Origin of the sequence: Rhodococcus sp. IEGM 1381 (assembly GCF_030056795.1) — a bacterium.
Taxonomy (GTDB): Bacteria; Actinomycetota; Actinomycetes; order Mycobacteriales; family Mycobacteriaceae; genus Rhodococcoides.
Window position 1 is genome coordinate 57,672 of record NZ_JASHKQ010000005.1, and the last position, 57,671, is coordinate 115,342.

The following is a 57,671-nucleotide window of genomic DNA, read 5'->3' on the forward strand; positions in this document are numbered from 1 at the left end:
GGGCTCGACGGGCTGCGATTCGCAATCGACAGCGTGTATTTCCACCGCTTCCACCCCGGCACGATCGTGTCGTACGGGGATCACCCGGAGCAACGCGCCGAACTGCGCGTGCCAGGCGGTGATGGGCCCTTCCCCGTTGCCGTGCTCGTTCATGGTGGGTACTGGCGTTCACGGTGGGAGTTCGATCTGATGGACGCGATGGCCGTCGATCTGACGGAGCGTGGCTTCGCGACCTGGAACATCGAATACCGTCGCCCCGACGAACACGGATGGGATGCGACGACCGGCGACGTCGCGTCCGCCCTCGCTGCCTTGGAGACCGCACCTGGTGATCTGGATCTGTCTCGAGTAGTTCTGTTCGGCCATTCAGCGGGCGGTCAGCTCGCACTGCGAGTCGCGGCAGATTTCGTCGGGAAGCCGGTGACACCTGCCCTTGCGGTGAGCCTGGCCGGCGTACTCGATCTGCGGGTCGGTGATGAGCGCTGGCTGGGCGAGGGTGCGGTGTCGAATGCGATCGGCGCGCGATTTGCCGGTGCGCAGGAGACGTACGAGGCATCGTCTCCGATCTCGCGGCTTCCGCTCGGTGTCCCTCATCTGGTGGTGAGTGCGGTGTCGGACGACCCCAACCTGCTCGAGATCAGTCGGGCGTACTACGCCGCCGCTTCAGCTGGCCCGGATTCGGTCGACTACGTCGAGGGACCGGGTGGTCACTTCGCGGTCATCGATCCCGCGTCGGACATCTATCGGGACACCGTTCGCGAGGTCGACGCCCGAATCCGAGGTACCCGCGACCACGCGTCCGAGTAAGTCCGTATCGTGCATGGTGTGACGCGCAGCACAACGACGTGTATGCCGAGACTTCAGGAGCGAGATCGATGAAGAGCACCATGCAGGACACCCCACTGTCCATCGGCCAGCTGGTTCGATTCGGGACGTCCATTCACTCCTCGGCCGAGATCACCACCTGGACAGACAGCGGCCCCACTACGGTGACGTTCGGGGAATTGGGCAGGCGGGCAGCGCAACTGGCGCACGGTCTACGGTCGATCGGCATCGACGACGATCAGCGTGTCGCGACGTTCATGTGGAACAACGCCCCGCACATGGAGGCCTACATGGCGATTCCTGCGATGGGCGCGGTGCTGCACACGCTGAACATTCGACTCTTTCCCGAGCAGCTCACGTACATCGTCAATCATGCCGAGGATCAGGTGATCATCGCCGACGCGAGTCTGCTCCCTCTGCTGACGCCCCTGTTGCCGACGTTCGAGACCGTGCGCCATCTCATCGTCGTCGGGGTCGACCCGGCGCAGGTCACTGCGCCCGACGGTATCGAAGTACTGGGCTACGAGGACCTGCTGGCTGGTCAGCCGGAGGAGTTCGACTGGCCCGAGCTCGACGAACGGTCAGCTGCCGCAATGTGTTACACCTCGGGCACCACCGGCGACCCCAAGGGGGTCGTGTACTCGCATCGCTCGATTTATCTGCACTCGATGCAGGGATGCATGACCGACGCCATGGCAGTCGCGCAGTCCGACAAGGTGTTGGCCATCGTGCCGATGTTCCACGCGATGTCGTGGGGACTTCCCTATTCGGCGCTGATGGTCGGTGCGTCCCTGATCATGCCCGACAGATTTCTGCAGCCGGCTCCGTTGGCCGAGATGATGTCGACGCTGCGGCCGACGGCCGCTGCGGCGGTTCCGACGATCTGGCAGGCCCTGCTCGTGCATTTGGAGGATCACCCGGCGGATCTGTCGAGTCTGCGCGACGTGGTGGTTGGCGGCAGCGCGTGCCCGCCGAGTCTGATGCGAGCATTCCACGACAAGTACGGCGTGCACATCTCCCAGGCGTGGGGCATGACCGAGACCTCACCACTGGGCACCTCCGGCAAGCCCGACGCGGGCCTGTCTCCGGAGGACGAGTTCGACTTACGTTGCACGCAAGGCAGATTCGTCGCCGGAGTGCGAGCACGACTCGTCGGCGATGCCGGTGAGGTCTTGCCGTGGGACGGCAAGACCGTCGGCGAACTCGAGGTGCGTGGCCCGTGGATCACCGGCAGCTACTACCGCGCCGACGCAGACGCAGACGACAAGTTCGACGACGGCTGGCTGCGCACCGGTGACGTGGGGACCATCTCCGAGGGCGGCTACCTCCGGCTGACCGACCGCTCCAAGGACATCATCAAGTCCGGCGGCGAGTGGATCTCGTCGGTGGAACTCGAGAACCAGGTGATGGGGCATCCCGCCGTCCGTGAGGCCGCGGTCATCGGTGTGCCGGACGCCAAGTGGGACGAACGGCCGCTGGTGGCCGTCGTCGTCCGTGAGGGTGCGTCGGTGACGGCCGAGGAACTGAAGGAGTTCCTCGACAGTCGCGTCGCGCATTGGCAGTTGCCCGAACGTTGGACCTTCATCGACGAGGTCCCGAAAACCAGTGTCGGCAAATACGACAAGAAGAGGCTGCGTAGCTCACACGCCGACGGGGCGTTGGAGGTCATCGAGTTGGTGTAGGAGAACACTTCTCCGCACGTCGAAGTTCGCTGCGTCTCAGCGCGACACCCTCAAACCGCACACCGATGCGAAATCCGCGACCAACGCTTCGATTCGAGGCTTGGTTCGTCGAACTTCACGAAACGCAAACCACCCCCACGCTACGTAAGCCACCGCGGCTACGCAGACCAGGCCGGCTGAGAGGACCGATGTAAGTAACGACCGAGGAGCTATCAGTGCCATGCCGACACCCAGGAGAACGGCCAACCCTCCGGCGAAGGCTGCTACGAACTCGGCCGGATTGGACTGCCGATAGCTCCATTGCATACCGACCCGATAGAACGCAAAAAGTCCGTCGTAACGAGACCTGGCTGCCTCGTTGGGCAAACCCATCGCTTCCAGGTTCTCTGCGAAGACGAATTGCCGTTCCTTCCGCTCGTAAGCCCGCGCGAGCGTCCTCGCGCGGCTGCTGAGATTCTCATCCCGCATTCGCCAGAGAGTGGTCGCGATGAGCGGCACGCATACTGCCACCAGCGCCGATACTTCAGACGGAGTCACCATTTTGTCCCCCTACACATTCGGCCGATTAATTGGTGACGAGCGTAGACACCTCCAGTGACAGCTTGGTCGTCTGAGACCTATGAGACGGCGAATGCCAGCGGTACGGCCCACCGCGTGGACAGCGCTTATAAGTGAGGAGGGTCAGCTAGCTGTCGACCTCGACGCCGTATCTGACGGCGAGTTCAGCCAATCCGTCGTCGTAGCCCTGCCCGATGGGCCGAAAGCGCCAACCAGCCCCTCGGCGATAGATCTCTGCCAACAGCATCGACTGTTCGGTCGTGGCTGCGTCGAGCACGGCCGTGGCGACCGTCGAATCGACTCCATCGAGCGACACCGATACCGCGCCTAGGTCGCCGAACGTCTGGTCACCGTCGATGGCTGCGGCGACGACGATGCGAACGCACTCCTCGGGAACGAGTGCCAGATCGATGCGCACGCCCTGCTCACTGTCCCCGTCGATCGACATCGACACGGCACCGTCAGACGTGGCGGGAGCGTTGTAGAACACGAAATCCTCGTCACTGGAAACTAATTCGTCGTCGTTGACCAGGAATGCGACGACGTCGACGCCGACCCGCCCGGACTCGTCGGCCCGCCACGAACTGTTCAACGTCAGCATGGTGACGCTCGGATCCAGATCGACGACACCACCACGCGGCACCAGCGGGGCGATTCGGGACCGCCGCGCCGGAAGCGGAGCAGGTACCTCGATCTTCAGCTCACGGTCGATCGCTGCGGGTGTCAGCACTGTGAGATCCCGCTCTCTCACCTTTGGCATCCGGGGATCTCCGTCGCCGCCGTCCAGGATCAGAATGTCGGTGACGCCTGCGCTGAGATTCACAGCCGGTGTGGCTCCGAGTTGGATCAGGCGAGACCGCATCAGCACCGACTCAGCATGCGAACCACCCATGACCAAGACCCTCTTTGTCTGCCAGGGCTTGGCGACTGGATCGAGCTGGTGCACGGATGGCTTCGGCTGGGTCTGCGGCCGAGTACCTTTCGGCGCTCCTGCTTGCACATCCCGGAGTAAGTCGCGCAGTTCCGACTCCGAGACGATCCGAAGGCCATGGGCGCGAGCCCTTTCGACCTTTCGGCTTTCCGTTGTGGGATCCGAACACACCACCACACTTGTGAACCGGCTTACGGAGTTCATCACGTCCAAGCCCGCTTCGGTGAGCTGAGCGGCCAAACGCAATCGCGGAATGCGCGTCTCGCCGCTGATCACGACTCGCATGCCCTGAATCAGACCGCCGTCCTCAGCAAGAGGACCGGGGTTCTCCCACGTGCAATGTGTGCGAGGAACGGTATCCGGATACAGAGTCAGGCGCTCGGTACACGTGACGACGGGAAGGGGAAGTTCGAGCGACCTGGCCAGTCGAGCGCTGTGAGTGAACACCTGCGCAAGCACTCGGGCATCGTCGTAGGCGTCGTGTGCATTGGACTGCAACACTTTCCAGTGCGCGGCGAGGGTGGATAGCTTGTGGTTGGGAGTGTCGAGTTGTAGTCGCCTCGACAATGCCACGGTGCACAACCGCTGCTTCGTCGGCATGTCGATGCCCGCACGCATCGATTCGAGCTTCAAGAAGCCGTGGTCGAAACTCGCGTTGTGCGCGACCATGGTTCGACCGTCCAGCAGATCCATGAGTTGCGGGGCGATCATGTCGAACGTCGGCGCACCGGCAAGTCGTTCGGGCGTCAGTTTGTGGATGTGCACCGGGCCGGGATCGCAGCCCGGGTTGACCAGAGTCGACAGTTCGCGTCCGACCCGTCCGTCCTCGTCGACCGTCAGAGCGGCCACGCTGAGTACCCGATCTCGGGACGCCTTCAGACCAGAAGTCTCGACATCGACGACGACCCACTTGTCGCTGCCGCTTCTGAGCGCGTTCCTCACAGAGCTTCCACCTTCGACCGCGTCGGACAGTGGTGGTCACTATGCCGTACGGGCGATCCTCAATACGGAAAATGCCGATCGCGGGTCGCTCTATTCACACTGCGGACCGGTGATGTAGCCCTGCTCGCAGCCATACTGCGTTTGTATGTCTCCGCTGGTCGGCTCCTCTCCACACAGAACTCCGCACCGCTCATACCCATTCACAACGCCATCACCGTTTCGATCTTCGGACTCGTTGTACGGGTACCCGGACTCGGGCGACGGCGCGGTCGCAGCGCACCTAGGGTCGTTCACCGCGTACGAGCCATCGGTGAAGACCGCAGTGCCGCCGTAATCGCAATATCTCAATTCAGGAGCCGCAGGCGCGACGTACGTGTCGCATTCGGCTTCGTACCCTGTCGTTCCGTCTGAGTACAGGGCAGTGCCGGATTGATACAGGTCCAAGTTTCCGCACTCGTAGGTGACTGGTTGGGGCGGAGGAACGGGCGGCGGCTCAGGTGCAGCCGGAGCGACCACGGTGGAGCTAGGCAATGCCGACACAGTAGCGCTCGAGCTGCTCGTTGCAGAAACAGCTCCGCTCGGTGTCTCGTTGGGGTTGCTGGAGCAGCCCACGCAAGCGAGAGCTATTGCGGTGATTGCAATGAACGTTCTCGTGGACATGGCAACTCCGAACCGGTCGAGAATGCTTGGACCCGCCCCCGGCACAGGCCATGTCGGCTCAGTATCGCAGGGAACTCCGCGCGAAAACGCATGATTCGACGTTCGGATCGAGCGCTACGCCCTAGTACGCAGGCGTAAGCGTGTTCCACACGACAATTTCCGCGGGTAATCTCCTCTATGCATGTAGATGCAAGCACAAGGAGCAAATGTGGCCACCCCGCGACGACGAACCCGACTGCATTCGAGTGAGCTGGCTGAATCCTTCGTCGCTCGTCGGCATCAATTGCGCCTCACTCAAGCAGAACTGGCGTTGCTTGCAGGAGTTGGTCGATCGACAGTCCAAGCTCTCGAAGGCGGTAAGGACTCGGTCCAACTCGATGGTGCTATCGCAATTGCGGATGCGCTGGGCTGCAGGATCACTCTGAACAATCGATCTGGCATTCCTGTGCCGCCGCTCGATCCGCGTTGACAACAGGCTGCACGCCCCTTGGCAATCTGGTCGACTGACACGGATTGCATTCACAGTTTGCAGACGCCCAGGAGGAACCGTGACCGATCCCGCTCGCACCGATGAGTACTTCCTCGGACTCGCAATCGAGCAAGCACAGATCGGCTGGGAAGAAGGCGGCGTTCCGATCGGCGCGGCACTCGTTCACGACGGCGAAGTTCTTGCTGTGGGGCGGAACCGCCGCGTCCAGATGGACAGCGCAATCCGTCACGGAGAAACCGACTGCATCGAGCGAGCGGGGCGACTGCCGGCTTCGGTCTATCGCAACTCTGTCCTCTACACCACGTTGTCCCCGTGCTTCATGTGCGCGGGAACCGCTCTGCTGTACGAAATTCCTCGGATCGTCATCGGTGAGAACCGCTCGTTCGAGACATCGGAAAGCTTGCTACGCGACCATGGGGTTCAGGTCGACGTCATCGACGACCCCGACTGTGTGCGACTGATGGAACGCTTGTTGGCAGAGCGACCAGGCCTGTGGCTCGAAGACATCGGCGAAGAGGCATGAGCAGCGCAGCCGAACACGAACCCACCGCTTAGGGTTGTGGACGCGACTGTTGACCCCGTGTGCCGCGAACACTCCGAAGCCAGTGTCGATCGAAAGAGGTAGCCGAAGCCGATGATCATCACCGGGTTGTTCTTCGCCGAGTACGCGCGAGCCTCCAACGACATGCTCGACATTCTCGGCGGTGTCTGGGATACCTGCACAGTCCCGCGCGACACCCGCATGCTCGAATGCCGGCTGATCGCGCTCTTACAGACCGGGCCCGACGACATCGGCAAGGACTTCCCCACGACTCTCGAAGTTCTCGACGCGAACGGCGAACACATCGTCAATCAGCGTGGCCTTCAAATCCCCGGAGCCGGCTTCACCGGCGAGAATCGGTTCTGGTTCCTGCCGATGCAGATGGTCTTCCGAGACGAAGGACGGCATAACTTCATTCTCAGCGCCGGTGGGGCCACAGCGAGCGTCGGGCTTCGCATCGCGTTCGGTTGACGGAGAGCGCGATACTAGCCGTGTTGCGAAGTAGTTCGGCCGTGCCTCAATGAAAGTACACAGCACGTGACCTACCGGTGGCATGTCCCCGCGCCACCCTCTCAGCGGTAAAACGCCTGCAAGGGTGCCTCTCCGGCTCAATCCCCGCCTCGAACTGCAAACCCAACCGGCCGTAGCTCAGCCATGAACGCCGAATAGGTTCTCCGGAAAAAGGGTCAGATCATCCCGTACGCAAAGATTTTGGGTCCCGCGTACCGGAACCCTGTATGTAGTCGATAGTCCGGTCATGCGCGCTATTCACCGACGCTCGTCAACCTCTTTGCGGCTGCGGCGGTTCCAAGTTCGATTCGGGCCTCCGGGTTGTCGATGTAGAAGCGAATCCACTGTTCCAGCGCCTCCGGGTGGATGTCGAAGCGCCTGCAGTCGAGTTCGATGTACTTGCCTTTCGGCATAACTTCGATTCTCCAGAGAAAGGTTGTGAAGCGCCGGTTCATCTTCGCCAACTCGTCGACCCTCACCAGAACCAACGGGGTCGACTCCATGACCACAGCAGTGTCTCGGATGTCCACCCACGGGACCTGGATGTCGAATGCCCAGCCGCGGTGGCGAATACCGTCGTCCGAGAGGCCTAGGTAGCCGTTGCGGATTTTGCGCAACAGGATTGGAATCAAGAATGAGGCCATGGACAATCCCATTGCCGCAAAGACCCATCCCACCCCACCCGAGGTGAAACCCATCGCGATCATGCAGGTCGACAAAGAGACGACTACCACGACGAGCAACCTCAAGCCCACCGGGTTGTAGCGCACAGTCGATCCCCGCACCCATCGGCGGACGTCAGAGCCTGTCTTGACCGACGGGACGTTGGTCCACGCGAAAGCTACTGTGCTGATGCAAAACACAGCGAATCCGAAAGCCGACAACGCAGAGGCGACCATTCCCTCCACGACACTCACCACGCACAAGTACAGAGCAATCAACGCCGCAACCCCGAAGATCGCGCTTCGAGCGATCATCGACCCCGGCGACGCCACCCAGCGCCGCAGTCCACTGGGCCGCACGTCAGAAAATCGCATCCCACGCCCTCGTCGCCAACTCCCCGATTGCCGACCCCGTGTCGGCAACTGCCGCAGCGCCATCACCGATCGCATCGCCGACGCTACCCAAACCTTCTGTGTACAGGGTGTCGACAGCGCCGGAAATGAAGATGCCGACGATCGCACCGCCGGCCGCACCAACCAGGGTCCCGACTCCCGGCACTGGAATCGCGGTGCCGATCAGAGCACCCGCGGCGACTGCCGCGCCGAATCCGAGACCGCCCGACACGATGGCCTGATCGACTGGTTTGCCCTCGTAGATGTCGTAGGCGATTCCGCCGACGGCCAATGCACCGCCGAGTCCTGCAAAGAATCGGCCCGCTCTGGTCTCGATTTTATCCGCAACGTCTCTGAACTTCTCGCTCCTACGCAGGGCTGCCCTGGACTCGTCGACATCGCGGTAGATCTGAGCAGCAGGAGTTCCGGGCGGGGCCGACTGGGCCAGCCTTAGATACTTGGCCGCTTCCTCGGCGAGAACGTCCGCGCGCTTCGTCAGCAGGGAAACATGCTTCGAGGCCAGGCTTTCGGCCGCTCCTCCGAGTAGGTCAGAAGCGATAAGGAACCATCTCTCGGTGACCTCCAGCCATACGTTCTTCAGTGTTTCGCCGGCCAGGGTCTCGATCTGTCGCGCCGCATCGGCACCGTGTGACGCCGCTTCGTACGCAAGGCGATGCGCTTCGGAATCCGAACCGGGGTCGAGGATGACGTCACCGCTCAGTGTCAGCCCCGCCGCGGCCGCATCGGTCCGAACATCTGCCATCCGATCGTGCGCGTTCTGAAGTTCGGAGGCAAAGGCATCGATCGCGGAGGCATAGCTGCGGGCCGCTGCCGCCATCTCGGCAGTTCGCTGAGCGCCGTGAGTCATTTTCTCGCAGGCGAGTCGAGATGCCGGCCCGTCCCAGGCCGAATCCAAGGTGTTCCGAATGGAATACATCTTTTCGCCGGTGACGTCGATGTTCGACGCGAATTGGTCGCGGAGCCAACCGGCTGCCACGCGGACCGAGCCGGGATTGCCGCTCACGTGGGTATCGACGGTCATCGCTGCTCCTCCCACAGTGCAGCGTTGACCTGGTCGGCCGCGGCCAGGTCTTGTTCCGAATAGCGATCGGCACTCTCCGAGACAGCGTCGCCGAAACCTGCGAGTGCCACACTCAATTCGCCCGCAGACTCGACGAAAATCGACATGATGCCGAGAATTGCTGCAGTTCCTACTCCTCCATCGACGTTGCCGGGGATCGACGGTGCCAGTGCGTCCACGTAAGCCGACGTCTCCGACAACCGTGCGGCTTCGGACCGCAAGGCGTCGTGGTCCACGAACAACGTCATGCGAGTGATGTCCACTCACTCTGCGGGACGATGACGTCGAGCAATACGAGATCGAAAGGCGCGCCTTCGCGAACCGTTGCGAGCCGCTCTGTCGGCATCACCAGCCATGCTTCATCCGGACCTACGCAGGTGTGCAGCCGGTCCAGTGCCGAGCAGACGAGTAACGCGGATCGCCCATCGCGCGTGGTCCGCAGTCTGACAGTCGCTTCGTCCGGAGTGGCCACCGATTCGACGCACGGCACGTAGACCACTGGTGGGAAATCAGTTGGAACTGCCATTTCTGCCCCTCCCCGACGCGGCCCGATCGCCGCCCCACAGGATCAGACGCAGTAGGGGTTGCGCCGGTTCCACTGACAGGCCGGCCCTATCGGAGGCCTGGTGGGCGTCTTCAGCGAGACAGCGCCTGCCAGGTCGCCTCGCCCGCGCGATATCCCGCCTCGAACAACCATGGCCACTCGGAGAAATCTTCGGGGTCGACCACCACCGTCTCCACGCCGCCGTTCCCACGCCGCTTTGGCATGTCCTCAGGATGCGACGGGAACCGATCTTTCAAATAAGCCGGCTCGAGGCTCTGCCGAAAGATCAGCCACGTCTGCGGTGTGAAGCCCACTGCTTCAGCACGTTTCGCCAGGTCGATCCAGACTTCACTGTTCGCGTATCCACCCTCGAGTACCAGCCTTCGGGTCTCGAGCATCGGAAATACTCCGAACCATATCGGCGGATAGCTCAGCAGCGTCTGGCACCAAGCACGACGGCGCTCCGGCGGAATGGGTTCCCACTTCGCCTGTGCTGCTTCGAGTTCGTCACTACCGGACATCGTTCACCTCGCCCCGGAGGTGCAACCCTCCATCGACTTGCGCGCCTGCGGTTGCGGGACGCGCCGGTTCTTCCCCTGGGGCACCCTGTCGATGGAGACGGGGTTGCCGGACAGCCGGCCAGGTACCGACAGCTGCCACTCATGAACCTCCTCCGACCATAGCCGAGCGGTACGACACGCACCATCGGCGTGTGATAGACATATTTTATTAGATGCACTATGCAATTAGATTAGGGAGGGATCGTGCGTCGTTTGTTTCGTACTGCACTCGCCACGGCCGCTGCACCGCTACTTCTCGCCGGATGCGCAGGTTCGGACAGCACCGATCCGGCCGCTATGACCGACGGAGACACTACGACCGCTGCGTCCAGTGCCGCCTCAGCCGCAGAACAAGCGGGAGCTCAACAAGCCACCGAGTTCCAGTACGAGGGCGAGTTCGGTCCCGCAACCTGGTCGAGCCTCAGCCCTCAATGGGGCGCATGCGCCGACACGTCGGCCCAATCCCCGATAGACCTGCACGACGCAATTCCTGCCGACCTACCAGCACTCGAATTCGATTACAGGCCAGGTGATATCGCGCTGAAGAACACCACTCACACGGTGCAGGCCGACGAGACACCCGGATCGGAAGTGGTCGTCGACGGTAAGCACTCTCCGTTGACCCAGTTCCATCTTCACGAACCGGCCGAGCACGAACTCGACGGCGTTCGCCACGATGCCGAATTGCATCTGGTGCACACTGCGAATGATGGAAGCATCACCGTTGTCGGGGTGCTCATCGACAAGGGCGCACCCAACGCGGCACTGGGGAACTACTTCGACGAGTTGCCTGCCGTCGACGAGACCGCGGAACTCGATGACTTCGATCCTTCGCAACTGCTGCCCAATGACCGGACGAACGTGCGCTACACCGGATCCCTCACCACTCCCCCGTGCACCGAGAGCGTGCAGTGGATTGTCATGACCACTCCGGTACAGGCCTCGGAACAGCAGCTCGACGAATTCAGATCTGTGATCGAACAGAACGCGCGGCCGCTGCAGGATCAAGGCAGTCGCAGCGTTCTACTCGACAGCGAAGGACACTGACACGGGCACCGTGCCGGATGGAATGGGTAGATTTACCTCGAGGCGAGTCCTGACCGAGAGGGGTAACAGATGATCATCACCGGGTTGTTCTTCACCGAGTACGCGCGGGTCAGCGAAGACATGCTCGACATTCTCGGCGGCGTCTGGGATACATGCACGGTCCCTCGCGACACCCGAATGCTCGAATGCCGGTTGGTCGCTCTGCTACAGACGGGACCCGACGACATCGGTAAGGACTTTCCCGCGACTCTCGAAGTGCTCGACGCGAACGGCGAACACATCGTCAATCAGCGGGGCCTGCAGATTCCCGGGGCCGGCTTCACCGGCGAGAATCGGTTCTGGTTCCTGCCGATGCAGATGGTGTTCCGCGACGAAGGACGGCACAACTTCATCCTCAGCGCCGGTGGGGCCACAGCGAGCGTCGGGCTTCGCATCGCCTTCGGCTGAGCCCGAGCGACCAGGAAGGGGACTCGGTGGCACAGCGCTTCGTTCTCACTCGAAACAAGTTCGTTTTAACTACACTTAGGATAGTAAAAGTACATTAAGATCGTAGTTGCCGAATCTTTGCGAGGGAGGCGTTGATATGCCGTGGCCGCCACACACCCGTACAACCAAGGAATGGCAGCCTCGACATCGTCAAGGATCGAAGGCCGACCGCACACTCGATCGAATCGAGGTGTCGATCCCTCCCGCGATCAAAGACCTGGTCTTTTCACCGTCCAACGAGGCCGGTCAGGCGCAGGAAGCTGCGATCATTGCGGTAGCTCGTCTCGAAGCAGGATTCGGCGAACACCTCGCGCCGCTCGCAGATTTCTTGCTCCGAAGCGAATCCGTGGCGTCATCCAAAATCGAGAGTGTCGACGCCGGTTGGCATGCGTTCGGTCGTGCATTGGCCGGGGGCAAGGCGAGCGCCGATGCCAAGTCTCAACTCGCTGCAGTACACGCACTTATCGCGATGGTCGACGCTGCGGGCCGCGGACCGATGTCGCTCGACACCTTCCTCGACGCACACCGGCTTCTCATGGCTCCCGATTTCTACACTGCGAAAGACAGTGGCGCACTACGCGATGTGCAGAACTGGATCGGTGGCAGCGACTACACACCCATCAATGCGCTGTACGTTCCCCCGCCGCCGGAACTCGTCCCCGAACTGATGGACGACTTGCTCGTGTTCGCGAACCGCACGGACATGCCGATCATCGCTCAGGCCGCCATCGCTCACGCACAGTTCGAATCCATCCACCCGTTCACCGACGGAAACGGCCGAATCGGACGCGCATTGGTCAGCGCAATATTGCGCCGACGCGGCCTGACTCGTCAGATCACCGTTCCGCTGGCCTCGGCGATGCTCGCAGACACGACACGGTACTTCTCGTTCTTGACGGGATACCGCAGTGGACAAGCGGACGAGTTCGTCCAATATCTGGCGTCGGCTGCTGTGCACGCGAGCGAAGCAGCAGCGGAGTCGGCGCATGCTCTGTCAGAGCTGCCGGGTGCGTGGAAGCGCGTAGCGAAACCTCGCGCCAATTCCGCTGACGAAGCCCTGCTGGCCCGACTACTCGAGGTGCCGATCCTCAACGCAGACATGGCGACAGAGATCACCGGGACAACAGATGTCAGCGCGTATCGCGCACTTGGTCGACTGACCGAAGCCGGCATCTTGGAGTTGATCTCCACCAGCAAGCGTAACCAGATATGGGCGGCAACCGACGTTCTGGCCGAGCTCGACGCACTGAGCGCCGCGATCGGAAAACGGACACTCAGCTCTTGAGCTCGAGCGCTGGCGGACGTCATCTAGTATCCGTGACAGTATCCGACGCCACGGTTCCCTATTCTCCGGCATTCACTCGAATTCAGGCCGAGCACCGACCTAAAATTCATTCCAGGAAGCATCCCCCACAAGCGATATGAATCCAATCCCGCCTGTACGGCCCTCTTTCACTCCCAGACTGTGAGCCCGCCGCCGGCAACACTGACTGCCTTGAAACCTTCGGGTGCCGCAACGGTCCAGGCTTCGAAATCGGGGTCGAAAGGAACTACAAGGCTTGTGTGGTCGGCAAACTCGATCCGCAGGTCGCCGTCATTGGAAGCGTGCGCACGTATGACCCGTCTGCCCTCGAGACGCCAGACAGCGGTGTTGTCGGAGAGCGTTGCGTCCGGTACACCTCGGAACCCGTCGGACCCAGGCTCATCGAGCCGAAAAGTCGATTCGATACGCAGTTCGTAGTCATGATTCGTACGCAGCGCGAGAGAGAATCCGAACTCCAGAGACGCGATCACTTGACCTACCAGAGGAATGTCCACGTGCTACCACCCTCTCGGGACTGAAAATGAGCCGTCCGACTCGATGGGAATATGGGTCTCCGAGCCATCAATACCTCCCCCGTCGAACGTCCAGCATCTGTTGACCTATTGAGCAGCTGCCCGTTAGACGCAGCAGCGCCGTGCGCGGTTCCACTCGGATGGCAGTCGAGAGTCTGCAGCGAGTGACACTGCACCCGGCCGTCGCCGATCTCTCCTACTCCCCTCGCGCTCGTCTGCGATCTTCCGGGGTGAAAGCCGATACCGAACACGCATTGACACCCGCCGATCGCTTCCGGTGCTGGTAGTCCGCCACCGAATCGAAGGCAGCCGTCACGCCGACCGACGTCGAGACGTACGTCATCGACTTGTCCCGCTGGAAGCCCAGATCGGCACCCACCTCGACGGCATCGATGTTCGATCCCAGGAACACGAAGTCCCAGCTGTACTCGGCTTCTTGCCGCTGAATCAGCTCCCTCACAGCAGAATTCGTCCATTCCCGGCTCGCATTCTCGTGACCGTCGGTCATCACAAGTACCGTCACCGAGCTGGGACGCTCGCCCTCCAGCATCGTGGCCAGCCCGGTGCCCACCTCGCTGACTAGCCGGCCGATCGCGTCGTACAACGCGGTGCTCCCACGCGGTTCGAGCACGAGCGGAGCAACATCGTCGATGGGTGTGTTGTCGTAGACCAGCTCGTACCGGTCGTCGAACTGCGCGAGCGTGACCACGGTCCGACCGTCGGCCTGACGCTCCTTGGCGATGAAAGAGTCGAATCCGCCGCGGGTGTCGTCGGCGATGGAGTGCATCGAGCCGGACCGGTCGAGCAATGCGGCAACGAGAGAGAGCTTCGGGTTGGTCATGTTTTCCTTCCGTAGGACGCAGCCTGAGCTGCGTCGGATGAATTAGATTGAGAGAGAACGGAAGAGCGATCGGTGACGGCTACCGCAGCGCAACCGTCGTACCGCCTGAGAACGCCGAATCGTGCAGCTCGATCTCGGCAGGCACGGTCCCGACAGGGACGTCGAACACCACGGTTGTATCCAGCGCGTTGCCTGGATTGATTTGCTCGTAGCCGATGCCCTCGTCGAGGTAGGCAGTCGCGAGGCTGTCGACCGAGTACTGCTTTCCGTCCGCATCGAGCAACTTCTGCGAGGACGCGTCCAAGCTCTGTGCTCGGTCGCCGATGTTGCGCACGGTCATCGTCACCTGGACGTACTCGCCCTGCGCGGTCTGCGTCAGGTACTCCGAGCCGACCGTCGCGACGGGTGGCGCGACGGCGGTGACGACGAACTCGAACTTTCCGTCGCGTACCGGAACGCCGATTCCTGGACTACTCGGCTCGACCGGTGCTGCAGGAGCCGCTTCCTCCGACGCCGAGGACCCGGCCGGCGCGGGAGCCGTCGGGCTCTCCGACGAACCACCACCGATCAGCCGAATGAGGACGCCCAGCACGACGATCGCCAATATGACGGTCAGGATCTTGTGTCGGGCAAACCAACTCTTCGTCTGCTCGGGAGCGGGTGGGGCGTACTGCTGCTGGGGGTTCGGGTTGTGGTTGGTCATGTCGAAATTCCTCTCGTTCGGCGATGTATCAACCACACCGCAGTCGACCCTGTCCGCGCCTCGGCTGACCGGTCGGTGTGCCTCGTCCTTTCGGTCGCATCCGATCGGCCATGTGGGCCGATCGGACGATTCGCAGTGTCGGTGCTCGGCCGTACGCTTCTCCTCGTGAGCACCCATCGGACAGGCACCCTGCGCCGCAAAGCCTGGACGACGGCGGCGGTGGCCTTCAGCCTGTTCTGCTCGCTAATGACCGCCGGGCTGGCGGGCTCGTCAGGGACACCGGGGTGGAATCTGGGTATCGGCGTCGCGCTCAACCTGATCGCGGGCGTCGCCTTGATCTGGCGACACGAGCGGCCGTGGGTGGTTCTGGGTCTGGCGTTGGCCGGGCCGCTGTTTTTCGCCACCGATGCGACGGCGGCGTTGATTGCCCTGTTTGCTGTCGGTGCGTTCGCGCGCACCAAGCCTCTGGTGATGGCCGCCGTCGCGGTCTTCATGGCGTGCGGGGTGTCGTTGACGTACGACGCGCATCGGAGTCGGTACTACTCCGTCCTGACCATCGGTTCGACTAAGGCCGAGGACGGGTCCATGCCGGTGGAATGGGACGTCCCGGCGTGGATTCCGTGGGTCGTCGCGGCAGTGCTCGTCGGGTTGGTCGTGGGTGGAGCAATACTGCGCCGCACCAGATCCGATCTGACGGAGGCTGTGGTCACGCGAGACAAGGTGACGGTGGAGTCCAACGCGCTTCGTGAGGAGATGCTGCTGACCGCGGAACGTGCCCGCATCGCCCGCGACATGCACGACACCCTCGCTGCCAGCCTCAGTCGCATCTCGCTGTTCGCAGGCGGAATGCAGGTCAACAGTGCCGATGGACCCGAGAAGGTAGCCCAAACCGCGTCGTTGATTCGGCAGACCGCTCACGATGCGCTCGACGAGCTCAAGCGCATCATCGGCGTGCTGCGCGGATCGGCCGATTCCTCGAGCGGTGGTCGGCAAAGCGTCGAGGGCATCTCTGATCTGGTGCACTCGGCGCGGGACGCAGGCTTACATACGACGATGATCCTCGACGTGACGCCCGGTGAAATCGGCGCTGCGAGCAGTCATGTGGCGTATCGGGTGGTGCAGGAATCGCTCACCAATGCGCAGAAGCACGCCGGCGGTTCGACTATTCGGGTAGCGGTGCAGGGGTCCGATCAGGTGGGCCTTCGCGTGGACGTGCGCAATCAGCTGATGGGGCAACCGGCTTTTGCGCATGGGTCGGGTGCGGGGTTGACCGGACTGGCCGAACAAGTCCGCGGGGTGGGCGGCACGTTTGCTGCCGGCGCGCAGCCGGGCGAGTTCGTGGTGTCGTGCTGGTTGCCGTGGTACTCCTGACGGACAGTGTCGGAGTCGCGTTCTAAGCTCAGCGCACCATGACAGCGCCAGCCGTGATCACCGTTCTGATCGTCGACGACGACCCTTTCGTTCGACGTGGAGTAACGGACATCTTCGCGAAGACCTCGGACATTTCGGTGGTGGCCGACGTGGAGGACGGCGATCTGGTACCTGCGGCGGTTGCGGCGTTCCGGCCACACGTGGTGCTGATGGATCTTCAGATGCGCCGGATCGGCGGGCTGGCCTCCACTCGCGAGTTGATGACGCTCGCCCATCCACCCAAGGTCATTGCGATGACGGCGATGGATGTGGACGATCTGGTGGTACAGGCCATCGAGGCGGGGGCGCACAGCTTTCTGAGCAAAAGCGAGGCACCCGAGACGTTCCATCAGTCGGTTCGGGCGGTGGCATCGGGCAACACGTTGTTCAGTGAGGATTCGCTCCGGAAAATTGTGGCGTCGTCGATGTTGCCGACGGCTCCTGTATCGGTGTCGATGGACGTGCTGAGCCCTCGGGAGCGAGATGTGTTGCGCATCTTGGCTACTGGTTCGACCAATGCGGATATCTCCTCCGAGCTGTACCTCAGCGAGACGACGGTGAAGACCCATATCTCCGGGATTTTCGTGAAACTCGGCGTGCGCAATCGAGTCGAGGCGGCATTGGCTGCCTTCCGGGCGGGAATGGTCACGTGAGCGGACCGAGCCTGAAACGGTGATCACCAATTGAATTCAGTGTCCACGTATCTCGCTTCCTTATTGGTACCTTCACTCTGCCCGTATCAATCTGCACGAGGAGCCACGTGACCACACCGGTTGCCGACCAGACCACAACGAGCAGGCTGTGCGGACATGTGTTCGTGGTTCGCGGTCTTCTTGAGTCCATTGCATGCGACGCGGTCATCGCCACCAGCTCAAGTTTTCGCCTGCGCTACAAGTGGTTCTTCGTTCTCGGTGTCGAGGACGGTGGGGCTCATGTCGTACAGCAACGTGTCGCCGTCTCACCCGGTGTTTCCCACCGACGCTGGTCGGCTTGAACACCAGACGGGGCCGGCGTTCCTCAATAGAGGGCAACCGGTAGCGATCCGAACACACTCGATAGATTTGCGTCGAAGCTGGTCGAAGAATTAGGAAGGCAAATAGTGGGAATGTCCGCTGAAGTCGTATTTCGCTCACTCGGGAACGCCGAATTCGAATGCGAGGTTCGCAGCCCAGAAGGGTTGACGATGCGCTGCAACGGCGCACTCAACGATCTGGAGCCTCGCGTCCTGGGTGACGATGCATTGGGAACCAACTCCGCCTTGGTCCACAACGCGTGGGCCTTCGCCAAGCACGATCACCTGTACCGCACCCTTACCGACGGCGCTGAGCGGGAAAGCCATCACACGCAGGCAATGGCACATCGTAAGACTGCGGCTGGCATCGCAGAACTGGTCGACAAACTAGGAACAGCGTCGAAGAATTCGTGGTGTTCAGCATGCTTCACCCGAAGCGACCATCGGCGCTTGACACAAGGATTCGGGACGATCCCCGCGTACCTATGCGAATCGTGCGGTTCGCCGACACTGGGATGCGCAGGTCCAGGGTGCGCCAACATGGCCACGCGAGGTTTCGCAGCGGTACTGGTGCCGCGGTACTGCGCCGAGCACAAGCACGAGATCCCCGGGTTCGAAAAGGCGTCCTTGAACTTTGGGGCGCTGGAGGACTACCACGAATTCCTCAATTTCGAGCGTCGTAACCTCGCACTAGGGTCACGTATCGCAGCGATCTCTGTTCTTTCCGCGGGTGCACTCGCGACCGGTGCTTTTCTTGCTGCCCCGGCGATCGGCGGGGCAATCGGCAGTCTGAGTATCGCGGGGGGTGGCTACGCGGGAGCCGCGGCCAGCAGTTACGGGTTGGCTCTGCTTGGTGGTGGCTCGATCGCTGCGGGTGGGCTGGGGATGGTTGGCGGGACAGCAGTCGTCGCAGCCGTTGGCGGAGCCCTTGGCGGTGCACTGGGCAGTTCGGTGACAACTGCTTACATCGGTGCTGACAAGTCATTCAACATCGAACTGATCAAGCCAGGGTCCGGGATAGCCGTGATCGTTGCGAATGGACTGTTCAGCGAGGGGAAGGACACACGCCCGGACTGGAAGAAGCTTGTGGCACGACGCTACCCGGATTCACCGATCTATCGAGTTCACTGGGGGAGCAATGATCTCGGAGACTTAGCAGCAATGGCCAAGGCAATGGGTGGACAACCGGCAGCAGCACTCGGAATCAAGGGGCTGGCTGCAAAGGCGACAAAAGCAGGCGCGAAGAAGTTGGGGCCGTTGGCACCCGCGCTGGCAGCAGCAGCCATTGCCAAAAACCCCTGGCATACTGCAAGAGTCAAGGCAGACCGCACGGGTGTGGCTCTCGCAGGACTGTTGGCGAGAACCAACGCCAAAAGCTACGTGCTTGTCGGACACAGCCTCGGAGCCCGCGTTGCAGCCACGGCGGCCGAAACCCTTGCGAGGTCGAAGAGCATGCCGAAGATTGACACGGTCCACCTGCTGGGTGCCGCAATCGGGTCGAAGGGTGACTGGCGACTTCTCAGCAATGCAGTCACCGACGCCGTGCACAACTACCACTCGTCGAACGACGATGTCCTCAAGTACGGCTACAAGACCGCTCAAGGTGGACAAACGGCGGTCGGATACGCAGGCTTCCGCACCGAGTTCGCCCGCATCCACGACCACGATGTCTCCGCTATCGTCGATGGGCATTCAGAGTATCTGCAAAGCGTGCAGCTCAGCTGATAAGGCATCAATGCCGAGTACTGCTCTCTCGCTTAGGATTTCGGCCTAAATCAGGCGGATGGCGTGGGCGTGCATAGTCGCGGAAAGCACAGTTACCGCACCGTCAGGATGGGACTCCCAAGTTCAGTTGACTCGTGGGTTTGTGGTGCGTCCCCGGTTCACCGAGGACGCACCACAGGCATCTTCGACACACCTGTCGGCGCCCTCGTGTACACATGAAGTTGCAGGCAGTCCGGTAGTCCGGACTCCGCTCTCGCCGACTTTCTCGGCAACCCTTTCGCGCAACTGACGAGGAGAACTATGGAACAAACACGCCTCGGGCCCAACGACATACCCGCTGGAGATCCCGGATTCATGATTGCAATAGAGGTCGACCATCCGTTATCGGACCTCACGCCCCAATGGCGTACCGACCTGCTTCGCAGCGTCGACGTTCAGTCCGCGCTAGTGGAGGAGTCTGCGTTCGGGAATGCCCGGGTTGTCTTCCACACCGCCCACTGTGGATGGTGGGACGCCGGACGTCTCGCCCTCCGAACAGAAGAAGCTATCCGCCGACTAAGGCCGACCGTCGGGATCGAAATCTGCCGCGCGGACGTATGGGCAGACGAACCGTTCTTCGATCACGAACCCCACGGTCTCGGCGAGCTACCCGACTGGTGCCAGCGAAGCGATCCACGACGCCATTCGACAGTGATCGTCGAGGTCGAACCCGAAAGCAAAACACCTCCCCGCCTCCGAGACTCAGACCTGGTGAGCGTTATGTATTCGCCGCGGGATGCACGAACGAGTCGTTCCTCCACCGGCCGACCACAGATGATCGTCGAGCAGCACTTCCATCCCGCCAGCGCCGCGATGTCGACGGCTAAGCCCGCGTATGCGATCGGCAAGAATCGATCGATCACTCGGATAAGATCCGTGCGATCCGACGTTTATCGCGCCGAGGTTTCGCATCGCGCAACGACCGGAGTTCTCGCGACCACGCCTCAGATCCCGGAGTGGCATTACAACATCGACGACGAGGGCTACCGATCGGTCGTGGTGACCGACCTTCGAGTCCGGCTGGCGGGCTGGAGTGTCGAAAGTGTGGATGCCGATGAGACCGTTACGCGAAGTGACTTCACCTTCGGTGCCATCTGGGCCGATCAAAGTGGACGCGCGAACGGCACCGACGACGGCTGGGCGAAGGATGCATGGGAAGCGCCGGTCGAACCCGGTTCACTCGTTCGGGCGTTCATCGTCGATGGCCGACGGTTGGAGGTCGATCAATGGGACTCGTTGGCCGCGTGGATGATCGAATCACTGTACGACAAGCCGGTCGCATTCATCGTCGAGGTGGGCCCCAGCGACTATGTTGCCGACTCCACCGATGACGCCCCGGTAGTGTGCTCACAGGTGGTCGTCCTGAGCGAGGGCGTGGTGATGCTCAGACGCTCCCGGACCGAACTCAGCCACCTACTTCTTGCGGACTATTCGTCCTCAGGCCTGCCTCTCGACGAGTGGCAGAACGACGGCCACTTCGAGGACTGCACCGACGGATATCTGTTCACCAAGGACATTCGCCTGGTCGCCCGGTCGTGCATCGCCTGGATCCGAGTGAATGCCGGCGTGAACACAACAGGCAACATCGGTTGTTCCTACCGATTCGCCGACGAGCTCCCTCGATCCTCGTGACGCACCATCGAGCAGCTACTTTCACCCCCTACCGACAGGAGACAAAAGTATGAAGAATCTTGGATACATCTACCGCGCAACCAAGCTGAAGGACATGGACTCGGCCGCCTTGGTGTTCGCCATCCTGCACGAGATTGATACCGACCGTGTCGACCGAACGCAGCTTGGCAATGCCATGGAGTTGGCGACAGCCGCTCATCTGTCCCAAAAGCGGATCGGGCGTGCCGCATACCCTGTCGACGCGTACATCGTGCATCCCCTCAGGAACGTCTTGCGCCTGATCAGGCTCGGTTGCACCGACACCGATGTTCTCGCCGCGACCGCTCTGCACGACACAGTCGAGGATCAACCGCGGGAGATCGTGTCGATTCTGGACCGGTCACGGCTGTCGGACGAATCGAATCAACAGGCGGCACTGGACCTCATCACCGAGCACTTCAACACAGAGACATCCAGACTGGTTGCTGCAGTGACTAATCCACTAAGCGATGCCGTGCGACCCAAGACCGAGAAGAACGCCGCCTACGCCGAGCACGTCGCTGACGTCATCAAGGACCCCAAGGTCTTCCTGGTCAAGTTCGCCGACTTCGTCGACAATGCCGGCAGCGTGCAGTACCTCGACGACGAGGCCAAGCGAGCGAAGCTTGCAGCCAAGTACGCACCTATGGTCGAGGTCTTCATCGCGGCATTGAATGCCAACCGAAGCCTGCTCGGTCTGGATCAAAGCGGACTGGACGACATCGACGCCCGATTGAAGGCATTGTCGACATCAATGATGATACTCGGGCACTGAATTCGGGTGCTTCCCTTCGCTCATTCAGCCAACGAGCTACTTTTCTTAACTAAGGAGAATGCAAGGCAATGGACGAGAACCGTCGTGAACCGATGTGATGAATTGGGCATCGACCCGTTAATTGCAGAACAATTCGTCAAAAAGCAGCGCGCGGCGGCGGAAGTGCAACAACGCGCGCTATCACAAACCGAATTAGCCGCCGCTGGCGAGCAAGCGGCTTCAGTAGCGCTCGGATCGCTCGACGCCATTGCACTCGACGCGCATGCTCAGATTCGCAACAGTACAGCGGATCAGGTCGACCTCCGAGTCAGCTTGCACCAACTGGTCGAGAATCTCCGCTCGAATATCGAGACCGGTACGCGCCCCGTGGGTGGATGAACAACGCTACCGGGGCCCGACGTCGGGCTGATCCACCTTGCGTTCGACTTGCCCTCACCTAAAAATGCTGAGGTTGCACATTCAGGAACGCATCATTGGTTGATATCTGCGGCCGCTGTGCGTCGATAGCCCGGCTCCGTCCGTATTTCGCTGCCAGGCTCAGCCCGCGACGGAGCGTAGTTGTACCGATAGCGCATCGGTTTCGTCAGCCACCCGCGAACAAACTCCTCGTCTAATGGCCCAACTGGAAAGGTCGACACAATCTGGGCTCGATCACCCGTCACCACTCCGTAGACCACGGCAGTCGCATGCGTCTTCGGGTTAGACACGTACACCGTGCGCATCCGACTCCGGTGGTCGATCACTTCGTCCACAGTGAAGACCGTTCGGCTTCCACAGGGGTTCGTCAGAATCGGCATCGCCTTGGACGCAACACGTTCCATCAGCGGCACGGTCGAATAGGTGGGATGAAAGAAGTGCGGGTCAAGCTCGAACGCCTCCGCCAAGTCGGTGGTGAGCCATCGCTGACTCTTCAGCCCGTAAGGAGTGACGACGGTAGACAGCAAGTAGCCGTAGGTATGCATCAGACCGGCGTGCCCGACCGGAAAGTCGTACGACCCGGGTGCACCTTCATGAAGCCACGAGAACACCTCAGGGCCGAAGACTGCACCCTGCACGTTGTCATCGATCACGGTCGACGAGGTCCACAAGGCCATCTGAGCAGGATCCGATTTCGACCCCTCGACTTGATCGGCGAACCATTGCGCGGGCGGCTCGACCGACTCACGGATAGCCAGCTCGATCTGCGACAGCTCCGACGATATGTCGTTCAAACCTGACTCCAATCTCAGCCTCGGTCCCGGAAGAGGTCAACCACACTCAGACCAATCCAGTGTCGCATCCACTGGTATCGATCACGCATATCCGAGCCGACTAGGCTCCGAAAGAGGCTTCCATTCGGGGCCTCAATGTGCTCGATCCGTGCCGTGACTCAACCCGATCCACAGCGAACCAAGGACCTCCGCAACGTTGTTCTCGATTCCTCACTGCATCCATCAGCCATCCATGTCGTCCGTCTGTGGCAGCGTGCGCCGAACTAGTATTCGCATCGTGACCAACGCAACGTTCAGAGAAGGATTGACGGGCCTTTCCAGCTCGGATGACAGCGCGAACCTCACCGGCCATGTGTTTGTCGTCAAGGGCCGACTCGAATCGGTAGCGTCCGACGTCCTCATGGTGCCGGCCGACTCTCGCTTCCAGCCGGAACGCACGTGGTGGCCCGCGCTCGGCGTCGCGGATACCGTCCCAGCAGCCCACGGCTCGGGTCGTGCACGCCGGTTTCCCCATCCACAGGGTCGACCGACGTGGATTCTCAACGTTGCCCACGACGGAGGCCAATCAGTTGCGTGGCTCATCGCCGGTCTGAGCGAGGCACTTCAAAAGATTGAAGCCGACCCACCCAAACACGGAGACGGTCGAGTGAGGCCGCTGATCGCGATGCCCATACTTGGCGTTGGGCTGGGCGGTTACGAGGGTGTCCGAGGCGAGGTAATTCAGTCCCTTCTCTCGCGCACAAGCGAATTCGTCAACGCATCGAACTTCGACGTCGTGTTTGTCGTGGGGAACGCTGCGGACTACGCCGCATTGCAATCGATCAGGCGACAGCAGGAACGCGTAACCGCCCACCCCGCCAGCGAGCAGCTGGCTACCAAATTTCGGAGCGGCGACGTCGCACTGCTTCTCGGTGCCGGCGTCAGTGTCTCGGCCGGCTTGCCGACGTGGGATCAGCTACTGACGACAATCAAACACGACACGCAGTCTTCACTGGACGACAAAGACTTCGCCGCAATGAACGTCCTGGACAGAGCGCAGTTGCTCTCGAAGACCACCGGTCATAAGAGTCTGGGGGAAAGGGCAGCGGCAGTCACTGGTGCGAGCTCGACCTACACACCCACCCTCGCGCACTGCCTCTTGGCATCCCTGAACGTGAGCCATGCCGTGACGACGAACTACGACACGTTGTACGAGGACGCATACGAGTCCGCGCATGGAAAGGACTCGATCTCGGTCCTTCCGCGCGAGGACGCAGTGCCCGGCCGTGCCTGGCTACTGAAGATGCACGGCGATGTCGCCGACCCCGACAGCATCATCCTGAGCCGGCGCGACTTTGTCCGCTATGACTCTCAGCGTCGACCTCTCGCCTCGATTGTTCAATCTTTGATGGCCACAGGGCATCTCGTTGTCATCGGCGCCTCCATGACCGACGACAACGTCCTCCGCCTGGCTCACGAGGTACTCGCGATGAATGCAACCAACAGCCACCAACGCCCTCTGGGGACGGTCGTAACGCTGCAGACCGATGCGTTGAGAGCGGCCCTCTGGGAGGGCGATTTCGATTATGTGACGGCTTCGAAGTCGTTGAGAATGGAAGTCGCCGCACGAGACCTCGAGATCTTGCTCGACGGTGTTGCGATGTACGCCAGTGACCAATCTCCGTACTTGCTCGATTCTCGGTACGCTGAGCTGCTCGACGTCGACGAGAACCGTGTAGCGGATGAGCTTCGAGAAGTGGCGAGCCGGATACGTTCGTTCAGGTCTACCAACTGGCGTCACCGGTGGGAGCCCTTTCAGAAAGCATTGACGGCGATGGGCGAGGCCGAACCTCGTCGCGTCCAACGGGACCGCTTCAGTCTCTCGTTCGGCGATCTGGTCGACGCATACTTTTCCGCGGCAGAGCACAAGAACCATGTTGCAGTCCTTCGCGACTACCACAACCTGCGACGCGACATCCTTGCTGATCTATTCGGATGTCCGCTTCCCGACCATGAGCCGAGATTGCCTCGGCGCAGTCCGCAGGGTGATCGCGAATCCGTGCTCAGACATGCCCATCAGTGCCTTGAACAAGCGTCGGCATTGTCGAGCCCGTTCGGGTTCTACATGGAAGGCGCGCCGGGCCCACTCGAATCCGGGCTGCGGTCATCGCACATGCGATCACACAGCTCTGCGGTCGCCGAGTTGAAGATGCAGTATCGGGCGACTTTCGAGACCGCGCTCCGCACCCTCTACCCAGGTGCAGACCGCAAAACGTTCCAGGCATCGACTCTCGCGACGCGTGGGTTGGGCGATGAACCAACGGATCCCTGGGACTTCAATTGATGTAGAACGTCCCAGTGTGGACTAGGCCTGAGTGCGGAGATACGTCAGGACGCTCTCGCAGTCCGGGTGATCATCGCCACCAAATACTATGAGCTTTCCGTCGAATTCCGCTGCCCCATTGTTGGGCCGGTCGTCGACGAGGAAATCACCTCGGTTGAGATTTTTGTGGTGAGACAGAATCAGTCTCTTGTATGCGGGCGAATCTTTTTCGACACCGAGATGAAGCTGAACCCACAGCACCTTGTCTTGCCAGGCCTGAGGATTCAGCCAGGGCGCAGTCGACAAGATGTACGTGTCGAACAAGGTGCTGAGTTCGATGTAGGCATCCACGGCACCTTCCATCGGATCCATTATTGAAAAAATGTGCGGCACTTCGTCGAGACGGCCGTAGAAGTCTTTGAGGTGCCGCTTTTGCAAACGACTGATTCCTGTCTTGAAATCCACAAGGGTGTTATCAAGATCGATGTAAAGGATTTTCTTTTCGGCCACGACTACCTCTTTCAATTTACTTGATGTGCCGGCTAAGACATGGTCAATTTGTTGATCTCGTTACGCATCATGGGTCTAACTTTAGATACTGCCGGTCGAGCGCCCGTCTGTATCGGCGCGTATCGATCAACTAACCGAATCGTAGCGATTGCCCTGACCGAACTTGGACGCGGGTCAGCCAACTGCGAGAGGCACAAAATCGCCGACCGCGGAGCGGCACACAGATCTTGACCACCTTGCTGCGGCGCCCTATGGCTGACCGCCAACCGAATTCCTTCCCGTGAACCACGGCCGTCCAAAAGTTGTCGGTACCCCCATCTACAACTACTAGTGCGGATGGTCTTGAACCTGTACACGTCGTCGCCGACATCCGCGGCGCTCCCCTTTCGCGCATCACAGAGATGAGCACTATGCATCCAAACCCGCACGGACTCGATGGCATCCCCACAGGGGATCCCGGCTTCACAATCGCCATCGAGGTGAACCAGCGGTTGTCGACGCTGTCCCACAGCGAGCGCGCCGCAATCCTGGCCGCAGTCGGGTCGCACCTCGCCCACCTCGACCGATCACCGCTGGGCAACGCGCGCATCGTGTTCGAGATACTGCACACTGGATGGTGGGAGTCAGGACAAGCTGCCACACAGATCGTCGGGTCCCTAAGGGAAGCATGGCCAGTTGTCGGCATCGAGATCTGCCGGTCCGATCTGTGGGGTGTCGAACCCTTCCTGGACCACGATGCCGACGTGTTACTCGAAATGCCCGACTGGTGCCGCGACGTCGAGCCGCGATACCGTTCCACCGTGCTCGTCGAGGTCGAGCCGGAGCGGACACCATCAGGGAAACGCCGTACCGCGAGGCCCCTGCCGAAGTGTTATCGCCACACACAGGACGCACGACTCAGCGAGTCCGGTGCGACACGACCGCAGTTGATCGTCGAGACTCGCGGTCCCGCCGAGCACGGGACGCAGTTGATCGCCAAGGCCGCACACTTTGTCAGCAACGCCTGGTCGATCACTCGCATTCGATCGGTCCGTGCCGACATCTACCAGGCCGAGACATTGTCCTTCCCAATGCATTCCGAGATAGCCGACCGCCAGCAGACCCCAGACTGGCAGCTGGTGTCGAACGGCGAATCGGACCGATACGTGGTGGTCACCGATCCCAACGTCGACATGAACGGGTGGAGCGCCGACATCACCACATTCGACGGGCACACACTCACGCGTCCGTTCAGTCTCGACACCGTGTGGATCGACGACGCCGGGACGGCGAACATCGTCGCGGACGGGTCGGAAGTCACCGCGTGGACCGCGCGGATCGAGAGTCGCACAAACCTCGTCGCTCTCCACCGTGAAGACACACGGCTCGAGATCGACGGCTGGGACAGCATGGCCGCGTGGCTGGTCGAATCCATGCACGGGAAACCGGTGGGGCTGGTAATCGAGTTGGGCCCCAGCGACTACGGACCAGAATTGGAAGAAGAAGGTGTGCCCGTTGTCTGCGCGCAAATTCAGGTTCTCGACGACGGCGTCCACATGCTGAGGCGTTCACGCGCGGTGCTCGGCCACCTCATGCTCACGGACTACTCCGCAGACGGTCTGGAGCTCGACACCTGGCACAATGACGACCATTTCGACGATTGCACCGACGGTTACCTGTTCACGCGAGATACGCGGCTGATCGCGAACACGTGCATCGCCTGGTTCCGCGACAACACGGGTATGACAGATTCTGAAGAACTCGGGTGCAGCTACCGATTTTCGGACGAGCTGCCTCGATCGCTGTGAACCCGCCAGCCCGAGCGACCGACCCCGCGCCTCCATGCTCCAATTGCGAGCGAGATACCAATACACTTGATAGAAACACTTACATGCGTACACGAATGACCGAAACGTCGCGATCGACCTCCGCGTGACGGCAGCTCTCACCCGAGGTGGCTTGAGTCTCCCCACTCTCTCGGAGTACGACCCCCCTGCTGCAGGTGAGGGAATTCTTGACCCGATGGGTCTTGGTGTCATTTCAGAGCGGCTCGCCGAGCTTCTCGTTCCGAGTGTCCGTGCTCGTATGCAGCGCTTTCGCTTCATGACCGCGATGGCCGTTGGCTCGATCGCGTGCGATTCACTCCGTGACGAGCCGATCGAGGACGCATCGGCCACGCCCGCAATCGCATTCGAATGGTTGGTAATCGAGGCATTCGTTCGACGTATCCCCGAGGTTCTGCCAGGCGTCCCGGGGAGCCAGAAGGCCCGGGCCGTGCTGCGTCAGAATCAGCGACTGTCACCGGCTACCTACCTCAAGGGTCCATCGGTCTTCGGTTTCAACGGCATCTACAAGCCGCTGGCGATCAACCTGTCGATCGTCACGTCCGACCTCACACCTGGTGTCAAGGCGCACGAGCTCGCCCGCATCTGGGAAAGGGCACACGGGTTCGACGGATTCGTCGACGGCACGGGACGGTCTGCGGGCGCTCGGCTTCGTTCACGACTGACAGAGCAAATCCGGGCATCGGTTCGCGATGGCCGCTGCTCAACGCCGACCAACAGCGCTCTGTTCGGAGAACTGGCTGACTCCTTGAGACCGGACTCGGCCACCTCTTCCGAAAGAAATGCGATGCGCGCGATGGTCATCACCGGCGACGGATCACGCTCCGAGCTCGCTCAATTGCTCGCGAAGCGAATCGAAGACCATCGCGCTGAGTCGGAAATTCTGACATCGATTCGACCCGAGGCCTCCTCTGATTTAGGTGCGCGGATCGACGCCATCACCGCCTACGAGCGGTTCGCCAAAGTGCTCGACGTGTGCCTCCAGACGGTCGCGCACGTCTCATATTCGTCCAACGCTCAACCGGTGCAGCCGGAGGACTTTGCCGATCACGAAAATTTCCTTTACGCGTCGAGAAGCCTCCCGGCCTTGTACGCCCAGGCGGCAGAGAAGATCAGCGCCGTGGCCGAAACAGACTCATTGCATAACAGGTTCGCTATTTTTGCTGACCCTCACACGCCCGCCGAACTCGCTCTGCGCACGTTGCATCACCATCACAAAATTCAAGCCGAGAAGCCGCCGGCTGGTAAGCGGTCTTGGTTTGAGGAGTTCAGAGGCGGATGGGTCGTGCGCTCAGCCTACGGCTCTGCAATTGCTCCAGTCATGAGTGAGAGCTTCGTACATCCCGTTCGTATCCGTGCGTTCCTCCGATTCCTTCAGGACACCGCAGTATGAGCATGACGAAGCTACTCGATCACTGGTCGCCGTCCGAGGGAGCTGGCAACCCCGTCGCATGCCTGGCGACAACCTTCACATTCGATCCGGAATTCTTCACACAGGACTGTTTGTCACGGTTTCTGGGCATGTCCGCTGTCACAAGCGAAGGTGACAAAATCTCCTCTCTGGCCGCGGTTCTCGAGGAGGACGAGAAGCTCGCCGAGGTGACAGTGTCCGTTTTGATCGATCGTGGCACGGCTGCCGACAAACGCAACCTGAGATGGGATCTTCTACCTATCGCCGCGCCCGGCGGCTTGCTTCACGCCAAAGTCGCAGTCCTGTTGTGGGAGAACAGCGCACGCTTCATTCTGGGTTCGGCAAACCTCACGCCGGCCGGATATCGGAACCAGGTCGAAATCGCGCTCGCCATCGACATCGATGATGCGTGTGACGTGCCGACGCCCGTTCTCCAGTCTCTTGTCACCGAGTTCCGCCGTCTCGTGGAGCTACTTCCAGCATCGGCTGGACAACCGCGCCAGCGTGCCCTCGACACCGTGAACACACTTGACGCACGGGTGCGCTCGCTCGCCGGGAATCGGCCTATCAACAAAAACATCAAGTTGGCAGTCGCACCCTCAAGGCCGGGCACCAGCCCCCTCGATAGGCTGGACACGGTGTGGAGCGGAGAGAAACCTTCCCGCGCGACAGTGTTGTCCCCATTTTGGGACAAGGCAGACCCAGCGCCTGCGATCACGAGAATCGGTGATCTCCTGACCGGTCAGCCTATCCCGGGTGGAGGCATCACCGCGGTGGTCGGAACGAACCCCATAACGGGAAACCTCAACGCTCCACACGGTTTACAGATGCAGGTGCAGAAGCTCGTTGCCTTCGACCCTCCGGACCACGAGATCCGAGGCGTACACGCCAAGTGTTTACTTGTCGAAAGCGAATCCTGGGTCGCGTGCATGATCGGGTCCTCCAATGCCACAGAGGCGGGTCTGGGAATGCATCGGACCAGAGGCCACCACGAGCTGAATTTGTGGATAGGTGCCAAGAAAGGTTCCTCCACGGCGAAACGGCTGCGGTCTCTCCCTCGTCCTGGCAGAACCGTCACAATGAGCGAACTCACTACCGAGGACCTGACCGACGAGCCAGGAACCCCCGTCCTGCCACTTGGATTCGAAACGTGCCTCGTCGATGTGAAACAGAGGCCGGCTCGCATTACTCTCACTTTTGCCGCCGACAAGCTGCCTATGATCTGGATAGTCCGAACTCCCGAAGGCCAGGTACTGGAACAGGACGAGTCTTGGGCCGCGAATGGAATGCACGCGTCTGTGACGGTCGACTTGGCGTCCGATCGACTTCCGGCCTACCTTGATGTCAACTGGGTCGAGGGTGCCGAGCAGATCAATGCGACCTGGATCGCCAACATGGAGGACCCCGCATCGCTGCCATCCCCTGCGGATCTCAGTGAACTGCCCGTCGAGATGTTGCTCGCCGCATTGGCCTCGTCGCGACCACTTTCTATTGCGATCGAGCATGAGATGCGCAAGGCTGCCGAGCGCCAATCTCGAGGCGAAGCCGTACATTTGGATGCGCTACGGAGGTTCGACAGTAGTAGGTTGCTGCTGCAGAGAACGCGGCACCGATCGCTGGCGTTGTGGAACATGCAACAACGATTGAGGCGGCCGACGCGAAACCTAGACGCGGTCAAGTCGCGCATGAGGGGGATCTTCGGGCCGCTTGCCCTAGCCGACGGACTCATCAAATCGCACGAGGAGGGGCGCACCCCGGCCGAGGAAGTGTCCTTCTTGCTCGCGGAGATTGCGCTCAGCGTCGCAACCGTCGACTGGTCTTCATTGGGCCCGGAAATCCCCATGATGGACGTCTCGAATTTGGTTGCGTCAACTATAGGAAGCCTTGAGGACCGCCGAAGCAACCTGAATGCATCCGTCGATCCGGATCTCGCCGCCTACATCAACGACGCTTTCGAGGAGGCAAAGCGATGCGCTGGACTATGAGCTCGGAGGTATCCTTGCGAAACGACCGTGTGGACACGAAGGATGCGGAGCGCCAGGAACGCACTGCAGCTGAAATTCTGCGTCGGTTCGAGACCCAACCCGGAGTGGTCCTCGCTGACGAAGTGGGTATGGGCAAGACGTACGTTGCACTTGCAGTGGCAGTCTCAGTAGTTCTGGCCACCCGGCGACGCAGCCAAGTCGTTGTAATGGTCCCCCCGTCGGTTGCCGAGAAGTGGCCCCGCGAGTGGGATGTTTTCGAGAACGTATGCATGACCCAATCACGAGGAATACGTGCGTCGGTTCCGATTCGGCGCGGGAGTGACTTCCTCCGTCTGCTCGATGACCCACCCGAACGGCGCAAGCACATCATCTTCATGACGCACGGTGCGTTGACGACAAATCTGAACGACCCATTCATCAAGCTCTCACTCCTTCGTCAGGCAACAATGCGACGACCGGAGTACCTCGCGCTGCGTCCGGCAATCGCCAAAGCCGCGCTGAAGCTTTTGAACAACAGCAAGTTCAGCGATACCAACCTTGTTGCCACGCTGCTCGAGACACCCGAGGCACGATGGATGCAAACCTGGAACGACATCAACACAGCCAACCAGTTGGACGACGACCCGGTCCCGCAAGCGCTGTTGCGGGCCCTCCCGTCCATCGACCTGGACATGCTTCGTACGGCGCTGTCAGGCATACCGAAGAACAAAACCTCGACATACGATGACCGCCTGGCAGCAGTACGCGCCCAGCTGACCAAAGCGCTCAACATTGCGTGGAAGCAGAGCCTCGGATCTCTGGACGAAAAGCTTCCTCTCTTGATTCTCGACGAGGCCCACCACGTCAAGAATGACAACCTCATTGCAGGTCTGTTCGCGAGCACGGAGGCCGAACGCGATGCAGATGCGCTGCAGGGTGCACTCGCGAACATGTTCGAGCACATGCTCTTCCTCACCGCGACCCCGTTCCAACTGGGTCATGGCGAGTTGCTCAGCGTGCTGAGCCGATTCTCAGGGGTTCGATGGCCGTCCAGCGCGGTCCGAGCGAAGTTCGACGCCCAGATGAACGAACTCCGAAAGGCTTTGGATGCCGCGCAGGGCCGGGCTTTCGCATTCGAACGAACCTGGTCCAGGATCGATGGGTCCGAAGCGCACGGGCTGGCGGTAATGACCTCCTTCGAGACCAACGATTCGATGACAGACTCCGTCAAAACAGCTCTCGAACTGGGTTCCGATACACGATCGAGCTTTTTGGATGCTGAAAAGTTGTTGCAGCCTTGGGTCATTCGGCACATGAAGGCCGAGAAGTACCAACGCCGTTCGTACAAGCCCGGAGCCTCGATCGTCAAAGGAGGAAGCCTGAAGAGCGGCATCGCAATTGCCGACAGCGCTACTCTGCCCTTCCTCCTCGCTGCGCGCGCCGAGTCGGTGGCGGCCCTCTCTGGACCGGCCGGAAATCAGTCTGCACGGTCGTACTTTGCTTACGGGCTGGCCTCGTCCTACGAGGCGTACCGCGACACTCGAAAAAATCGGCAGCCAGCAGTGGACGATGTGGAAGTTCTAGACAAGCCATCGCTAACAGTCGCACCTCAGCTGCAGTGGTACCTCGACCGGATCGACAGGGCTCTACCCACGGATTCTCTCGCAGGTGCCAGCCATCCAAAGCTGGCTGCGACCGTGGAGCGAGTCACCGAAAACTGGCGTGCCGGCCAGAAAACGTTGATCTTCTGTTTCTACAGAGAGACAGGAAAGGCACTAAGACAGCATATTTCACGCTCGATACGCTCCGAGATCGTGCGAATAGGCGCTGCCGGACTGAACCTTGACCCCAACGATCCGCAGGGCGTTCTGGACGAACTCGAGTCCATCAGTGACCGGCTTCTGCGATCAGACTCCCGCGGATACCAGGCCTTGCAAGAGAAGATTCAGAACCTGGCTGTCGAACTGTCCGAGCCGGACCGCGCCATACTGGCAGACGTCGTCATCCGATTCATGCGAACCGAATCCTTCCTTGTCCGTTATGCGAACCTATCCCCCGACATGACATTCCACAGATTGTTGGCGGGCTTCGACCGCACGGACAGTTCTGGAATGACGCTGAACCAGAGAGTCAGTCAGTTCGCTCAACTACTTGCGAAACGAACAGTGACCGAACGGGCAGGGATCCTGGACCGACTCTCCAGAATCAACACCGGTAGTAGAGCAACCGACGGTTTCGACCCGGCAGAGCACTCAGGCAAAACAGGCGACCGAGAAGTGCTGTTGCCGAACGTCCGTCTTGCCAACGGTGGGGTTCGCCAAGAAACGCGACAGAACCTGATGCAGACATTCAATACCCCATTCTTCCCGGAGGTTCTGGTCGCCAGTTCGGTCATGGCGGAAGGTGTCGACCTCCACCTCGACTGCCGGCACATCATTCATCACGATCTCGATTGGAACCCGGCGACACTCGAGCAACGGACGGGTCGGCTGGACCGCATCGGGTCCAAGGCCAAGACGACGGGCCTCCCAGTAGTCATCTACGAACCGTATCTGGCGGGCACCCACGACGAAAAGATGTTCACAGTGGTCAAAGATCGCGAGCGGTGGTTCGGAGTTGTCATGGGCGAATCCATGAAGACAGACGAAAGGTCGACCGAAGAACAGGCCGCTCGGGTTCCGCTACCGCCGGCACTGGCCAGTCAGCTGACAATGGACCTGTCCATCGCCGACTGACAAGCGGCTCATTTTTGGCACCCGGCGACCGGGCAACAGGCCTGTGTTTATCTCCTCCGCAGGCTCTTGATCGCGCCTGTGCATATCCACTCACTAGGGTTTGCGGTCATGACAACAGTGCTAGGTCGGCGGGCCGTCGACGTGCTCTTCGATCACGTGTTCCTCGGAAGGGTTCTCAACTCGCCTCGCTTCGCTTCGACCTGAACCCGACCACACTAAAACAGTTCGAGATGTTTCGCGTCGAGTTCGATCGGAGCGCACCGATCGAATTCGACGAAGAAGTCTCGAAGTCGGTGCACCTCGGGACCTGGGCTCAGTGACACACCACCAAACTGAAGTTCTCGCGTGGAACCGATAAGTCAGAAATCCGATTCAACGAGCACTGCACGGTCTCTGGCATTCCTGACATGGCGCACACCGTCCGAATCGGCCAGCTCTCCCCCATCGAGTGAGTACTCGATCGCTGCCAGCTGACGCACGACCCACACTCGGGGCTTATTCTCTTCGATCCCACTGAAGTAGGACGCCGACACGGGCGGCCTCGTGCGCTCGTCGATTTCCTCACTACGACAATCGCTGCCAGCGTCGCGCTCACGAGATGATGTCGCGAAAAACTTTGGGCCGAGGTGCGTGCCGTGGTCAGCACCCGAAGTGAGAGCAGCCTCCAGATACCAACCTATCGAACCCGTTCCAGTGTGTCGGCCGACGACGTTCTCGCAAATACCAGCACCACCCGACTCACGCGCTCCCGTGTCGCAAGTCGAAGCAGATCCGCGTACACCGACAACTGGGTCCAGTAGGCCTCCAGCGTCTTTGCCGTAACCCCCACATCGGTCTTGTAGTCCACGATCACCAGCGACCCGTCGTCTTCGCGATACACCAGGTCCGCGATTCCCTCGACCACGATGGTCTCGTTCGGCGACATGCCCGCGAGCTGCATTTCTTGCCAATGCTCGCGCGCGGCGGCGCGCTGCACAGGCTCAGAGTTGAACACCGACTTCGCGAGAAGCACGAACCGATCGAGATCAACCAAACCCGCCAAAGCGCCCGCGTTCCGAGCCTTCTCCTCGAACTCAGAATCCAGGGCCGTATCGAGCGGCACCGTTTCCAACAGCGCGTGCAAGGCAATGCCCAGCATCGTGCCGCTCTCGACAGACCCGACGGGTGGCGCAACCACCTCGATCGAACTCGCAGGGAAGAAAAGACCGGCCGACCGATACTCCGACAACACAGCCTCGTGTATCGGCAGGACCGCATGCGCAATCTGCGTCGCGGACACTGTCGACGGCAGCGCAGAGATCTCAGCCACTCGCGCAGTCTCGGCTTGCCATTCGTCCCAGCTCTGCAACGCAACCGAACTCGACTGGCCACTGTCTTCGACCCGCACTGGCTCGATCAGATCGGGAACCACGTTGGGAACGCCCGCGGTTCCTGCAGCGAGAGTCTTGCCCCAACTCCCCTTCGCTCCGACATAGCCCGAAACAGCAAGAGAGCTCTCGGCCCGCGTACACGCCACATACAGGAGACGAACTCGTTCGGCCTCGGTGTGCGCCTTCTCAATAGCGGACACGCTCGAAAAGTCGACGGAATGCACTGCAGCGCAGACATTCAGATGCATCGTCCCGTCATCGCCCCACACCAACGGGTCGGACGCCGTCCGGAAACCTCCACTCATTCCCGCAACGATGACCATCGGAAACTGCAGTCCCTTGGCGGCATGCATGGTCATGATCCGCACAGCATTGACCCCGACCTCGGGCAACACCGCTTCGGTGACGCGCGCGTTCTCGTCCTGCTGGGTTTGTGCCCACGCAAGATAGTCCCGCAGATCACCGCCGTCCTCGCCGTACCACGCATGCGCCTGATCGACGACGAACCGCAGTCGACGCCACACATCCCGATGCCGCGGCGAATCCATCGACACCTCGAACACCCGACGATCGGCAGCCAAACGACTCAGCAGAGCACCGGGGCTTAACAACCCCAGCTCGAACCAGACCGACTTCAGATACGCACGTCCAGCCGCGACCGGCGAATCTTCCAGACCCGCGGGTGCGTCAGAGAAGAAGTCCCACCGTCCTCCCGCTGCCTTCCACCGCAGCAAATCATCGTCCCCGCAACCGAACAGCGGCGTCCGCAGTGCAGCAACAACCGCAGCTTCGTTCGCAGTATCTGCGATGGCGCGGCAGGTCACGAGCAGATCATGGACCTCCTGCGTCGAATAGACCAACGATGATGCCTCGGAACGGAACTCAACACCGGCGTCATCGAGAGAGCGCTCGAGAAAGGGCAGAACAGCGCGCGACGGGATGAGGATGCAGATATCGCTGAGGTTCACTGGTCGATGTGTATATTCGCCGAACCCACCGGCCTCCTTCTGCCACCCCTGGTCGAGTGCGGTGGCGATGATGCGCGCGACGTCCCGTGATTCCCGGGCGCGCAGCACTTCTGACGCAGTCAACAAGTGCTCGTCTTTGACTGCCTCGCCGGAGTCGTCGAAGACGAAGGGAGCCGGACCCCACTCTGTTTCGGCCAACCAGTCCGGTCGACCTGGTGCCGGGTCGAGCGGGGTGTAGTCGGGCTGAACATAGCCGTTGGGGACGACCAGGGATCCGAACACCGAGTTCACCCAAGCCAAAACAGGTTTCGTGGAGCGAAAGTTCGTGGTCAGACGAACCACGTCAGCGGTATCCGTAGCATCACGCGCCGCCATGTAGGACGCGATATCTGCGCGACGGAACCTGTAAATCGACTGCTTCGGATCCCCCACCGTGAACAACCGGCCCGACTCGTCTGGACCGTCGACGATCAACCGGGCAATCTCCAATTGCAATGGGTCGGTGTCCTGGAACTCGTCCAGCATGATCCGCAGATAGGAGTTGTGGACAACCCGACGAACATTGTCATCACGCAACACGTTTTGGGCGTAGACAAGCAAATCGTGGAACTCGAGCTCACCCCGTCGGCGACGCTCGGCCGCCTCGTCGACAATCACGCGAGAAAGGTGGTGCACGACGATCGCCAACGCAGACGAAACGTACCGCGTCCGCTCGGCAACGGCAGCAGCGTTCAACTCATCGATCGAGCTCTTGATGTCCTTGACCATTGCAGTCCCGCCGACCCAGTTCGGGCCCTTGCCGCCGCGGCCTTTCGTCGGGCATTCCGCCGCGACTGCGATCCAGGCCGTGGAAGATCGGGCGTCTGCCATCGCGACTCGCCAGTCGGCGATCGAGGACAACCGCATGAGAAGTTCGTCGGACGGATCCGTGCAGTGCCTAGCAGAATCGACAACCTCATCGGCGGTACGCAGAAGAGCATCGATATCCGCGAGGGCCATCGTCGGAGCAACGTCGTCGACGACCAATCGGTCCCAGCTTCGATCGAGCGCATCGGCGAGAGTTCGTACCTGGTCCAGCGACGCTCCCGCACCCAGGATGATGCGCAGCGCGTCGGTGAGGCCGCTGGGGGCAGCGTGCTCGTCAGCGAAGAGCGCAGCCCGCATACGCCGCCAGCGGCGCTCGAACGAGAGCTGTGAACCCATCGCGTCCACCACGGCGACGCGAGGCGGCACACCCGCCTCCAGCGGGTGCTCGCTGACGATGCGCGCGGCGAAGGAATGGAGTGTCCCGATCGCGGCAGTGTCGATCTGCTCCATCGCCTTCTCGGCAGCATCGCCGGAAAAAGACGCAAGATGTGTGCGGACTCGTTCACGAAGTTCGGCCGCGGCCTTCTCGGTAAAGGTGATGGCTGCGATGCGGTCTAGTTCGATGCCATCATCGAGCACAAGATGACAGATGCGCTGGACGAGTGAGTGCGTCTTGCCGCTTCCCGCTCCTGCTTCGACGAACAGCGTTGCTGATGTGTCGGTTGCAATGCGTGCTCGAGCGACGCGGTCGACCAGCATGGTGTCTTCGTTTGCCATGTCAGTCTCCGTACTTCGCGCGGTAGTCGGCGAGTTCGGGGACGTCGCGCAGGCTTGACCACGCTCGTTCCAGTCCGGCTTTCCCGATGAGGTCGATCAGCGGGTTGGCCCAGAAACTGTCCGGTGGACGCGGCGGGAAGTATCCGGCTCGAATCATCTTCTGCACCCGAAAGATGTCTGCCTTCAACACCGCAACCGCGGCATCGGTGAGCGGGTAGCCGATCGTCTCGTACTTCGCTTTGTGGTTGACGAACCAGTACCGCGTCGTGACGTCGTTGCCCATCGTTAATGCCAGCAGCCCATACACGGGGCGCTGGAATTTGGTGCCGGCGTCGGTCGGCTCGGATTCGGAGAGCTTCTTGTACGACGTCGCCTGGCCGGACTTGTAGTCGGTGACCCGAATACGACCATCGGTATGCCGATCGATCCGGTCGATCTTCCCGGCGAACGCGATTTTCTCGCCGAAGACATCGAGCACAACCACGTCGGGTTCGACGCCGAAGTTTCGTTCGACGTGCAGTGGTGTCCATCCCCCTTCGCGGTCAGTTCGGTCGAGCTCGAACCACTCGACTAGTTCGCGTCGGATGATGCTGCTGTCCTTCTCCCACAGCTGCGGCAACCATCCGGGAGCGTCGACGCGGGCGTCTGCGAGCACCTCGTCGGAGACTTCGATGAGGTGGTCGAGCGTTGCGTCGATGCCGTCGACCGTTCCTTGGACGTAGCGCTCGAGAGATAGGTGCATCAGGTTGCCGCCGGTCAGCGGATCGAGCTGCGCGACGTCGTCTGGATCGTCGAGTGTGTCGACGCCGAGGACTGTCTTGACGAAGAACCGGTACGGACTCGCGACCCAGTCTTCGAGCCTGCTCGCCGATACCGGTTTATCGAAGAACGTCACGGCGTTCTCGATGTGGGAGACGTTGCCGTTGAAGCGGGTGAATTTACCCTTCAGTCTGTCGCTGCGAAGTTCCATCCCCGCGTTGACAACCGAATCGTCCAAAGCACCGCGACGATCACGTGCTCCGCGCTCTGCCAGCGCTCGCAGTCGCCACTCGGTCTCCGAGGCTGCACTAACGCCGATGCGAGGGTCGACGGTTTGTGTCGAGACGTCGAACGACTCGACCGTGACGATGGATTCGACGTTCGCAGTCTGCTTCTGCCAGTCGACGACGCCGATCTTGCTACCGGACAGGGCACCGAGCGTGGGCATGAGCCAGCGCGACGGCACCTTCTCCGCTCCCCCGCGCATACTCCCGCGAGGGAAGGACACGATGCGGTGATGGTTTCCCGACTCAAGCGTGGCCAGGAATTGCCACTTCTGTTGTTGGATCTCGTCGCCGAGAGTTCGGCCGACGAGCGTGCTCGGCAGCAGCGGATCCTCACGCCGTGTGGCGGGAAGGATGCCCTCGGCTGCACCGACGACGATGCACACATCGAAGTCTCTTCCTGCGCCGGCGGCCAGTGGGCCGACTGTGACGGCGGATGTCGTGGTTCCGACTGTCTCTGGCACAGCATCGATTCGCACGGAGATCGCATTGACAATTCCCGACAGGGTAGGCGGCGGTGCCACGCCGCCCAGCTCGCCGAGCTCCTGGCAGATCATCGTCAAGGCACGTAAGTCGTTGGTGGTGGGATCATCTGACTGCTTCGACCGGCCGTTGAAGTAGCGCCCTACGACGTCGATCACGCATCGCGATGCCTCAGACCAAGTCGAGGCGTCTGCGACTGCGTTTAGGTCATCGCGGAGGGTGGTCACCAATGAATGTACTACTGTGGCGACATTGGCGTCCGGGTCCTCTGGGTCCAGCTCCGTGAGTCTTTCCCAGTCGGAGCCGCCTACAATCTTGATCCGCGCGCGAGTCAGACGCTCGACGCGCCGAAGTGGAAGAGCTGCGATAGGAGCTCCGTAGTACCAGGTTACGACCCGTTCGGCCAGGATCGACAGCAGTTCGCGTCGGGGCATGACGTCGGTGTCGATACTGAGCAGTCGGCGCAGTGATCGTGCGGCTGGCCGATGTCTCATGGTGTGGCACTGTTCGCCGGCGAATTCGATTCCCGCGCTGTCGAAATGCTCGTGGATCAAACTTAGATAAGGATCGGCGTTCGCATAGAACACACCCATCCGGTGTCCTGGAACTCCGGCCGCGAGATGCTGGCGGACAAGCCTGGCTATGGACCGAATCTCGTCGTCGGCATCGGATGCATGAATCACCATGGTGCCGAGCGGTTCAGCATCGCTCTCGATCAGCTGCCCACGTGTAGTGAGAGCGTCGAGAAACTGCGACGCTCCCGGGTCCGCAGCCGTCGGGAGAAACACACCACCTCGCCCAGCTCATCGATGCGAGATGTCGCGGCGGTGTGTGCCTCGTGCGGAAGGTAATGCGTCTCTGTGTGCGCGGCCTTGGCGGCAGTGTGGACACGGAGCATGTCCCGCACCAAAGGAGTTGGATTGGCGGGTGATGGGTCAGCTACCGCACCGAGCGTGCGCGAGGCAGCCGCCAGAGCTTCGGCGGTGATGCGCTGATCTGCAACATCGACGAACACTCCGGGCTCGTCGGCAAGCCCCTTCTGCACTGACGCGGCGAGATACGGGAACGGGAGCGGGACGCGGGGTGCCAGTGCAGGGGCAGCCAGCGTGCCGACAGCCAGATCCAGCGTCAGGACTCGAGTGTTGGCGACCCCGCCGTGCCGGGCGAGGTACTGCAGAACGTCTCGGATGGCACCTCGACTTGGCACGATCACCGTGACGAGCCGAAGTGGGCGATCCCCTTTCGCTCGAGTGACGGCGTCGGCGAGGCGGTCATACAGATCGTTTCCCACCCATACATAATGTCCGACTGTCACCGTCCAGGTTCGTCACTTGACCAATGCAGCGCTGTCAACAGTGGCTACTCGAGCCAGTTCCAGTCCTTGAAACCACCGCGATCGAGCACCTGTCGGCAACTACCACGTTCAGACACGTGCCGATCAGTGCAGGATGCTGGGGCAACCCAAAATGCTAAGCGCGTATGCAGGCACGAAGAACTTAGTGCAGATCATCCACGACCATGTCGGCCGCCTGCTCTACATTGAGGGGTATGAACATCAGGCCTCGAGCACGAGTCACTTCTCGACGGCGATGCATGGCCGAGACGGAAAACAGTGCATGCGCTTAGACTCGCGCAACGCGCACTTGAGGTCACTTGAGGCAGCAAGCTAGCATACAGAAGTCGAACATCTGTACGAACTTACACACGGAAGGGTCACCAGTGGAGGTCAGAGTAGTGGAGTTCTTCGCTGGTTGCGGAGGGACCTCCGTTGGGTTCAAGCGGGCCTCGAACGACCACATCACGTACCGTGTGGTCGCCGGGGTAGAGCTCGACCCCTCAGCCGCACGCACGTTCGAGCGAAACGTGGGCGCACCAATTCTCGTATCTGACATACGGGACTTGACTGATCCAGTTGCATTTAGCAAGTTCGCCGAACAAATTGACGGCCCGGGCCCCTTGCTAGTCATCGGCTGCGCCCCATGCCAGGGATTCTCATCACACAGAAAAAAGGATAAGAGGGAAGATCCGAGGAACTCCCTACTTGCGACCTTCGCCCAAGTCGTAGTACAGCTAGACCCAACCGTCGTGGTCATGGAAAATGTCCCGGAGATGCTCTCGGAAGCACACTACCCATTCTTCATGCAATGGAAGGAGCGACTAATGGAGCATGGCTACACGATAAAAATCGACATCCACAATCTAGCCGAATTCGGCGTGCCCCAGGAACGATTTCGAGCGCTGGCTATCGCTGCAAAGTGGGAACAATTTGACATGCCCAACGGCATCTTGCACCATAGTCAATTTCGAACTGTCCGTGAGACAATTTCCAGCCTACCAAAACTAGAAGCAGGTGGGGTCGACCCAGTTGATCCCATGCACATTACGTCGAAGCACCGCGCGAGCACCGTCGAATTAATACGGCAGATCCCCCATGACGGAGGCAGTCGGAGGTCTCTCCCTACGGGTGTAGGTCTCAATTGCCATACAAAAGTTGATGGTTTTCGAGACGTATACGGACGTCTCTGGTGGGATCGCCCCTCCGTAGCCATTACCTCTCGCTGCCGGACTCCGTCTTGCGGTAGATTCACGCATCCTAACCAAGACCGTGGCTTAAGCGTCAGGGAAGCCGCCCTTCTTCAGGGGTTCCCCTCTGACTATTTTTTTGAAGGGACTTTTGACGATAAGTACAAGCAAATCGGAAACGCTGTATCACCTATATTCGCACAGGCAATTGCTGAACATTTAGCGTCTGAATGGGTTAAGGACCATTCGCAAGCAAGGGAAGAGTTGCTTTCAAAATATCAATTTCCGCTGAAGAAGTCCTTCTCTTCTAGCATCGCGCATATCAAGAAGAAGCGAATCGCGGTCTGACAATGAGTAGCCAAAGTTTTGTAGACTTCTTCTCGGGTGCCGGAGGCCTGAGCTTAGGACTCGGTCAGTCTGGTTTGGACCATTTGTACTCTTTTGATTCCGATGAACACGCTACGTTGACCCACCAAACCAACCAGAGATCGGGCGTCGTAGAAAAAAGATCTATCGCAGATGTCTCAGCAATGGAGATAATTGACCGATTTGGTCGGCCCGATGTCGTCGTGGGTGGTCCGCCCTGCCAGGGATTCTCAACAAAGGGAACTGGAAGAATCGGCGACCCAAGAAACAACTTGGTTTTGGACTACATCTCGATGGCGACGCAAATCGAACCATCTGTCATTCTGATGGAAAACGTTCCTGGCGTCTTGGGTCCTCGCGGCAAAGCTCTAATCGAAGCGGGCATCGAACTACTGACAAAGCATGGTTACGTTTTTGAAATGCAAGTAATCCGATGCGTCGACCTTGGAGTGCCGCAAACCCGCAGGCGCGCAATTGTCGCAGCTTGGAAACCAGACTTGAAGCCATTCGACTTTGTTGCGCTAACCACGCCTCGTCCGCCTAAAACTCTTCGTGATGCGATTCATGATCTGCCCGAGCCACCCGACGATGGCACTGTGCATCCTAGATACTTCAATCACTCCAAGGCAAGAATGAGCGCCTTAAACGTCGAGCGGATTAGTCACGTACCCCCCGGTGGCGGTCGCCTTGACGTGCCTGCGCATCTTCAAATGGCATGCCATGTACGAAGCACAGGGCGCCATTTGGACGTGTTTGGCAGGCTGGAGTGGGACAGTCCCGCTGCGACAATAACCGCGATGTTCGACAACTTCACACGAGGAAGATACGCGCATCCAGATTTTAATCGCAATATTACTAATCGCGAAGGCGCGCGCATCCAGACATTCCCGGACAGCTACCAGTTCCAAGGGCCAAAGAAGGAGGTTGCGCGGCAGATCGGAAACGCTGTACCGCCGCTTCTCGGGAAGGAACTAGGACTCCAAATCAAAAGTATGTTTAAGTAATATTAAGACTCTGAAGAATATCACGGAGGTGGGCTTCGAATGTACCCGAGGTCTTAAGTTTTACGATCGGGATTCCTACCGCGAAGATCAATATGGAACTATCCATTATCCGCCGCTCCCAGCCAGAATTCTCGTCGAGATACATTATAATGCCTACATCACAATGAAGATGCGAGGCATAACTGTACATTTGATAGACATCGGCTGACGTGGGCGCTTTAGCGGAATAACTCTTCGCGTCGACAATAGCAATAGCATTCCCCGCGGCAGAGTAGATGATGCAATCAGGGTCTACATTCGGACCCAGTATGCTTATGAAATTCGACTTAACACCCCTAAGTGGATGCAATCGACACCGATTACTAGATTTCGTAAGTATTTTTTGGATCGAGTTAGAAATTGCCCATTCCCAAAGTAACTCAGTATCAAAAAAATTGAACGAAGTACGTCTAACCGGATCTTGCGAAAACAGGTTAGAGGCTACGGTCGACCCTTGAATTATCTGCCGGCAAATTTTCATCAACACGCCGACTTGAGACGAATCTGGCACTTCATTCTCAATGTACGCTAGATCGTCTAGAATACACAAATCGGGCTTTCCTCTAAACGGCTGAACCCCACCAATGAGCGTTTTCAAGCGATGTATTTCTTTCAGCTCTTCTATCGACAGTAGGAAATTGCAAGCAATTTCATGAACAGTAAATGCCAGCACAGCCTCAAGCCTGTTCGGCCTTTCGATTTTGGAGACCTTACGAACAGATCGATGATAGATTCCTCTGCTAGCAAATCTCTTGATCGAATTTCCGATATCAAAAGCGCCTCCGAGATTCTCTTCACTGCTAACCCTGACATATTTAGGGGAAACTCCCTCATCCAACGACGAAAATACTAGACCAATAAAAGCAGCTATAAGGTCTTCTTCATCTCCTTGCGAATAAGAGCTAAACCTAGCCCCGAGCGCCACCGACCGACCTGCGGCCCTTTTCTGATCCTTCAAGAAATCAAAGAGCTCAGGCACTCGTGGCACTATGCGAACTTGACCCCGCGGGGTACGCGCAGAACCAACGAATTGATTGGCCACCACTAACGTCAACTTACTTCCCCGAGATATTTTTACTATTTTATATCTCTGAAGTATCTCAAGCGAATCCTTCCAAAGTTCTTGGAATTCACTTTCTAGCAGGGGCACCGGCTGTCCGCGTTGCACAATAACGAGGTCAGACAATCTCACTCCAAGGGTAGGCTTCGACAGCATCCTGGTAGATAGGATTGATTAGCCCATCAGCGCCAATGAGGAAATGAATAAGGGTCCCCGACCACACGGATTCAAGATCCTCAGACGTGCGCACATTTGCAAATTCCCCGTGCCCAAATGGGAGATCCTGCTTATAAGTCTCGTACCACCGTATCAATTTTTCTAGATCCGTATCGATCAACAAACCGCTAAGAATCTCGCTTAAAATTACTGAACTTGGGTTTAGTTGCACGCGATGCAGTCTCCGAAGAACCGCGTTGTCCAATGTCAGTGCGGATCGGTCTTTCGAGTTCATAGTCACGATAACCCTGAGGTTTGGAGCCAAACGAGTTTCTTTCTGGGAATATGTGAGGCGAAAGGATCGGTTCCTATGCTCGATGTACGTTAAGAGCTCTCCGAGGACTGCATGTACGTTCGCGCGCGTAAATTCCTCAATAAGTAAAATATACAGGCGCTGCGCTGGATCGTTCAGAGCGCGATCATTTATCGTCAACAGCGTCATGGGCTTGAGCTCAAAACCAGTTCCGTCCGTTTTAGGTACATAGCCCTCGACGAAGTTGTCGTAACCCATTCCTTCGTGGAATTGAATCTCCATGAATCGATGAGGGTCACCTTCCGTAATTAAAGTCGCTGCTTGTCGGGCGAGTCGAGACTTACCCGTGCCAGGAATGCCAGATAGCGCAATAAATTTTCGATCGCCAAAATTTTCTATTGCGTCTCTCAAGGCCGCTATTGATTCACCCCCGCTCTGCGTCACGCTCGGATCTATGTCCAACGACGGGCCGTCGTTCAGATAGTGCATGTAGGCGTCGCGCCCTTGCAATGCCCACTTTGGTGCCACCACCGGATCCGATATAATGTTGTCGATGTCAGCAATGTACCTGGCTTGAAGCTGCCAGTAACCGTCGCCTATATCGCGCATGAATGTCTGGCCAAAAGCAGCTTCGGTAAGTAGTGGCGTTATTCGACGTCGATCTTCCTCCGCCTGTGGCCCCAACTTCGCGGCTAAGCTATTTGTGTACACCCCGTCAATTGGCCGAATCTGTCGGATTCGAGATATAGCAGGCTGGAGATCGACCTCCCGGAGCAGCCAGATAAGAACGCGATTAACTTCATCCCAGTGAATTTTATTTTCGAGAGCTCTCGCAGCGATCAGCACGGCTCGAAAAGGATGTATATCCGTGTGATCGGGATATTTTCTTGGTGCAAATGGGTTCGCGAGGGTTTGCCTCGACAATACCTGCAGCGCCAAGCTGGCAATGTGATCTTGCGTGCCCTCAATTTGCCGACGGATGGATACGATCGATTGCCGAATTTCGCTACCAAGGCGAGTCGAATTTATTGTCTTTGTGTCGGAGTCGACATAGACTAGCCCCGCCTCTTCGAAGGTCTTTTTCCAAGTCCTCAAACGCTGATCAGTAATCTCCGAACTTGGACTTTGGGCAGCCGACTTTGCCTTTTGGTTTTCGGATATTACTTCTTTAATATTGGATCGTATCCCATCATACGGACTTGAGAATATTTCTCCTTCGGATAGCAAGAACGCAGACAAGTAAACGGGCATCTCACCCAGAGTGAGACTAAATCCTGGAGCAGTTACGACATCATGGTTCGATGTATCCCAGCGGTCTTCCATCTGGCTCCTATCCGGTGGTACAGTCTGATGTTTGAAAAATACGGTGCTTCTCGATTGTAGCTTCAGCCGCTATTGGCTTTGTCATATCTGCTTACAAACTAGCCCAGCATCCACGCTGCAGTGTTCTCTAGCGAATTACAGCGCACAATGTCGATCTGGAGGTCCGTGCGAGGGCTTACAGTTTGTTCGAGGTTTGCGGCCGTTGACAACGCGTACCGAGGCGGCGGCCAAGCAGGCCGGGGTGGCCAAGGAAACTGCCGTCACCTTCAAGTCAGGACCGTGCGGACGGCGCTGGTTTCGCCAGCGCTGATTCCGCTTCGCCCCTTGCGCGGCGTCGAACAAGCCAACGACCCTCTTGAGCACCCTATGTGAAGAGACGGCCGCGCATCCAATTTGAGGGACTAGAGTACCTCGATTGGTTCACCGAGAGCAGGCAATGAGTACCTAGACAACGTCTCCGCATGACGAACACCTCCACTATTTCGATCGCAACTTGCACGGGCTCGAAGTCGTTCGAAAAGTCACGGGTCGTGTCAGCATGAATGTTCGCAGGTGTCCCGACTTTGACGTTCGGGCCCAGGTATCTCGCAAGGGATAAACTGCCGGATAACTTGGCCAGGTATGAGTCGGAGGTATCGTGGTCCAGGACAGACCAGTCTGACAAGATTCCCTCTGTGGCACACTCTTGGTTCTCGACCAGCTCGGTGCGGCGACCGTCCTTCAACCTGTTGACACGCTGTTTGCACACCTCGCCTCCAGCAAAATTGCCACGACATCGCACAGGTGTCGCACCTCGCTCACCGTCGGCGCTAGTTCGTACGCATGGTGGTGGCATGCGTTGCTCAATCGGTTCCATGCCATCGCGGCAGCGTCGGCGTTCTCGGCTGTGTCGAGTGACCGCATGATCACAAGCCGCGATCGCATACTCGGCCGCTCGATATCCACACCTAGCGCCACGCAACGCTCGATTACCAATTCCTCCAACGCCTGGCGAGCGAGGAACGCGGCCAGACGCCCCGAACCGCCTGCAGCACCATGACTTCCGTCGAGCAGCAGTTCGGCATTTCTCAGCGCTACTGCCGGTGACGTGGTCGTAGTCATTCAGCGAGGATCCCGTCGACCATCTTCTTAAGGTCGTTCACCACTTCCCAGGTGATCGGTCGATCGGCACCGTTATGAGTACCGGCGTTCGCGATGTGGAGCGTCGAAAAGCGTTCGGTGCGGAATCCCAGCCACTGCGATAGGTCGCGTTCGGAATCCTGGTGCACGGCCAGCGCAATCTTGTTGCGCGTCTTGTGCACTGCCGACCACCGCTCTTCGGTCGCCAGCCGAGACTCCCCCGCCCGATGTTGCTTGGCGTAGAACACCTGCTGTGCGGCCGATTCCAGGGCCAACCGGAACAAGCCCGGCGCAACTCGCCGCTTGACGTCCTCGGGCACATTCTCGTCCAGGACCAATGCCCGCACATCGTTGAAATACCGGGTCGCTTGATTCTGCGTCTCCGAAACACTGATGTTGGAACCTGGTTCGCGCATCACCTCCACCAGTCGAGCGTCGACAGCGAGTTGCCTGATCGCAGTCGCCAATCGATCATCGTGCGAGAACACGATGACCTGCCTGGTCTTCGCGAGCGTCGACAGCACCTTGATGAAGCCGTCGATCTTCGCTGGATCCATCGCCTGGATCGGGTCGTCCAGCACGATGAATCGAAACGGACTGTTCGGCGTAGTCGCTCTCGGTATGAACAGTGCCAATGCCAAGGCATGCAGTTCGCCCTGACTCATTACCGACAGCGCCTCGGACTCCACGCCGTCGACCGAGCCGGTCATCACCACTCGCCTACTGGTGTTGTGGCCCACCAAGTTGATAGCACCGATGTCGACATTGCTTTCCTGCCGCAACTCCGCCCAAATGTCGCGCGCCTGCTCAGCAATCGGAGCAAGCCGCTGATCCCTCAATTGCTTGGCATGCGAGGCAATCCACTTCTTGGCCGCGTCGACGTTCTTGACAGCCTCATCGGCCTCTCGCGCCGCGGATTCGAGGGTGGCCCACGCGGCCAGACGTCCAGCAATCGGCGCCCACGTGTCCTCACGCTGCGCCGCCGCTTCCTTGGCCTCGGTGCGCAGCACCTCAGCAGACTCGATAACCGCGGGCATCGTCGTGGCCAAGTGATCCGCCACACCGGAAGAACTCGACGGTTGCTCTCGCGCCGCGGCGACGGACTTTCGATACTCGGACAGGGAAGGCAGGTCGACGCCCTCCACCGCGGTGGCGTCGGCGATTCCATTCCCCAGTTCGACTGCGGCGCGTTGCGCTTGGTCGAGTCGGCGGCGACTGTGCTTGTAGGCGGCCAGTTTCTGGCTCTGCTCGGCAAGCTGCGCCCGCGAGTGCTCGGCCCACGCATCGTCGAGCGTCCCCGTCGCGCAGACCGGGCACTCGATAGTGCCCGTCTCACTGTGCAGTCGCAGGGCCGCATCGAGCAGATCGTTGCGCTGCTCCACCGCCGACAGTGCCTCATCAGCGGAATCCGCAGTATCTGCCGCAGCTACCCGGAGCTCCGCCACCACCTCGTCGACACGCTGCTGCGTTGGGGCGCTCAACGCTGCGAGCCGCTTCAAACCGATGAGCGCGGGCGATGCCGATGCGTCGGCCCCGGTGGCGAGCGCCAGCACCGCGTCGAGATCCGCGACCCGCTTCTTGATAAGGCCTACAGCAGTTTTCGCACGATCGTCCGACGCTTCCGACGCTTCCGACAACGAGTTCTTGAGCTGGCGCAGGCTCTCCGCTGCTCGTTGCCGGGGCCCCTTGACCTCCTTGAGTACCGCTGCCAGTCGCTTCTCGGCATCGGTGATCTCGTCGAGTCCGAGGAGTTTGGCCAAGGCGTCGTGCAGGGCGGACGGCGTCGCGTCGAACAGTCCGCCGATTTCGTCGTAGGACAGGATCGGGCGATGTAATTCGACGGCAGACTTCCACCCAAGTGCATCGGTACCGGTGCTGCGCTTCTGCTTTCCCACCTGAGTCCAGGTGGAGGATCCCTTCAGCGCGGCATCGGATGTCCAGTCGACACCGACTACCGTCGGTTCGGACCCTTCGATCGTGAGCCCCACCCGCACCTCACACGGATCTCCCTGATGCAGATTGCGCCAGGTGTCGGCCCACAGCTTGGCCTTGTTCTCCCAGCGGTAACTCGAACCGGTGATAGCGAATTCGAGCGCCTCGGCAAAGCTCGACTTTCCCGATCCGTTGCGGCCACTGACGATCGTGATGCCCGGCGCGGGGTGTAGCTCCAGCGCTGCCTTGGGCCCGATGCCGCGGAATCCCGCGGCAGTGATCGAGGTCAGAAATGCACCGACCGGCTCTTCGACGAGCTGGCTACCCGACGGCTCCGGAACGTGCGGGGTCGAGATGCCGTCGAGAAGTTCTTGCAGTGCTGTCGGCCCTTCCAAGGCCGCGAGAACGCAGTACTTGACCTCATCGGACAGTTCATTGTCCGCGTCGATGGCGTCGATCACCACGTCGACGAGTGGCCTGTCGACAGCATTGTCGGCAATGGTCACCGGCACTCCCCTGTTCGTTCTGATGGCTAACCAGACCCCACAGTTCCATACGGGACCGACAGTTCGCAGGGACATCAATGTCTCCGCGCTGAACTCTCAGGATCGCCCGTTGCCCGGAGGTCATTCGGCGACAGTGATCGGTGAGCTTTACAAGCTCACCATTCGTTCGCGTCTTCAGCTTTGTGCATTGTCGATGGATCGGGCCAGACCCTCAGATCGAAGAAAATAAAGTGACAATCACTCTTCGGCCACCACTAGTTCGCGTGCCACGAACTCGCTCACGACTATCGGTATCCCGAATCCGCCACCTGAACCATCGCAAAGAGCATCCATGATGTCTTCGTGGTGCGCGAAAGTGTCGTGCCGATGCTCGACGATTCGTCTGATGACATCGCCTAACTCTGCCCATCGTATGAGGAAGTCAGGTGAGGACTCGGCGACCCCACCATCAAGAAACGCATAGGAAAAACTGTTCGTATTGGCACGCAGGAGCACGTCGAGCGCATCGTCGCGCAGTCGAAATCTGGTCATATCACGATGCCTCACGCTTGTTGGCTACAGGTCTTTGATCTGCACATTCATCAATTAAAACAGCCCCAATTCTCGACATAGCGGTCGTGTGGCGATTCTCAACAGCCGTCGGAGCAGATTGCTCCGGTTGGAGAAGTGCGCTCATGGTTTGACTTCCACTCCTCGAGCGATGTGACTTGGAGGGATGGGTAGCCGGTCAGGCGGAGTCCGCTGGAAGCACCGGGATCGAACCGTCGGACCTGCGCGCGATTTCGATCGCAACGTCCGCCTGTAGGCCGCTCAGCCGAATTGGATGCTGCAACCATAACTGCACACGCCGACCGGCTTGGTACAAAAGTGCGATTGGAGCGCTGCCCGAGCCCCCAGACTCCTCAACTATTGAAGAACACTGCTTCTGTCGGATGGGCGTGTCATCCTTACCGCATGCCGAACGGACGCAACGCCGACCCTGACGTGGTCGCCGACAAACTTGCTCGTATCCGAGACCCGCATGTCCGACCGCTCAATGCACTGTCCGACATCATTGCCGAGTCCGTCGGTCTCCCGCACGGCCACGTTCCCTACGTCGATCCAGACCAGGGTGGTACCAACGCCCGAATGTTGGTGCTGCTCGACAACCCTTCCACGAAAGCTGAGAGCGGCACCGGATCCGGCCTGCTAAGCCTGGACAACAACGACCGCACGGCTCGCAATTGCCGAGAAGCATATGAACGCCATGGTGTCTCACATGCCGACGTGGTCCACTGGAATGTAGTTCCCTTCCCCGTCGCAGGCATCAAGAATGGCGGTTCCACCCCTGCCGAGCGAACTCGATCTGTGCAATGGACAAAGGCTTTCGTCGAGCTGTGCCCACGAATAGAGATCGTTCTTCTGCTCGGTGCCGCAGCTCGTGACGGTTGGGCGCGCACAGGAATCGACCGGGATTTCTATGTCGTCCCCGGGAAGATTCCTCACTGTTCAGCAAGGGGGTTGAACACGGGCGGCGGACGCGAGCGCTTTGAGTCCGCGATCGCGCAGGTCGCGGAGATGCTTCGATAGAGAACAGCTGATAACGCTCGTGGATGGATCGACCGTTCGAAGTGGCCCGTCGGCAACGGAGCGTTGCAATCAGGGTCAAGCCCCCGAACCACAGTCGACTGGACGATCGCACCGGTCACGGCGGAAGTGCTGTCGCTGAGAAGCCACGCGGCGGCCTCGGCAACCTCGCCGGCCTCCGCCATGCGACCCATCAGCGACTCAGAGCTACTGGCCGCGATGACACCCGGTGCCTTGCCTCCAACTCGCCCATCATTTCTGGAGCAGTTCCTCCGGGCATCAGACCGTCTACACGGATACCCACCGAGGCCCAGGTGACAGCAGCCGCTTCTGTGATGCTGTTGAGCTCCCGCTTCATCGCCCCGTAGGCCGGCAGCGGTGGGACGGCACGGCGGCTGCCGATACTCGAAGTGTTCACGATGGCACCGCCTCCACCGCCTCCACTGCTACGCATATGGGCGGCTTCAGCATTCATCGCAGTCCAGTGGGCGCGGAAGTTGACGGTGCACTGCTCATCGAGGACGTCGTCGGATGGTACCGACGACATCGTTGACGCCCGATCTACGGCGCTCCGAAACCATACGTGTACCTGCCCGTGTCCCAGTTCATCGTTGAGTTGTACTTGTAGCCGCTCATCGTGCCGTCGCCGTTGTCCTTGTTCGCGGCAAAACATTCGAAGACCGTGGTGCTCGCGGTCAGGTCATCGGTCGAGCCGCCGCCGACCGGTGAGCAGGTGACGGAGATGATCGGGCCGTTGATCGTGCCCTTGTCAGCGTGACCTTGGGCCATAGTTTGGACACTGCTCTCGATTCCAGAGACCGCCAGCAATCGTCGGACTCGTTCGGCCGAATCGGCGGCGTCCTTCTCCGCGGCAACGGTAGCTACTCGTTCTGCCTCGACCTTCGCAGCTTCCTCCGCTGCTAGTTGGGCGGCTTGCTGCGACGCCTGAAGCTCGGATTCGACTCGCGAATCGTTGGCAATTTTCAGTGTGGTTCCGCCAATAGCGAGGACGAGCAGTACTGCTGCTGCAATCACAACGACGCGGCGCGGTGGTCGCCTCCACGACGGTTTCTTCGCAGTTGAGTCTGTACTGCCGGGGGCGGGTAACGACAACCACTTCGAGCCATCCCAAAAGCGTTGTTCACCTTCGGGTGTGGGGTACCAACCCGGCGCGGGGCTTTGGGGATTGTCGTTCATCCTGGCCGTCCTCTGGCTGATTTGTCGTACTGGTCAAACGACACAGCCGTAGCTCTATGATAAAGACTCTCAACTGTCCGTTTTGCCACTTTCGATCATTCGATCGGATGAATCCAGACCCAGTCGACTTCCCATGCTCACCCTCAGCACCGACACAACTTCGGGTTCGCGACACTTGAATCCTCTGTCTTTGAACAGTGCCACCGGGGCCGAGGCGAGGGGCTAGCGACTTCACAAAAACAGCGAAGCGCCTCGACATTCCGGTTGCCAAACACTGTCGGTACCCAATGCTTCGATGGCGGTATGTCACGACTCGACGAGGGGTTCCCGCCGCCCACGGCCTGTGTGCAGTGGTGTCAGCACCGCAGCTACGACCTACACGTCCTCGACGACGGCGTGGAGGTGGACCTGGATTGGTGGAACGGCCACCTCGACAGGGCAGGTCACGACCTTCGGCTGCGTGGCCGCAACCTCGACGGCGAAATCGTCGAGTACGGCGGCGCCACCGTGCAGCGCAACGATCTCCGGATCGGCACCGATCTGGCTGTAGGTGAACACGATTCGCTCGGCCTGCTGTTTCTCTGTGCAGCCTGGCAGGGCAGCCATCGGCACCGCAGAGCGATGCGCCGATTCCCGGACGTCATGAACCCGCACCTCAGCCGTCCCGACGAGAATCCCGTCGCCAAGACTCTCGCTGTGCTCGACAGCTGTGTCCGCAACCGCGTAGTGCCCGACCATCCGAACTCGACGTGGTCCGGATGGCCCGATGCGCCCGGCGTCGGAATGTCCCTGATGGCGACGTTCCTGTGGGCTGTGAAAGCGTCGGTCTACGGGGGTCCGGCTCAGCTGATCGACCAATACGGAGTATCCACACTCATCCACGAAGGATGGCTCGAAGATCCGTCCGTCACCGGCTTCACTCGTCGCCGCTACGACCGCTACGTCGAACTCATCACCGCATGGGCCACCGACATCGGCACCAGCCCCGAGCTCGTCGAAATGTGGCTCGTGAAGCGCTGGAGCGCCCGACTCAACGAAGCACGCCACGGTCGCTACACCGCACCCACGTTGTTCTGAACCGCTCGAAATATCATTGCAGCTCAACGGCATTGGTCAGAACAGAAGAGAATTCATCATCCGCCCGCCACCATGCGCACGTGCGGAATTCCAGCGTCCAGGTAGTTCTTCCCCACGCGAACGAATCCGAAGCGGCCGTACCACACTTCGAGGTGCGCCTGCGCGGAGAGTTCGACCACCCCGGGATACGCGGCCTGCGCAGCCTTCACGAGTTCGCCGGCATAACCCTTACCCCGTGCACCGGCATAACCCTTACCCCGTGCAACTGCGGCGGTGGCGACTCGGCCGATATGAACCGTGTCGTCGACAAGGACTCGAATGGTCGCCAGTACCTCACCGCGGTCGTCCTGCATCCAGAACAACTCCGTCGTCGGAAGCAGATCCGCGCCATCGAGTTCGATGTCGTCGACGATGCCCTGCTCGTGCACGAACACCCTGACCCGAAGCGCCATGATGCGGTACAGGGTGTTTTGGTCCACGCGCGCCAGCGGGGCGTGATGAAGAGTGGGCATGGGGGGTCCGTTCTGTGGAAGGTAGGGACAAGGTCACCGGTCGGTTGCGGCACTGCGGTCGATCACGTTGGCGATCGTGCGCTGTGCCAGTCGTTTCTGCGTCGCCGGCGGATACGTCTCGCGATCGAGTACCGCCAGGACCACGATGCCTTCCACCGCGGTGGCGATTTGCTGGGCGCACTCTTCGGCCTCGGCATCGGTGATGTGAGTGCCGAGGTCGGCAACCAGACCCGCTATGCGAGTGAGCCACTGACGCGTGTGGGTGACGTGCGGGTTCCGCAGTTCGGCGTCCGCGATCGCAGCCGCCGCGAAGCCCGTGAAGATTCGGGCTTCGACAATGCGCTCCTTGTCGAGCGGAAGCACTGAGCAGACAACGGCATACAGCCGCTCTGCTGCGGACATCCGGCCAGTGGCACCGGCCTCGTCGGCTCGCGCTGCCGTGCGCTCGAACAACGTCTGTCGCGCATGCACCAACATCGCAGACCGTGAGCCGAAGCGGTGCATGATCAACCCCGTCGTGCAGCCCGCACGAGTCGCGACCGCGCGCACCGTCGTCGCCTCGATTCCCAACTCCGCGATCGTGTCCCACACGGCCTGCGAAATGCGGTGTCGCGGGTCGTCCGAATCGACAGCCACTCGTCTCACCTCCTCGCTGGCCGTAACATCTGTTACGGAGAAGCGTAACAGGTGTTACGGAGAGCCACCCTCCGGAGGCCATCGGCAGGGGTTGCCGAGGCGAACAAACCGCTTTACTGTTATTCCGTAATTACGGAATAACAACCAAGGAGCTCGAGATGCGACGCCTAACCCTGGTTTCGGCAGCCTGCGCGACGGTCCTGTTGATAAGCGGATGCGCCTCCACCGAATCGGACACCGCCGAGGCCGCCACTCCGACACCGGAGAACTGTGCACCCGTCACCTCGACCGACCTCGCCACCGAAGACGGGTGGATCGGACTGATCGATCAGGCACCCGACACCGTGAGCCTCGTCATCGACGACGGACGCGGCAGAACCGTCGAGCATCGGGCCGATCAGGAGCAGGTACTCGCATCGGCGATCAAGGTGGTTCATCTCGCCGCCTACGCCCAGGCCGTCGCCGATGGCAGCATCGACCCGACCGAGCAAGTGTCGCTCTCGGATTGGGAGCGATGGTACGTACCCGGCACCGACGGCGGCGCGCATCCGAACGCTCTGAACCGCTTGGGGATCGCGAATTCCGGCACCAACGCAACCGACCCGAATGTCACGGTCCGCATCGACGACATGGTCTCGGCCATGATCCAGGAAAGCGACAACTCCGTCCCCGACTACCTTCGATACCGACTCGGCGACCAGGCGATCATCGACGCAGCGGCCACCGGAGGGTGGGAGAACTTCGAGGTTCCCAGCCTGGTGACGGACATCCTGTCGCTCTACGACCCGGCCCTCGCCGCCGGTGACCGGTGGGAGACCGCGCAGAAGTGGGCCTTCGACCCGCAGTTCCGCGCGCAACTGGAGGCGTCGCTGCAACCGTCCACCCCCGAGGAGCAAGCCGACCGAGTGCAGAGCACCTTCCGCGGCGGTTCGGCCGCACAACTCAACGGTATGTATCGCGCATTCACGGACGGAACGTACGGCACTGCGTCCGATACCATTGTGCGCCAACTGGAATGGCAACCCGCAGGTGACGACGTTCTCGGCGTTGGCTTCAAAGGCGGCAGCCTCGCAGGGGTGCTCACCCAGGGATTCGAGCTACGGCGCACCGATGGAACGGTGGCGACCGCAGTGTGGCTGATCGATGGTCTTTCTGCAGGCAGATTCGAGCAGGCGTATGCGGACGCCGGCGTGCAGCAGCAACTCATCCTCGAGGCCATGCTCTCGTCGGACGTACTCGACCGGATAGCCTGCGTGGTGTGAGCGAGGAGTTCGAGTCGAGACTGGCAGCGCTGGAGGCTCGCGTCGCCGAACTGGAACGACGCGAGGCTCCAGAGCCGCTCGATGCCGCTCCGTCGACGGGCGGCATGATTGCGTACCAAGGCGACGTGCATCTGCACGGAACGGTCCGCTGGGACATCAGCTACTCCCCCGACGCCATCGTGGACCTCCCCATTCCCTCGATGTCGGAAGTGCTTGCTGCACTGGGCCATCCGGTGCGGTTACATATCGTGCGGATTCTGCTCCGCGGGCCGGCGAACGCGGCGGATCTGCACGCCGCGGTGGGAGTCGGCTCCTCCGGCCAGATCTATCACCACCTCAAGACGCTGAGCTCGGCCAACATCGTCGAACAGCACGGCCGCGGCGACTACCGCATCGCCGCCAAACGGGTTGTACCGCTCCTTGTTTCGATGCTCGCTGCCGCTGATATCGCCGGCGACCTGGGCACCTGAACGCCCAGTGCGCCTGTCGCTGCGACAGGGGACGCCACTGCCAGCTAAAGCGACAACGCAAGAAATCTGTCGTGCTAACTTTCGTGGCCGTGACACCCGTCACCACCGGAGTTCAGGTAGAAATGTCAGTGGCACGACGCGTGACGGCAGCGATAGTGGGTCTCGTTCTGATGGCAGGCGGCCTGGCCGGCACCGCTGTGGCGCAACCCGCACCAGCCACGACGTGGCTGTGTAGCCCCGAACTGGCGAACGACCCCTGCGACCTGCCCGGTGACACGACAGACGTCGGCACCGGCGTGGTGACACCCGGCCCCGCGGCCGTTTCGGAGTCTGACAAGCCCGTCGATTGTTTCTATCTCTACCCCACCGTCACCAACGACGTCGCCCTCAACGCCCCCGGCTACGCCACGCCCGAGGTCGCGTCGATCGCGAGTTTCCAGGCCGCCCGGTTCAACACCCAGTGCCGAGTATTCGCGCCGGTCTACCGCCAGACGCCTCTCGTCGTTCTTCCTCCCGCGTTGCTGGGTGCCGCCGGACCGTCCATAGATCTGGCGTACTCCGACGTCCGTGCCGCCTGGGACAACTACATGGCGACCGAGAACAACGGCCGAGGCGTCATCCTCATCGGGCACTCCCAGGGCACGTTCATGATGCGCAAGCTGATGCGCGAGACCTTCGATCGCGATGCTGCCCTGCGACCGCAACTCGTCGGCGCATTCCTGATGGGCGGTAACGTCGAAACTGCTCGCGGCAGCACCACCGGCGGCGACTTCACGAATATCCCGCTGTGCACCGAACAAAGCCAATTCGGTTGCGTCGTTGCCTATTCCACCAACACGCTGCTGCCGCCACTATCGACATTCGGCAATTCGGCTCTGGATCTGTGGTCAGGGCGCTGGGGCTTGCCGAGCGGCCCGCAGTATCAGGTGGCGTGCACCGACCCTGCGGTACTCAGCGGCGACGCCGATCCAGTCGGCATCACGGTGCCGAGCGCGCCGTTCGCCTTCGGGATCATTTCGATTCTGCTGCAGTACACCTCGTTCCCCGAGGCAGTACCGACCTCGAATTCCACCTGGACCACGAGCCGCGGCCGAGTCGTCGGATCGTGCATCGACGCAGGCGGCTACAACCAGTACCACCTGCAGTTCGCGGAACCTCAGCCGCTCAACGAGGTTCCGCTGCTCGATTCACATCTGGTCGACATGAACGTCGGGCTCGATCGACTCGTCAGCATCGCCGGTCAGCAGACGACGGCATGGCAGTCGGCTCGCTGACCGTCGACAGGAATCAGGGAACGAGCACC

General features: G+C 60.3%; 53 protein-coding genes, 1 pseudogene and 1 riboswitch (2 of these 55 cut by a window edge). Of the genes and pseudogenes, 27 read left to right on the forward strand and 27 right to left on the reverse strand.

Annotated features, from left to right (window positions below; all coding sequences use genetic code 11):
* Both QM797_RS14675 and QM797_RS14680 read left to right on the forward strand, forming a co-directional pair.
* Positions 1-807 carry the 3' portion of an alpha/beta hydrolase gene (locus tag QM797_RS14675; protein WP_283276372.1) on the forward strand. 273 nt of this gene lie to the left of the window's left edge, so the window shows 807 of its 1,080 coding nt (coding positions 274-1,080); its start codon lies off the left edge, out of view; the stop codon is at positions 805-807.
* Between the two features lie 68 nt (positions 808-875).
* On the forward strand, positions 876-2,507 hold the full coding sequence (locus QM797_RS14680) for a long-chain fatty acid--CoA ligase (RefSeq protein ID WP_283276373.1): 1,632 nt from the start codon (positions 876-878) through the stop codon (positions 2,505-2,507).
* Between the two features lie 36 nt (positions 2,508-2,543).
* Here QM797_RS14680 and QM797_RS14685 read toward each other — a convergent pair whose 3' ends face one another.
* Positions 2,544-2,975 (reverse strand): hypothetical protein, encoded by a 432-nt coding sequence (locus tag QM797_RS14685; protein ID WP_283276374.1) that lies wholly within the window; start codon positions 2,973-2,975, stop codon positions 2,544-2,546.
* 217 nt (positions 2,976-3,192) lie between these two features.
* A complete protein-coding gene (locus QM797_RS14690; protein WP_283276375.1) occupies positions 3,193-4,938 on the reverse strand; it encodes a TerD family protein in 1,746 nt (581 codons plus the stop codon).
* An 847-nt stretch (positions 4,939-5,785) separates the two neighbouring features.
* Between QM797_RS14690 and QM797_RS14695 the strand changes: the two genes are divergently transcribed.
* The 3 genes from QM797_RS14695 to QM797_RS14705 all read left to right on the forward strand — a co-directional run bounded on the left by QM797_RS14695 (position 5,786) and on the right by QM797_RS14705 (position 7,100).
* Positions 5,786-6,067 carry a helix-turn-helix domain-containing protein gene (locus tag QM797_RS14695; RefSeq protein WP_242640183.1) on the forward strand — a complete coding sequence of 94 codons (282 nt, stop codon included), beginning with the start codon at positions 5,786-5,788 and terminating at the stop codon, positions 6,065-6,067.
* A gap of 79 nt (positions 6,068-6,146) precedes the next feature.
* A complete protein-coding gene (locus tag QM797_RS14700) occupies positions 6,147-6,611 on the forward strand; it encodes a nucleoside deaminase (protein ID WP_283276376.1) in 465 nt (154 codons plus the stop codon).
* A gap of 111 nt (positions 6,612-6,722) precedes the next feature.
* Positions 6,723-7,100: a DUF6941 family protein gene (locus QM797_RS14705; RefSeq protein WP_283276377.1), complete on the forward strand. Its 378-nt coding sequence runs from the start codon at positions 6,723-6,725 to the stop codon at positions 7,098-7,100.
* A gap of 293 nt (positions 7,101-7,393) precedes the next feature.
* Here the strand turns inward: QM797_RS14705 and QM797_RS14710 are convergent, their stop codons facing one another.
* From QM797_RS14710 to QM797_RS14730, 5 genes are all read right to left on the reverse strand, one after another.
* Positions 7,394-8,176, reverse strand: a complete 783-nt coding sequence (locus QM797_RS14710; RefSeq protein WP_283276378.1) for a hypothetical protein — start codon at positions 8,174-8,176, stop codon at positions 7,394-7,396.
* The gene (locus QM797_RS14715) at positions 8,163-9,236 is read right to left on the reverse strand and encodes a hypothetical protein (RefSeq protein WP_283276379.1); all 1,074 of its coding nucleotides are present in this window, start codon (positions 9,234-9,236) and stop codon (positions 8,163-8,165) included. Before QM797_RS14715 ends, QM797_RS14710 begins: the two co-directional genes overlap by 14 nt.
* Positions 9,233-9,523 carry a hypothetical protein gene (locus QM797_RS14720; protein WP_283276380.1) on the reverse strand — a complete coding sequence of 97 codons (291 nt, stop codon included), beginning with the start codon at positions 9,521-9,523 and terminating at the stop codon, positions 9,233-9,235. Before QM797_RS14720 ends, QM797_RS14715 begins: the two co-directional genes overlap by 4 nt.
* Positions 9,520-9,801 (reverse strand): SAV_915 family protein, encoded by a 282-nt coding sequence (locus tag QM797_RS14725; RefSeq protein ID WP_283276381.1) that lies wholly within the window; start codon positions 9,799-9,801, stop codon positions 9,520-9,522. Before QM797_RS14725 ends, QM797_RS14720 begins: the two co-directional genes overlap by 4 nt.
* Positions 9,802-9,911: 110 nt before the next feature.
* Positions 9,912-10,340, reverse strand: a complete 429-nt coding sequence (locus tag QM797_RS14730; protein ID WP_283276382.1) for a mandelate racemase/muconate lactonizing protein — start codon at positions 10,338-10,340, stop codon at positions 9,912-9,914.
* A 28-nt stretch (positions 10,341-10,368) separates the two neighbouring features.
* Positions 10,369-10,487, reverse strand: a riboswitch (SAM riboswitch).
* 96 nt (positions 10,488-10,583) lie between these two features.
* Here QM797_RS14730 and QM797_RS14735 point away from each other — a divergent pair.
* The 3 genes from QM797_RS14735 (at position 10,584) to QM797_RS14745 (ending at position 13,197) form a co-directional block, all read left to right on the forward strand.
* Complete coding sequence (locus QM797_RS14735) at positions 10,584-11,426, forward strand: carbonic anhydrase (protein ID WP_283276383.1); 843 nt, start codon at positions 10,584-10,586, stop codon at positions 11,424-11,426.
* A gap of 69 nt (positions 11,427-11,495) precedes the next feature.
* Positions 11,496-11,873, forward strand: coding sequence for a hypothetical protein (locus tag QM797_RS14740; protein WP_283276384.1), 378 nt, complete (start codon positions 11,496-11,498; stop codon positions 11,871-11,873).
* 136 nt (positions 11,874-12,009) lie between these two features.
* Entirely contained in the window at positions 12,010-13,197 is a 1,188-nt protein-coding gene (locus QM797_RS14745; protein WP_283276385.1) for a Fic family protein, read from the forward strand.
* A 167-nt stretch (positions 13,198-13,364) separates the two neighbouring features.
* On the opposite strand, the gene QM797_RS14750 is transcribed toward QM797_RS14745, so the two are convergent.
* The 3 genes from QM797_RS14750 to QM797_RS14760 form a co-directional block, all read right to left on the reverse strand.
* On the reverse strand, positions 13,365-13,730 hold the full coding sequence (locus QM797_RS14750) for a DUF6188 family protein (RefSeq protein ID WP_283276386.1): 366 nt from the start codon (positions 13,728-13,730) through the stop codon (positions 13,365-13,367).
* Between the two features lie 214 nt (positions 13,731-13,944).
* The gene (locus QM797_RS14755) at positions 13,945-14,589 is read right to left on the reverse strand and encodes a vWA domain-containing protein (protein WP_283276387.1); all 645 of its coding nucleotides are present in this window, start codon (positions 14,587-14,589) and stop codon (positions 13,945-13,947) included.
* A gap of 79 nt (positions 14,590-14,668) precedes the next feature.
* Complete coding sequence (locus QM797_RS14760; protein ID WP_283276388.1) at positions 14,669-15,292, reverse strand: DUF4352 domain-containing protein; 624 nt, start codon at positions 15,290-15,292, stop codon at positions 14,669-14,671.
* A gap of 165 nt (positions 15,293-15,457) precedes the next feature.
* On the opposite strand from QM797_RS14760, the gene QM797_RS14765 reads away from it, so the two are divergent.
* From QM797_RS14765 to QM797_RS14795, 7 genes are all read left to right on the forward strand, one after another.
* A complete protein-coding gene (locus QM797_RS14765) occupies positions 15,458-16,663 on the forward strand; it encodes a sensor histidine kinase (RefSeq protein ID WP_349307198.1) in 1,206 nt (401 codons plus the stop codon).
* Positions 16,664-16,701: 38 nt separating this feature from the next.
* Positions 16,702-17,355, forward strand: a complete 654-nt coding sequence (locus QM797_RS14770) for a response regulator (RefSeq protein WP_283276390.1) — start codon at positions 16,702-16,704, stop codon at positions 17,353-17,355.
* A gap of 107 nt (positions 17,356-17,462) precedes the next feature.
* The gene (locus QM797_RS14775; protein WP_283276391.1) at positions 17,463-17,696 is read left to right on the forward strand and encodes a hypothetical protein; all 234 of its coding nucleotides are present in this window, start codon (positions 17,463-17,465) and stop codon (positions 17,694-17,696) included.
* 558 nt (positions 17,697-18,254) lie between these two features.
* On the forward strand, positions 18,255-19,439 hold the full coding sequence (locus QM797_RS14780; RefSeq protein WP_283276392.1) for a DUF726 domain-containing protein: 1,185 nt from the start codon (positions 18,255-18,257) through the stop codon (positions 19,437-19,439).
* Between the two features lie 750 nt (positions 19,440-20,189).
* On the forward strand, positions 20,190-21,110 hold the full coding sequence (locus QM797_RS14785; protein ID WP_283276393.1) for a hypothetical protein: 921 nt from the start codon (positions 20,190-20,192) through the stop codon (positions 21,108-21,110).
* 49 nt (positions 21,111-21,159) lie between these two features.
* Positions 21,160-21,903, forward strand: a complete 744-nt coding sequence (locus QM797_RS14790) for an HD domain-containing protein (protein ID WP_283276394.1) — start codon at positions 21,160-21,162, stop codon at positions 21,901-21,903.
* 6 nt (positions 21,904-21,909) lie between these two features.
* Positions 21,910-22,281 (forward strand): hypothetical protein, encoded by a 372-nt coding sequence (locus QM797_RS14795; RefSeq protein ID WP_283276395.1) that lies wholly within the window; start codon positions 21,910-21,912, stop codon positions 22,279-22,281.
* Between the two features lie 92 nt (positions 22,282-22,373).
* Here the strand turns inward: QM797_RS14795 and QM797_RS14800 are convergent, their stop codons facing one another.
* Positions 22,374-23,114, reverse strand: a complete 741-nt coding sequence (locus QM797_RS14800) for a hypothetical protein (protein WP_283276396.1) — start codon at positions 23,112-23,114, stop codon at positions 22,374-22,376.
* Between the two features lie 277 nt (positions 23,115-23,391).
* Here QM797_RS14800 and QM797_RS14805 point away from each other — a divergent pair, with 277 nt between their 5' ends.
* Positions 23,392-25,437: an SIR2 family protein gene (locus QM797_RS14805; protein WP_283276397.1), complete on the forward strand. Its 2,046-nt coding sequence runs from the start codon at positions 23,392-23,394 to the stop codon at positions 25,435-25,437.
* A gap of 21 nt (positions 25,438-25,458) precedes the next feature.
* Here the strand turns inward: QM797_RS14805 and QM797_RS14810 are convergent, their stop codons facing one another.
* Entirely contained in the window at positions 25,459-25,926 is a 468-nt protein-coding gene (locus tag QM797_RS14810; RefSeq protein WP_283276398.1) for a 5' nucleotidase, NT5C type, read from the reverse strand.
* A gap of 410 nt (positions 25,927-26,336) precedes the next feature.
* Here QM797_RS14810 and QM797_RS26355 point away from each other — a divergent pair, with 410 nt between their 5' ends.
* The 4 genes from QM797_RS26355 (at position 26,337) to QM797_RS14830 (ending at position 33,859) form a co-directional block, all read left to right on the forward strand.
* Positions 26,337-27,713: a hypothetical protein gene (locus QM797_RS26355; protein ID WP_502942346.1), complete on the forward strand. Its 1,377-nt coding sequence runs from the start codon at positions 26,337-26,339 to the stop codon at positions 27,711-27,713.
* Between the two features lie 151 nt (positions 27,714-27,864).
* The gene (locus tag QM797_RS14820; protein ID WP_283276399.1) at positions 27,865-29,142 is read left to right on the forward strand and encodes a hypothetical protein; all 1,278 of its coding nucleotides are present in this window, start codon (positions 27,865-27,867) and stop codon (positions 29,140-29,142) included.
* A 128-nt stretch (positions 29,143-29,270) separates the two neighbouring features.
* Complete coding sequence (locus QM797_RS14825) at positions 29,271-31,145, forward strand: phospholipase D-like domain-containing protein (protein ID WP_283276400.1); 1,875 nt, start codon at positions 29,271-29,273, stop codon at positions 31,143-31,145.
* 29 nt (positions 31,146-31,174) lie between these two features.
* Complete coding sequence (locus tag QM797_RS14830; RefSeq protein WP_283276401.1) at positions 31,175-33,859, forward strand: helicase-related protein; 2,685 nt, start codon at positions 31,175-31,177, stop codon at positions 33,857-33,859.
* A gap of 676 nt (positions 33,860-34,535) precedes the next feature.
* On the opposite strand, the gene QM797_RS14835 is transcribed toward QM797_RS14830, so the two are convergent.
* Genes QM797_RS14835 through QM797_RS14845 form a run of 3 tightly spaced genes read right to left on the reverse strand, consistent with a single transcriptional unit; the run spans position 34,536 to position 40,598 of the window.
* Positions 34,536-37,781: a UvrD-helicase domain-containing protein gene (locus QM797_RS14835; RefSeq protein WP_283276402.1), complete on the reverse strand. Its 3,246-nt coding sequence runs from the start codon at positions 37,779-37,781 to the stop codon at positions 34,536-34,538.
* Between the two features lies 1 nt (position 37,782).
* Positions 37,783-40,095 carry a PD-(D/E)XK nuclease family protein gene (locus tag QM797_RS14840; RefSeq protein WP_283276403.1) on the reverse strand — a complete coding sequence of 771 codons (2,313 nt, stop codon included), beginning with the start codon at positions 40,093-40,095 and terminating at the stop codon, positions 37,783-37,785.
* A complete protein-coding gene (locus QM797_RS14845; RefSeq protein WP_283276404.1) occupies positions 40,023-40,598 on the reverse strand; it encodes a hypothetical protein in 576 nt (191 codons plus the stop codon). The genes QM797_RS14840 and QM797_RS14845 overlap by 73 nt, the downstream gene beginning before the upstream one ends.
* A 443-nt stretch (positions 40,599-41,041) precedes the next feature.
* Here QM797_RS14845 and QM797_RS14850 point away from each other — a divergent pair, with 443 nt between their 5' ends.
* Together QM797_RS14850 and QM797_RS14855 are read left to right on the forward strand one after the other, a co-directional pair.
* Positions 41,042-42,178 (forward strand): DNA cytosine methyltransferase, encoded by a 1,137-nt coding sequence (locus tag QM797_RS14850; protein WP_283276521.1) that lies wholly within the window; start codon positions 41,042-41,044, stop codon positions 42,176-42,178.
* Positions 42,179-42,180: 2 nt separating this feature from the next.
* Positions 42,181-43,200: a DNA cytosine methyltransferase gene (locus QM797_RS14855; protein ID WP_283276405.1), complete on the forward strand. Its 1,020-nt coding sequence runs from the start codon at positions 42,181-42,183 to the stop codon at positions 43,198-43,200.
* Here the strand turns inward: QM797_RS14855 and QM797_RS14860 are convergent.
* The 5 genes from QM797_RS14860 to QM797_RS14880 form a co-directional block, all read right to left on the reverse strand.
* The gene (locus tag QM797_RS14860) at positions 43,193-44,218 is read right to left on the reverse strand and encodes a hypothetical protein (protein ID WP_283276406.1); all 1,026 of its coding nucleotides are present in this window, start codon (positions 44,216-44,218) and stop codon (positions 43,193-43,195) included. The two genes, QM797_RS14855 and QM797_RS14860, sit on opposite strands and share 8 nt — an antisense overlap.
* A gap of 199 nt (positions 44,219-44,417) precedes the next feature.
* Positions 44,418-46,091, reverse strand: a complete 1,674-nt coding sequence (locus tag QM797_RS14865; protein ID WP_283276407.1) for an AAA family ATPase — start codon at positions 46,089-46,091, stop codon at positions 44,418-44,420.
* Positions 46,092-46,811: 720 nt separating this feature from the next.
* Positions 46,812-47,192: a hypothetical protein gene (locus QM797_RS14870; protein ID WP_283276408.1), complete on the reverse strand. Its 381-nt coding sequence runs from the start codon at positions 47,190-47,192 to the stop codon at positions 46,812-46,814.
* Entirely contained in the window at positions 47,189-49,648 is a 2,460-nt protein-coding gene (locus QM797_RS14875; protein ID WP_283276409.1) for an AAA family ATPase, read from the reverse strand. The genes QM797_RS14870 and QM797_RS14875 overlap by 4 nt, the downstream gene beginning before the upstream one ends.
* Before the next feature lie 237 nt (positions 49,649-49,885).
* Positions 49,886-50,179 (reverse strand): hypothetical protein, encoded by a 294-nt coding sequence (locus QM797_RS14880; protein ID WP_283276410.1) that lies wholly within the window; start codon positions 50,177-50,179, stop codon positions 49,886-49,888.
* Positions 50,180-50,602: 423 nt separating this feature from the next.
* On the opposite strand from QM797_RS14880, the gene QM797_RS14885 reads away from it, so the two are divergent.
* A complete protein-coding gene (locus QM797_RS14885; RefSeq protein WP_283276411.1) occupies positions 50,603-51,217 on the forward strand; it encodes a uracil-DNA glycosylase in 615 nt (204 codons plus the stop codon).
* Here the strand turns inward: QM797_RS14885 and QM797_RS26240 are convergent.
* From QM797_RS26240 to QM797_RS26360, 4 genes and pseudogenes are all read right to left on the reverse strand, one after another.
* On the reverse strand, positions 51,130-51,408 hold the full coding sequence (locus QM797_RS26240) for a hypothetical protein (protein WP_349307199.1): 279 nt from the start codon (positions 51,406-51,408) through the stop codon (positions 51,130-51,132). The genes QM797_RS14885 and QM797_RS26240 overlap by 88 nt on opposite strands.
* The gene (locus QM797_RS14890; protein WP_349307200.1) at positions 51,408-51,887 is read right to left on the reverse strand and encodes an SDR family NAD(P)-dependent oxidoreductase; all 480 of its coding nucleotides are present in this window, start codon (positions 51,885-51,887) and stop codon (positions 51,408-51,410) included. Before QM797_RS14890 ends, QM797_RS26240 begins: the two co-directional genes overlap by 1 nt.
* Positions 51,776-52,249 (reverse strand): DUF2510 domain-containing protein, encoded by a 474-nt coding sequence (locus QM797_RS14895; RefSeq protein WP_283276527.1) that lies wholly within the window; start codon positions 52,247-52,249, stop codon positions 51,776-51,778. Before QM797_RS14895 ends, QM797_RS14890 begins: the two co-directional genes overlap by 112 nt.
* Positions 52,250-52,318: 69 nt before the next feature.
* Positions 52,319-52,411 (reverse strand): annotated as a pseudogene (locus tag QM797_RS26360) (DUF2510 domain-containing protein); the annotation flags it as partial.
* 303 nt (positions 52,412-52,714) lie between these two features.
* Between QM797_RS26360 and QM797_RS14905 the strand changes: the two are divergent.
* Entirely contained in the window at positions 52,715-53,488 is a 774-nt protein-coding gene (locus QM797_RS14905) for an 8-oxoguanine DNA glycosylase OGG fold protein (protein ID WP_283276413.1), read from the forward strand.
* Positions 53,489-53,544: 56 nt separating this feature from the next.
* On the opposite strand, the gene QM797_RS14910 is transcribed toward QM797_RS14905, so the two are convergent.
* Together QM797_RS14910 and QM797_RS14915 are read right to left on the reverse strand one after the other, a co-directional pair.
* On the reverse strand, positions 53,545-54,000 hold the full coding sequence (locus tag QM797_RS14910; protein ID WP_283276414.1) for a GNAT family N-acetyltransferase: 456 nt from the start codon (positions 53,998-54,000) through the stop codon (positions 53,545-53,547).
* A gap of 33 nt (positions 54,001-54,033) precedes the next feature.
* Positions 54,034-54,636 carry a TetR/AcrR family transcriptional regulator gene (locus QM797_RS14915; RefSeq protein WP_283276415.1) on the reverse strand — a complete coding sequence of 201 codons (603 nt, stop codon included), beginning with the start codon at positions 54,634-54,636 and terminating at the stop codon, positions 54,034-54,036.
* Positions 54,637-54,794: 158 nt separating this feature from the next.
* Between QM797_RS14915 and QM797_RS14920 the strand changes: the two genes are divergently transcribed.
* The 3 genes from QM797_RS14920 to QM797_RS14930 all read left to right on the forward strand — a co-directional run bounded on the left by QM797_RS14920 (position 54,795) and on the right by QM797_RS14930 (position 57,642).
* The gene (locus QM797_RS14920; RefSeq protein ID WP_283276416.1) at positions 54,795-55,898 is read left to right on the forward strand and encodes a serine hydrolase; all 1,104 of its coding nucleotides are present in this window, start codon (positions 54,795-54,797) and stop codon (positions 55,896-55,898) included.
* The gene (locus QM797_RS14925; protein ID WP_283276417.1) at positions 55,895-56,368 is read left to right on the forward strand and encodes a helix-turn-helix domain-containing protein; all 474 of its coding nucleotides are present in this window, start codon (positions 55,895-55,897) and stop codon (positions 56,366-56,368) included. The genes QM797_RS14920 and QM797_RS14925 overlap by 4 nt, the downstream gene beginning before the upstream one ends.
* Before the next feature lie 89 nt (positions 56,369-56,457).
* Positions 56,458-57,642 (forward strand): DUF3089 domain-containing protein, encoded by a 1,185-nt coding sequence (locus tag QM797_RS14930; RefSeq protein ID WP_349307201.1) that lies wholly within the window; start codon positions 56,458-56,460, stop codon positions 57,640-57,642.
* Between the two features lie 13 nt (positions 57,643-57,655).
* Here the strand turns inward: QM797_RS14930 and QM797_RS14935 are convergent, their stop codons facing one another.
* Positions 57,656-57,671 carry the 3' end of a hypothetical protein gene (locus QM797_RS14935; protein ID WP_283276418.1) on the reverse strand. It continues 512 nt past the right edge of the window, so 16 of the gene's 528 nt are visible here — the last part of the coding sequence; its start codon lies beyond the right edge, outside the window; it ends in the stop codon at positions 57,656-57,658.

Bases quoted from the DNA above. Each gene is read 5' to 3' on its own strand.
- QM797_RS14680 (WP_283276373.1), top strand. From the start codon at position 876: ATGAAGAGCACCATGCAGGACACCCCACTGTCCATCGGCCAGCTGGTT.
- QM797_RS14685 (WP_283276374.1), bottom strand. From the start codon at position 2,975: ATGCGGGATGAGAATCTCAGCAGCCGCGCGAGGACGCTCGCGCGGGCT.
- QM797_RS14695 (WP_242640183.1), top strand. From the start codon at position 5,786: ATGCAAGCACAAGGAGCAAATGTGGCCACCCCGCGACGACGAACCCGA.
- QM797_RS14705 (WP_283276377.1), top strand. From the start codon at position 6,723: ATGATCATCACCGGGTTGTTCTTCGCCGAGTACGCGCGAGCCTCCAAC.
- QM797_RS14710 (WP_283276378.1), bottom strand. From the start codon at position 8,176: ATGCGATTTTCTGACGTGCGGCCCAGTGGACTGCGGCGCTGGGTGGCG.
- QM797_RS14715 (WP_283276379.1), bottom strand. From the start codon at position 9,236: ATGACCGTCGATACCCACGTGAGCGGCAATCCCGGCTCGGTCCGCGTG.
- QM797_RS14720 (WP_283276380.1), bottom strand. From the start codon at position 9,523: ATGACGTTGTTCGTGGACCACGACGCCTTGCGGTCCGAAGCCGCACGG.
- QM797_RS14725 (WP_283276381.1), bottom strand. From the start codon at position 9,801: ATGGCAGTTCCAACTGATTTCCCACCAGTGGTCTACGTGCCGTGCGTC.
- QM797_RS14730 (WP_283276382.1), bottom strand. From the start codon at position 10,340: ATGTCCGGTAGTGACGAACTCGAAGCAGCACAGGCGAAGTGGGAACCC.
- QM797_RS14740 (WP_283276384.1), top strand. From the start codon at position 11,496: ATGATCATCACCGGGTTGTTCTTCACCGAGTACGCGCGGGTCAGCGAA.
- QM797_RS14745 (WP_283276385.1), top strand. From the start codon at position 12,010: ATGCCGTGGCCGCCACACACCCGTACAACCAAGGAATGGCAGCCTCGA.
- QM797_RS14755 (WP_283276387.1), bottom strand. From the start codon at position 14,589: ATGACCAACCCGAAGCTCTCTCTCGTTGCCGCATTGCTCGACCGGTCC.
- QM797_RS14760 (WP_283276388.1), bottom strand. From the start codon at position 15,292: ATGACCAACCACAACCCGAACCCCCAGCAGCAGTACGCCCCACCCGCT.
- QM797_RS14770 (WP_283276390.1), top strand. From the start codon at position 16,702: ATGACAGCGCCAGCCGTGATCACCGTTCTGATCGTCGACGACGACCCT.
- QM797_RS14780 (WP_283276392.1), top strand. From the start codon at position 18,255: ATGGCCACGCGAGGTTTCGCAGCGGTACTGGTGCCGCGGTACTGCGCC.
- QM797_RS14790 (WP_283276394.1), top strand. From the start codon at position 21,160: ATGAAGAATCTTGGATACATCTACCGCGCAACCAAGCTGAAGGACATG.
- QM797_RS26355 (WP_502942346.1), top strand. From the start codon at position 26,337: ATGCATCCAAACCCGCACGGACTCGATGGCATCCCCACAGGGGATCCC.
- QM797_RS14825 (WP_283276400.1), top strand. From the start codon at position 29,271: ATGTCCGCTGTCACAAGCGAAGGTGACAAAATCTCCTCTCTGGCCGCG.
- QM797_RS14835 (WP_283276402.1), bottom strand. From the start codon at position 37,781: ATGGCAAACGAAGACACCATGCTGGTCGACCGCGTCGCTCGAGCACGC.
- QM797_RS14855 (WP_283276405.1), top strand. From the start codon at position 42,181: ATGAGTAGCCAAAGTTTTGTAGACTTCTTCTCGGGTGCCGGAGGCCTG.
- QM797_RS14865 (WP_283276407.1), bottom strand. From the start codon at position 46,091: ATGGAAGACCGCTGGGATACATCGAACCATGATGTCGTAACTGCTCCA.
- QM797_RS14870 (WP_283276408.1), bottom strand. From the start codon at position 47,192: ATGACTACGACCACGTCACCGGCAGTAGCGCTGAGAAATGCCGAACTG.
- QM797_RS14880 (WP_283276410.1), bottom strand. From the start codon at position 50,179: ATGACCAGATTTCGACTGCGCGACGATGCGCTCGACGTGCTCCTGCGT.
- QM797_RS14885 (WP_283276411.1), top strand. From the start codon at position 50,603: ATGCCGAACGGACGCAACGCCGACCCTGACGTGGTCGCCGACAAACTT.
- QM797_RS26240 (WP_349307199.1), bottom strand. From the start codon at position 51,408: ATGGGTCGCATGGCGGAGGCCGGCGAGGTTGCCGAGGCCGCCGCGTGG.
- QM797_RS14890 (WP_349307200.1), bottom strand. From the start codon at position 51,887: ATGTTTTGCCGCGAACAAGGACAACGGCGACGGCACGATGAGCGGCTA.
- QM797_RS14905 (WP_283276413.1), top strand. From the start codon at position 52,715: ATGTCACGACTCGACGAGGGGTTCCCGCCGCCCACGGCCTGTGTGCAG.
- QM797_RS14910 (WP_283276414.1), bottom strand. From the start codon at position 54,000: ATGCCCACTCTTCATCACGCCCCGCTGGCGCGCGTGGACCAAAACACC.
- QM797_RS14920 (WP_283276416.1), top strand. From the start codon at position 54,795: ATGCGACGCCTAACCCTGGTTTCGGCAGCCTGCGCGACGGTCCTGTTG.